This is a genomic window from Streptomyces sp. SudanB52_2052 (assembly GCF_964272415.1).
GTDB classification, from domain to species: domain Bacteria; phylum Actinomycetota; class Actinomycetes; order Streptomycetales; family Streptomycetaceae; genus Streptomyces; species Streptomyces olindensis.
In genome coordinates, this window is record NZ_OZ186796.1 from 6,256,956 (window position 1) to 6,313,460 (window position 56,505).

Sequence of the window (56,505 nt, forward strand, 5' to 3'; positions counted from 1 at the left end):
TGTCCTGCAGCACCATGCCGATGCCGGCCCGCAGCTCGTCCCGGGACATCCGCGCGATGTCGACGCCGTCGAGAGTGATGCGCCCGCCGGTGACCTCGTAGAACCGCATGAGCAGGTTGACCAGGGTCGTCTTGCCCGCGCCGGTCGGGCCGACGATGGCCACCGTCTGCCCGGGCTCGACCTTCAGCGACAGGCCCTCGATGAGCGGCTTGTCGGGGTCGTAGCGGAACGACACGTGCTCCAGCGCCACCTGCCCGCGCAGCTCCTCGGGCCGCACGCCCGGCACCGGGTCGGCACTCTGCTCCTCCGCGTCGAGCAGTTCGAAGACCCGCTCGGCGGAGGCGACACCCGACTGCACCAGGTTCGCCATGGACGCGACCTGCGTCAGCGGCATGGAGAACTGCCGCGAGTACTGGATGAACGCCTGCACATCACCGATGGACAGCGAACCCGAGGCGACCCGCAGCCCGCCGACGACCGCGACCAGCACGTAGTTCAGGTTCGACACGAACATCATCAGCGGCTGCATGATCCCGCTGTTGAACTGCGCCCGGAACCCCGCCTCGTACAGCGCGTCGTTCTGCTCGGCGAACTGCTGCGCCGACTCCTCCTGCCGCCCGAACACCTTCACCAGGGTGTGCCCGGTGTACATCTCCTCGATGTGCGCGTTCAGCTTGCCCGTGGAGCGCCACTGCTGCACGAAGTGCGGCTGCGACCGCTTGCCCACGCGCGTGGCCACCACGTACGACAGCGGCACGGTCACCAGCGCGACCAGCGCCAGGATCCAGGAGACGTAGAACATCATCGCGAGGACGCCGATGATGGTCAGCACCGAGTTGATGAGCTGCCCCATCGACTGCTGCAGCGTCTGCCCGATGTTGTCGATGTCGTTCGTCGCCCGGGACAGCACCTCGCCGCGCTGCCGCTTGTCGAAGTAGGACAGCGGCAGCCGCGACAGCTTCGTCTGCACGTCCTCGCGCATCCGGAACATGGTGCGGTTCACCGCCCGGTTCACCAGCCGCGTCGCCACCGCCATCAGCAGCCCGGCCACCGTGAACACGCCCAGCGCGAGCAGCAGCACATGCCCGACGGTGGTGAAGTCGATGCCCTCGCCGGGGGTGAAGTCGGTGCTGCGGAGCATGTCGGCGACGTCACCGTCCCCGCGCTGCCGCATCTCCTCCAGGACCTGCTCCTTGGACGCCCCCTCGGGCATGCCCCGCCCGACGATGCCCGCGAAGACCAGGTCGGTGGCCTTGCCGAGGATCTTCGGCCCGACGACGTTGAGACCGACGCTGAGCACCACGCACAGCAGCAGCGCGTAGATGGTGATCCGCTCCGGCCGGAACCGCGCGACGAGCCGTTTGCCCGACCCCTTGAAGTCCAGCGAGCGCTGGTCGGGGCCGCCCCCGGCCATCATCCGCCCCATGGGCCCGGCCATCAGGCGGCCTCCGCTTCCGTGAGCTGGGAGAGCACGATCTCCCGGTAGGTCTCGTTGTCCGCCATCAGCTCGTGGTGCCGCCCGGTGCCGACGACGCGGCCCTCGTCGAGGACGACGATCCGGTCGGCGTCCCGGATGGTGGCCACCCGCTGGGCGACGATCACCACGGTCGCCTCGGCGGTCTCCTGCGCGAGCGCCGCCCGCAGGGCCGCGTCGGTGGCGTAGTCGAGCGCGGAGAAGGAGTCGTCGAAGAGGTAGATCTCCGGGCGCTGCACCAGCGTCCGGGCGATCGCGAGCCGCTGCCGCTGCCCGCCGGAGACGTTCGTCCCGCCCTGCGCGACGGGCGCGTCGAGCCCGCCCTCCAGCCCCTCGACGAACTCCTTGGCCTGCGCCACCTCCAGCGCGTGCCACAGCTCCTCGTCGGTGGCGTCCGGGTTGCCGTACCGCAGGTTGGTCGCCACCGTCCCCGCGAAGAGGTACGGCTTCTGCGGCACCAGCCCGACGGTCCGCGCCAGCAACCGCGGATCGATCTCCGCCACCTCGACCCCGTCGACGAGCACCTGCCCCTCCGTCGCGTCGAACAGCCGGGGCACCAGCCCGAGCAGGGTCGACTTGCCGCTGCCGGTCGAGCCGATCACAGCGGTGGTCTCACCCGGCCGGGCCACCAGGTCCACGGCCCGCAGCACCGGCTCCTCGGCACCCGGATAGCGGAAACCGGCCCCGCGGATCTGCAGATGCCCGTGCCGGCGCAGCTCCCGCACCGGTGCCGACGGCGGCACGACGCTCGACGAGGTGTCCAGCACCTCCTGGATGCGCTCGGCGCACACCTCCGCGCGCGGCACCATCATGAACATGAAGGTGGCCATCATCACGGACATCACGATCTGCATCAGATAGGCGAGAAACGCCGTCAGGTCACCGATCTGCATCCCGCCGCTGTCGATCCGGTGCGCCCCGAACCACACCACGGCGATCGACGACAGGTTCACCACCGTCATGACGATCGGGAACATCAGCGCGAGCAGGTTGCCGGTGCCCAGCGCGAAGTCGGTGAGATCGGTGTTGGCCTTCCGGAAGCGCTGCTGCTCGTACTCGTCCCGCACGAAGGCCCGGATGACCCGGTTGCCGGTGATCTGCTCGCGCAGCACCCGGTTCACCGCGTCCAGCCGCTCCTGCATCGACCGGAACAACGGCCGCAGCCGCCGCACGATCAGCGTCACGCAGATCCCCAGCACCGGCACGACCGCCACCAGCACCCCGGACAGCGGCACGTCGAGACCCAGCGCCAGCACGATGCCGCCCACGCACATGATCGGCGCCGACACCACCAGCGTGAACGTCATCAGCGCCAGCATCTGCACCTGCTGGACGTCGTTCGTCGTCCGGGTGATCAGCGACGGCGCCCCGAAGTGACCGACCTCACGCGCGGAGAACGACTGCACCCGGTCGAACACGGCAGCGCGCACATCCCGCCCGAGCGCCGACGCCGTACGGGCGCCGTAGTACACGGCCCCGACGTTGCACACGACCTGCACCAGGGAGATGGCGATCATCAGGCCGCCGTAGCCCATGATGTAGCCGGTGTCGCCGTTGACGACACCCTGGTCGATGATGTCCGCGTTCAGCGTGGGCAGGTAGAGCGTGGCGCAGGTCTGCAGGAACTGCAGCAGCACCAGCAGGGCGATGGGTCTCTTGTACGGCCGGAGATGGGATCGCAGAAGTCGTATGAGCACGCTGCTTCTCTCGGAGTGGGCGAGGGGGCGGTTGGTTGCCCTTGGCCCCTATCGTCGAACACTCCACCGGCGTTACCTCAACCCAATTAACCCAACAGGCGGTCAGAACGCTCCGGGGTGGGTCTGCTCCCGCACCGCCACGAACTGCTGCCGCACCGCCTGCCCCACCGCCAGTTCCTCCCCGGGCTCCAGCACCTGAGCGACCGCGCCCTGCCACAGTGGCGGCATCCGCGTGTCGAGCGTGCCCTGCGACACCCCCAGCGCCCAGGCCGCCTGCCGGGCGGCGCCGATCGCCGCGTAGTCCGCGGGCTGCGGCACCACGACCTGTGTCCCGAACAGCGAGGGCGCCGCGGCCTGCACGGCGGGCAGCTCGGCGGCCGGACCGAGCAGGAACACCCGGCGCACCTCCACACCCCGGGCGCGCAGCACGTCCAGCGCGTCCGCGAGCCCGCACAGCATGCCCTCGAACGCCGCCCGGGCCAGATGCTCCGGCTTCATCGACTCCCGCCTGAGCCCCGCCAGGGTCCCGGCGGTGTGCGGCAGGTTCGGCGTCCGCTCGCCCTCCAGATAGGGCAGCAGCACCAGCCCGTGCGACCCGGGCGTCGACTTCATCGCCAGGTCGGACAGGCTCTCCAGGTCCGGCATCCCCAGCAGTTCGGCGGCCCCGCGCAGGGTCCGCACGGCGTTCAGCGTGGTGACGACGGGCAGGTGCATGCCGGTCGCGTCGGCGAGCGCGGTGATCATGCCCGAGCCGTCGACGAGCGCCTCGGGGTGCACGGCCATCACGGACCCGGACGCACCCAGCGACACGACCGCGTCACCGAGGCCGATGCCCAGCCCGAACGCCGCGGCCATGGTCTCGCCCGTCCCGACGGAGATCAGCAGCCCCTCCGGCGTCGTACCGGCGGCGTCCGCCGGGCCGATCACCTCCGGCAGCATCACCTGGTGCCCGAGCGCCAGCTCGACCAGGTCGGGCCGGTAGGCGCCGGTCGCCGCCGACCAGTACCCGGTCCCGGACGCCCCGCCCCGGTCGGTCGTTCTCCTGACCGGCCGGCCCAGCAACTGCCACACCAGCCAGTCGTGCGCCTGCAGCAGGATCGCGGTGCGCTGCGCGTTCTCCGGCTCGGTCCGCGCCAGCCAGCGCAGCTTCGTCACCGGCTGCGCGGCCTGCGGGACACACCCCACGGCCTGCGCCCACGCCTCGCGCCCCCCGAGCGCGTCGACCAGGTCGGCGGCGGCGACCTGCGTGCGCTTGTCGTTGCCGACCATCGCCGGGCGCACGGTGTTGCCCTGCGCGTCCAGCGGCACGACGGCGTTCTGCTGCGCGGAGACGCCGATCGCCTGCACGCCCTCCAGCAGCCCGCCGCCCGCGGCCTCGCCCAGGGACAGCAGCCAGGCCTGCGGGTCGACGTCGGACGGCCGGCCGCCGCCCTCGGGGCTCTCCACCGGATGCGGTGCATATCCCTGCCTGAGCACGGCTCCGGTGTCCGTGTCACAGACGACGATACGAGTGAAATCGGGTGAACTGTCCAACCCGGCGACTATCCCCATGGCCAAAATTCTGCCGTACCGCTGCACTGGCTCGGGCCGTGGGCGCCGTAGGGGTGCATGCCGGGTTTCGGGTGCGGGTGCTTCGTGGCTGGTCGCGCAGTTCCCCGTGCCCCTGAGCAGATGACCGTGTCCGGCACCACAGCCGAACTGTTACGTATTGCTCGTACCCCAGTCGTCCTCACCGCCGTTGTGGGTGGCCCGCTCCCGGAGGTGGCGGACGCGGTCGGCGACCGAGTCCGGGACGCGGTCGCCGACCTTGTCGCTGACCACGTGGTAGGCCTTGCCCGCGATCTCGCGGCCCTGCTGGGCCGCGGACTCCGCGGTGTTGCGGACGGCGGGGTTCTGTGCGAACTGCCGTGCCGACTTCTTCAGCTGCTCGTAGCGCTCGCGTCCGGCCCTCGTGCCCAGCACGTAACCCAGGACGACTCCGGCGACGAACGTGAGCCGGTAACGCATGGCGGCCACCCTTCCCTTGCGTAGGTCTCCGGTGCGGCGTCGGCGCCGGGGAGTACCGATTGGCGAAGCACCCCCCTGCTTGCGCTAATGTATGTGTCGCAGCGAGCGCGCGCCCCCTGGCGAATACCCAGGTAGGTACGTTCGATGCAACGAGACCTTCCTCGGTAGCTCAATTGGCAGAGCAGCCGGCTGTTAACCGGCAGGTTACTGGTTCGAGTCCAGTCCGGGGAGCTCGGTCCTCCGTAGCTCAATTGGCAGAGCAGCCGGCTGTTAACCGGCAGGTTACTGGTTCGAGTCCAGTCGGGGGAGCATGGTGAACGAGGACCCCTCAGGGGTCCTTTTTCATGTCCGGTGGAACCGTCCGGCCCGCGGCGGAGTCATCAAGGTCACGAGCGCAGTGGTCGAGCCGACCATCCGAAGCAGGAGATCGTATGAGCGGCTATGCTGCGGCAGACGGCGCGCACACTTGTACGCGACACGCCGCTATGGGGCGGTAGCTCAGCCGGTTAGAGCAGCGGACTCATAATCCGTCGGCCGTGGGTTCGAGTCCCACCCGCCCCACCACTCGCTACGCGAGGAGAATCGATCTGGCCAGCGACTATGCGGGCTGGATAGCGAGTTGAGGGACGCTCGTAGAGCGTCTACATACGTGTTTTCATGATCCGCAGGACAGATTCGGGACGCCGATTACGGTCAAGTCGGCCATAGGTCCCATGGGGTGATTCGTGCCGGGGTGCAGCAGGCCCCACTGGTGAGCGGTCTTTTGGTATCGGTCGTCGCATGCAATGTTGGCGATGTATCTTGGATGCATACATTGCGTATGTTGGAGGTGTCCCCGGTGTCCGTCACTCAGATTGATCTCGACGACGAGGCGCTGGCCGAGGCCATGCGGCTCATGGGTGCCACGACGAAGAAGGAGACCGTCAACGCGGCGCTTCGGGACTACGTGGCGCGGATCAAGAGGCTCGAGGCCGCGGAGAAGCTGGCCGCGCGAGGTGAGCGCGGCGAGTTCGAGCAGGCCGCGGCGGCGCATGAAGCCGAGAAGCGTGCGCGGCGCGAGGCCTTCGAGTGATCACGTATCTGGTGGACACCTCGGCTCTGTGGCATCTGTTCCGTACCCCAGGTGCGCTGCGCCCCTGGGAGGGACACATCGCCGCCGGGGTGTTCCACATCTGCGAGCCGACACGTGCCGAATTCCTCTACTCGGCGACCAGCCCGTCTCACCGAGATGAGCTGGCCGAGGAACTGGACGCGCTCTGTCTGCTCTCTCCGGTTCCAAAGAACGCCTGGCGGTGGGTCGACACCGCCCAGTACAAACTGACCCAGAGGGGCCAGCATCGGGCGGCGGGAGCGATCGACCTGTTGGTGTGTGCGACAGCTGTCCACCATGGGCACACCGTCCTCCACGTGGACAATGACTTCGCGACGGTGGCCGGAGTCCTCAAGGAAGTTCAGCAGCGAGACGCACGAGCCTGATCTCCGGAGGCAGGAACACGTCTGTCGGCTTCTGACCTCGGTGATTTGACGTCTCCGGGGCGCATCACTACGACCTGTCCCCGCATGCGCGAGGCCTACGTGTGCAGGTCGTCCAACGTCGTGGCGACGTAGGAGTCATCCCCGCGTACGCGGGGCCGAAGGTCAGAATGGAAGCGCACACGGACATCTCACCCGCCCACGTCATCGCTGGTGCGCCGAAGTCCCCCTGCTCGATGGGGTGCTCAGTCGTCGCACGCGACCACACATGTTGACTGCCGGGTCTGCTCCGGTTTCCAAAGAGCTGCCGATCCACAGTTGAATGCCGGTGTGGCACGGAAAGTGGTGGGATTCGGCGAGGGCGATCTGAAGGCGCTGGCCGGGGCTCGGTCCTTCGAGCGCGGGCTGGGGTATCTGGACGCGGTGAGTGGTCTGGACGTGGGAGAGGGCTCGGTCACCGCCGTGGTGCACGGTACGGATGTCTACGAGGTGGAGCTCACGCTCGACGGGGGTGACGGGATCTCGGGATGGTGCGGTTGTCCGTACGGGCAGGAGGGCAACTTCTGCAAGCACTGTGTGGCGGTCGGGTTGGCCGTGTTGCGGCGGGCGAAGACGATTCCGCAGCAGTGGGCCGCGGCGCGGGCACGGTCCTCCGGCTTGGAAGCGTGGCTTTCAGGGCTGTCACGCGACCAACTCCTGGTGCTGGTGCGGGAGCAGGTCGCCGAGGACCGGGAACTGCGCCGACGTTTGGAGCTGCGGGCAGCCGCTGCTCGCACCGACCTCGGTACGGTCCGGGATCGGATCATCGCGCTGATCGATCCGCGGCCGTTCGCCCGGTACGGGTACATCGAGTACGCGGATGCTTCCGGGTATGGACGACAGGTGGCCGAGGCGGCGAGTGCCCTGCGTGCCTTGACCGCCGACGGGGAGGCCGCGCAGGCGGTCGCTCTGGCCGAGGAGGCGCTCCGGGTGCTGGGAGAGACGTACGGGGAGATCGACGACTCGGACGGCCTGGTCGGGGAGGCCGTCGCGGCAGTGGCGGAGGTCCATCTGGAGGCCTGCGGGGTCGCACGCCCCGATCCGGAGCGGCTGGCGGAGTGGCTGGTAGGACGTCTGCTCGCCGACGACAGCGATGTGACGGACCTGGATCCGCTCGACTATGCCGACGTGCTGGGGCCGAGCGGACTGGCCCGCATTCGGCAGCTGGCGGCCGAGGCACTCAGGCGCAGGCCATCCGGCTGGGCGGAGAGGTATCTGATGGAGCGTCTGATCAAGGCAGAGGGTAACGTCGACGCGTTGGTCGCTCTGCATGCGCAGGACCTCGGCCCGACCGGTGCAACCCATCTGCTCATCGCCGAGGAGGTGGAATCGGCGGGACGTGCGGACGAGGCGCTTGCCTGGGCGGAGCGCGGGCTCCGGGCCTGCGCCGCCGAGACGTACATCGACGGCCGTCTGGTCGACTACGTGTGCGCGCGGTACGCGCAGACGGGGCGGGCGGCCGACGCGGTCGCGGTGCGCCGGGACCGGTTCCGTCTCGAGCGGTCCCTGGCCGCCTACCGGCAGTTGCGCTCCGTCGCCGGGGCGGCGGACTGCTGGGAGGCCGAGCGCGCGGCGGCGCTGGCTACCTTGGAGGAGGAGGCCCGTCGTGAGCGCGGCGGCCGGTACGGCGGGCCCGTACTGATCGACGCGTTGCTCGATGACGGCGACCTGGACGCCGCCTGGCGGGAGGCCGCCGGCCGCGCCGACGACCGGCAGTGGGCGCAGCTCGCCGATCAGTCGCGCGAGACGCGCCCGGCCGAGGCGCTCGGCGTGTACCTGCGGCTGATCGAGCGGTCGAAGGAGCCGACGGGTGACCGCGCCTACGAGCACCTGGCACGGCTGCTCCAGGCTGCCCGTGACTGCCATCGCGCGCTGGGGACCGAGGACGCGTTCACTCTCTTTCTCACCGACCTGCGGATGGAACTGAAACGCAGGCGGAAACTGATGAGCGTCCTCGACCGGCACGGACTGTGAAGGTGGGCGGGCCCGGCGGCCGCTCGTCCGCGTGCCGGACGGCGCCTGACGGTCCTGAGTCCGGTCAGTTCCTGAGATCGATCCTCCGTACGGGCTGTCCGGTCGCACGGGCGATCGTCTCGAAGTCGCGGTCGTAGTGGAGCAGGGTCAGCCCCGCCTCTTCAGCGGCGGCGGCGACGAGCAGGTCGACAGGGCCCGCACTGCGGTGCTCGCCCTTGGTGGTGAGCAGTTCCTGGACGACGCGTGCGCGTCGGTAGATGCCGTCGGGCATGGGGCACCACGTGTAGTGGGCATCCAGTGCGCGCTTCACACGCTCCCGGTCCGCCGCCGAGCGGGCTGAGTAGAGGACTTCCAGTTCGGTGATGTCACACAGGGCGACGAGTCCCGCGGCGATCCTGTCGTCCCACTCGGCCGTGGTCCGTCCGAGCAGGACGCGGGCGAGGGCGGAGGTGTCGATCAGGTAGTCGGCGACAGTCACCCATCTGCTCCCGCGTCGTGGACACCGTCCTGCCCGCCGGTGGGCCGGTACTTGCTCTTGTCGAGGAGGATGTCCATGTCGAGGGCGCCTTCGGCGACCAGTTCGCGGGCCTCTCCGAGAGCGCGCAGTCGTCGGTAGCGGGCGGTGATCTCCCGCAGGGCAGTGTTGATGGTGTCGCGCTTGGTCGTGGTGCCGAGCTCCCTGGCTGCGGCCTCCAGCGCTTCGTCGTCGAGATCGATCACGGTGCGGCTCATAGCGACCCCCTTGTATATCCGGAGTTATATATCAATATACATGCTCGCATGTGCCTAGCGGAGGGGTCCCGCCCCGCCGGAGGGCTGGCGGGAGGGCTCTCCGGGGACCGCCAGGGGACACGCAGGGGACGGAAGGGCCGAAGGGTCAGGAAGGCAAGATCAGAAAAGGACTCATAATCCGTCGGCCGTGGGGTCGAGTCCCACCTGCTGCCCCACTGCGCAGGTCCATGACCTGCGTGAATGTCTCGTCATGCCTGGTGGGCGGGCGAGTCGGCCCCTTGGGTGGCGGCCCAGGACGCCAGGACGCGGAGGGCCTCCTCCGAGGGGGAGCCGGGTTCGGCGGTGTAGACGGTGAGGGTGAGGCCGGGTTCCGCGGCCATCTCCATGGCCTCGTAGGCGACGGTGAGTCCGCCGACGGCCGAGTGGTGGAAGCGCTTCGTGCCGGTGCCGTGGTGGCGGACGTTGTGGGCTCCCCAGCGCGTGCGGAACTCGTCGCTGCGGGTGGACAGTTCACCGACGAGGTCGTGCAGGTCCTTGTCGTGGGGGTTGCGGCCCGCCTCGGTGCGCAGGATGGCGACGGCGATGTCGGCGGCCCGGTCCCAGTCGGGGTAGAAGCGGCGTGAGGCGGGGTCGAGGAAGTTGAAGCGGGCGAGGTTCGCCTGGTTCCTCGGTGTGGCGTAGACATCGCTGTAGAAGGCGCGGGCGAGCTGGTTGGCGGCCAGGATGTCCATGCGGCCGTTGCGCACGAAGGCCGGTCCGGTGGTGATCGCGTCCAGGGTCCACCGCAGACTGCGGTGCGCGGTCCACTGCCGGGTGGAGCGGCGCCGGGGGCGCGTGAGAGCGTCGGTGCCGTCGGCGGCCTGCGCCAGGTGGAGGAGGTGGGCGCGTTCCGCGTCGTCGAGCCGGAGGGCGCGGGCGACGGCTTCGAGGACGGCCGGGGAGACGCCGGCCAGGTTGCCGCGCTCCAGCTTCGCGTAGTACTCGACGCTCATGTCGGCGAGGGCCGCGACCTCGCTCCTGCGCAGGCCGGGAACGCGCCTGCGGCTCCCGGCGGGCAGGCCGGCCAGCTCCGGAGTGATCTTCGCTCGCCGCGAGGTGAGGAACTCGCGGACCTCTTCACGGTTGTCCACCCCTCGACGGTACGGCGTGCCCGCCGTGGGACGGGTGTACTGCCGGTACACCCCTCGACGGTGACTGGTTGCGCGCGGGCGGAGGGCGTTGCCTGGAGGGCGTGGTGCTTTTCGCCCGGCCGTGCTCGCGGACCGCCCCCGGCCGTGCTCGCGGACCGGGTGAGGCGCGTGACGCTCACGACGAAGGAAAGACAGACCTTGCAGATCACCCGCAGCTCGATCGACACCGTCAAGGGCCCGGCCGACTGGTTCACCGGCGACGTCTACATCGACGCCGTCGCGGCGGCGCCCGCCCCGTCCCGGGTCAGCGCGGCCCTGGTGCACTTCATGCCCGGAGCGCGCACCCACTGGCACCGCCACCCGCTGGGCCAGACCGTCTTCGTCACCGAGGGGGTCGGGCTGTGCCAGCGCCGGGGCGGGCCGGTCGAGGTCATCCGGCCCGGCGACCGCGTTCTGTTCGAGGCCGACGAGGAGCACTGGCACGGCGCCGCGCCGAACCGGCTGATGGTGCACCTGGCCATCAACGAGGGCGACGCCGACCACGACGTCGTGCACTGGCTGACCCCCGTCACCGACGAGGAGTACGCCGCGGCACCGGCCACCGACTGACCGGCCGCTCCGGCCCGCGCCCACCCCGCAACACCCAGGAGGCACAGATGAACCCCAGCTACGACTTCGGCGGGCAGGTCGCCTTCGTCACCGGCGCCGGCTCCGGCATGGGCCTGGCCACCGCCCGGGCCTTCGCCCGGTCCGGCGCCGCCGTCGCCCTGACCGACGTCGACGGCACCGCCCTGAACACGGTCGCGGAGCAGCTCGTCGGCGACGGTCACCAGGTACTCGCCCTGACCTGCGACGTCAGCGACGAGGACCAGGTCGCGGCCGCCGTCGACCGCACGGTCGAGACCTTCGGCCGCCTCGACATGGCCTACAACAACGCCGGCATCCAGATTCCGCCCGTCGACGCCGCGGAGGAGAGCGCCGAGCAGTTCGACCGCGTCCATGCCGTCAACCTGCGCGGGGTCTGGACCTGCATGAAGCACGAACTGCGGCACATGCGCGCCCGGGGCAGTGGCGCGATCGTCAACTGCTCCTCCCTCGGCGGCCTCGTCGGCCTCCCCGGCCGCGCCTCCTACCACGCCACCAAGCACGGCGTGATCGGCCTGACCGGCAGTGCCGCCCTCGAGTACGCCCCGCGCGGCATCCGCGTCAACGCCGTATGCCCCGGCACCATCGACACGCCCATGGTCAGCGACATGATCGCCAGGGAGGAACTCGACCGGGCCGAGGCCGAAGCCAATCAGCCCATCAACCGGCTGGGCACCGCGGAGGAGATCGCCGAGGCCCTCCTGTGGCTGTGCAGCCCCGGGGCCGCCTTCGTCGTCGGCGTCGCGCTCCCGGTCGACGGCGGCTACGTCGCGCAGTGAGCGGTCCGCTCAGACGTCCTCGAAGACGGGGAAGCGAGCCGGCTGGGCGATGCCCGCCTGCTTCAGCTGCTCGACCGTGGACTCCAGGCCGCTGAGACGCGACTCCAGCGCGGGCCCGGAGACGCGGTGGTGATGGTGGTCCTCCGGGCCGCTCCACGGCGGGTCGAAGCTCCACGGGACCGGACCCGTCAGCTCGTTGGCGGCCATCCAGTCGTCGATCCGGGCGTCCACCCAGCCGTGCAGCTTCCAGAAGACCGGGTTCACATGCGCCGAGTAGGTGTCGGCGAGCCAGTCGTACTCGGAGTCGTCCCAGCGGGGATCGACGCTGAAGACGTCCCCGCCGGGCCGGTAGGCGGGCATTTCGGCGGCCCAGCGCAGATGCATCCGGTTGTGGATGCCGAACTCGATCCGGGCGCCGAGGCGGCGGAGCGTCATCTGGCGCAGCCTGGCCGGGTCGGTGAACTCCGCCTCCCAGGCGCGGATCTGATCGAACGAAGCCTGGGTCTTGGCACTCCGGATGGCGTCGGAGGTCGCGGCGTCGTCCGGGATGTCGAAGGCGGGCGGGACCGGGTACGCGGTGTCATCGGGAGCGGGGACCGTCGGCCACCCCTCCACCCGGGGGTGCTGCGGGTCACCCACCTCCGCGAGGATCTCGTCGACCGAGGCGATCATCTCGCGGTGCATGTACAGGAAGTCCTCGCCCGAGCCGTTGTCGCGCTCGACGGACCGGACGCCGGTGACAGGGTGCGGCGCCGTCAGGGAGGGGCGCGGCGGATCCCAGCCGTGGTCGCGGAAGACCGCCTTCTCCTGCGGGGTGAGGACCGCCCAGGAGTCGCGTGCGGTGTGCCACAGCATGTGGTGCAGGCGCATGGCCCGCGCGGCCATGGCGTCGATCACGGGCTTGGGGAAGGCGTTCATGTCACTCCACCGTTCTCTTGCGCTCTGTTTCCACTGTGACGTAGGACACCTAGTGGTGCATCCGGGTGCAGAGCCGGGCCGGGTGGAGCGGTGCCGTGGCGGCGTTGGCGGTGGGTGTACGCGGTGACCGCCCGCCACAGGTCGCGGCGGTCGGTGTCGGGCCAGAGGCCCGGGGTGAAGTGCAGCTCGGCGTAGGCCGTGTGCCAGGGCAGGAAGTTGGAGGTGCGCTGCTCGTTGCCGGTGCGCCAGAGCAGGTCCACGTCCGGCAGGTCCGGCTGGGGCAGGTGGCGCGCGAAGTCGTCCTCCGTGATCAGGTCGGGGTCCAGGTGGCCGCTGCGGGTCCGGCGGGCCAGGGCGGCGGCGGTGCGGGTGAGTTCGTCCCGGCCGCCGTAGTCGATGCACATCGTCAGGGTCAGGCCGGTGCGGGTGCGGGTGGTGCGCTCCCGGAGGTGGAGGAGGTCGACCAGGTCGGGAGGCAGGCGGCCGGCGCGGCCGTGCCAGCGCAGGCGGACGTCGAGATCACGGAAGGGATCGTCGTCCAGTTCGCGGCGCAGGACGTCGAGGAGCGCGTCGACCTCCTCGGTGTCGCGGCTCCAGTTCTCGGTGGAGAAGGTGTAGAGGGTCAGGTGCCGCAGGCCCAGCTCCAGCGCGCCGTGGACCACCTCGCGGGCGGCGGTGGCGCCGGCGCGGTGGCCCTCGTGCCGGGGCAGGCCGCGCTGCTGGGCCCAGCGCCCGTTGCCGTCCATGATCACGGCGACGTGGTGGGGGAGCCGGCCGGGCGGGATCCGCGGGGGGCGTTGGCCGCTGGGGTGGGGCGGCGGGAGGCGGAGGACGGCAGTGGGTGCGGGACGGGCGGCCGCGGGGGGCCGGTGCGGGCCGGGCCGCTGCGGTGGCGGCACCGTGAGCGGGGTCAGGCTCCAGGCCAGGGCGGCGCGGGCCCGGGCCGGGGCGAGGATGCGGGTCCGGATGCGGAGCGAGGGCCGGGGCCGGGCGCGCAGGAGGGCGGGACCGGCGGAGTCGACGGCGTCGAGCTGGGCGCGCAGCAGGGCGGCCATCGTCTGCAGCACGGTGGCGGGGCCGGGGTGCATGCCGCGGACGAGGGAGTCCTGGGTCACCCACCGGCGGGCCAGTCCGGTCAGGTCCGTGACCAGGGCGGCCACGGCGGGACTCCAGCGGCGGCGCACCAGGTCGTCCGCCGACCCGGGGTGCCGGTCGAGCGCCTCCTCGGGCAGGAGGAGGTCGCCCTGGGCGAGGTCGGCGGACAGGTCGCTGAGGATGTCGGTGAGCCGGACGCCGTCGAGGAACTCCTCGTAGCTCTCCCGCGTGTCCAGGCGCAGCGCCACGGGAACGCCGGAGCGGTCGAAGACGGTGCGGACCTGGCCGAACCAGGGCAGCAGGTTGTCCCGGCCCCAGGCGCGCCACGCGGTCCAGTCGCCGAAGCGCCGGCCGTCGGTGTCGTCCCGGACCTGGGTCATGGCGTCGTGCAGTTCGGACAGGTCCAGGCGCCAGCGGGTCGCCGTGTCCACCAGGGCGCGGCGGACCGGGTCCGGGCTCGTCCCGGTGGGCAGTTCGCGGTGCAGGGCGGTGATCCAGGCCTCGACCCGGGCGGCCCGCTCGGCAGCCGGCGCGGTGCGGTCGTCGCCCAGGTCGTCGAGGGCGTTGGCCGCCGCCCACAGGGCGTGCAGCGCCGGGCGCAGGGGCGCGGGCACCAGCTGGATCAGCGCGTACTCCGCCGGGTCCTCGGCTCTGGTCCGGCGCCGGCACAGGCGGTAGGCCGCCCGCAGTGCCGGGTCGTCGCCGGTGACCGGCGGTGCGGAGGGCTCGCGTCCGTCTGCCGGTGCTGCGGTCGCGGGAGGCACATCGCTCACACCGAGGACGGTACGTCCTGGGCGTGCGGCGGCGTGCCTGTCTCCGACGCCGTGTCGTCCCGGTCTTCGACGCGGTGTCGTCCCTGTCTAAGACGCCGTGTCGTCGTCCTCCGTGTCGCTCTCGTCCTGGTCGCCCTCCGCCTGGGACGGGGTGGGCCGGGGAGTGGTGTCCTGCTCGTCGTCGCGGTCGCCCTCGGCCTGGGACGGGGTCTGCTCGCTCATGGCGGTGCCTCCTGAGGTCGCTGTCGTCGGTTGAGTACCCCCCTGGGCCGCGCCGCACCACGGCGGGCGAGCGCCCGGCCCTGCGCGCGGTACCACTGGCCGGCCAGCAGCACGGCCAGGGCGATCTCCACCACGTCACCGCCGTAGTACATGACCTGCGACGCGAGGTGCAGGTCGGAGGGGGTGGGGGTGGTGCCGGGCGGGGGTGTGGCCCACAGGCCCTTGGCGAGGACGGCGTGGGCCGCGGCGGCCGCCAGCAGGGTGCCGGCCCGCAGCGGGAGGCCCGGCCGGTGGCGGATCGGGTCCACGGCCAGCAGGGCGAAGGTGAACAGCGTCCCGGCCGCGAACAGGTGGACGTACAGCAGGGGGTGGTGGTGGAGGGCGGGAGACAGGGGAGCGCGGTACAGGAGCCACAGGCCGCCGACGTCCAGCGCGGCGGCGACGGGCGGGAAGACCAGGGCCGTGACGGGGCGGGAGCGGGTCAGGGCGACCAGGGCGCGGCGGCCGGGTGCGGGCAGGGTGCGCAGGGCCAGCGTCACGGGGCGGGCGAGGACGACCGGCAGCGGGGCCGCCATACCGGCCGTCAGATGGGCGGCCATGTGCGCGGTGAACGGCGGCAGCCACGCCTGCCACGGCACGGCGAACGCGGCCACGAGCAGGCCGCCGCCCAGCCAGAACCCCGCGTCCCGCCGCACGGGCCAGCGGTCGCCGCGGTGCCGCAGCCGGGCGGCGGCCGCCGTGTAGAGCAGACAGCACAGGAGCACGACGACGGGCAGGGCGCCCGGGGTCGTCACCGCGGCCCCCCGCGCCCGGCGCGCCGGGCCCGGCGCCACAGCAGCAGGCCGGCCACCAGGAACAGGGCCGCGACGACGTTCCACGTCCAGTCGTACGGCCGCGGATCGACCTCGTAGCGGATCTGGTGCAGGCGCAGCAGCTTGTGCTGGACGGTGCCGTCGTAGAGCTGGAACCCGCCGAGGCCCAGGCAGAAGCCGGACCACCACGCGGGTCGCAGCGGGCCACCCCTGCGGCGCAGGTCGGCGTAGAGGAACAGGCCCGCCACCATGGCCAGCCAGCCCCCGGCGTGGAACAGGCCGTCGGAGACCAGCCCCACGTCGGGGGTGGACCTGTCGTAGAAGTGGTGCCAGTGGAGCAGCTGGTGGAAGACGGTCTCGTCGACGAACGCGGCGACGCCGACCCCGGACAGCGCCCCGCCGGCCAGCGACCGGCGGTACGTCACCCGTCCTTGCCCAGGGCCTTGCGGACGGCGTCCCGGGTGCGGTCGACGACGGCCGCGAGCGGGCCGAGCGTGAGGTTCCTGACCGCGGACTCCGTGCCGGGATGCGGGTGGGTGGGGGCCATGGCCTCGGCGGCCTTCAGGGCCGAGGCCATCGACGCCAGGCGGGCCTGGTCCGCGTGCCGCCGGATGTGGGTGAACTCGTAGCGTTCCTCGGCGCGGGCGTGCGCCATCACGTCCAGGCGCAGGGCGAGGAGTTCCGGCAGGAACTTCGGGTCGTCGGTGTCCATGCCGTCCAGCCGGGACAGCAGCTCCTTCGCCTCCCGCTCCTCGTGCAGCCGGTCCGCCACGACCTGCTCGCCGCCCGGCACGTTGGCCCGGGTGAAAGGGCGGACGACCTCCTCCTCGGCCGTCTCGTGCACGGCCAGCAGCTGGACCAGCCGGCGGAAGGCGGCCCGGCGCTCGTCCCCGGTGGCCCGCTCGACCTCGTCGAAGAGGTTGCGGATGTCGCCGTGCCGGCGCATGAGCAGGGCCACGACGTCGGCGTCGCTCGCGGTGATTCCGGCCATGTCAGTCCCTCTCCCGGGAGGCGAGGTCGGGGTGGCCGCCCTCGGTCTCGACGCGGTACTCACGGCCGAACATCTCGCGGTGCTGGGCCAACACGCGCTCGCTGGGCGGCTCCTCGCCGCCGTGGATCTGCTCCTGCATGCGCTGGAACCGCTCGTGCGCGTCCTGGACGTAGCCGGTGCCCAGGGTGGTCAGATCGATCTGGGTGTCCAGCAGGTCGCGGACGAACACCTTGTTCTGCTCGAACGTGAGGACGTTCGGCAGCTCCGGGGCGAGGATCTCCCGCGGTTCACGGCCGTCGTGGCGGCGCATCAGGTCGCAGGCGATCCGCAGGTGTTCGAGCTCCATGTTCAGGTGCAGCTCCCAGATCGCCCGCACCTTCGGGTCCGGCTCCTGCTCCATGAAGGAGTGGTACAGGTAGCACTCGTTGTACTCGTGGTTGACGAGCTGCTCCCACCACGTCTCCCCGGGGTCGACGAGCGACTCGTAGTGGGTGACGTGCTCCTCCTCGATGAGGCCGATCTCCTGGTAGAGCCGGCGGGCGATCGGCTCCATGTACTGGGGGCCGACGTTCATGTAGAAGTTCATGGTCTGCTGCTCCGCCGACATGATGGTCAGGGCGTGCAGCTTCGACAGCGGGTTCGTGGTGGAACGGTCGTACGGCTCGCGCACGTTGTCGTGCGGGTGGCGGTGGTGGAACTTCGTCGGCCGGCCCGGCATGACCTCGGTGAGGTTGTCGACGATCGACTCCGCCTTGCGGTGCTCGATCATCTCGTAGAGGTTGGCGTACCGGTACAGATGGTCGAAGTCCTCCAGCACCCCGAACTCGTAGGCCTGCTTCAGATACGGGTCGGGCTCGTGGCGGGCGATCCAGCCGGTGAGGTCCACGGCGACCTGCTCGTAGGCGATGGTCGTCTCCAGGACGGAGGCGAGGCCCGGGAGCAGCCAGTTGACGGTCTTCTGCTGCTGGTGCTCGATGTAGCGGACCTCCGCCAGCTGCCGTTTGACCTCCGGGTCGGGGCAGCGGCGGGCGAACTGGTGGCTGAACAGGATCGCCTCGACCTCGATGCCGTTCATCGTGATGATCCGGCAGCGGGTGTACGGGTCGGCGTGGTCCGGGTCGATGGGCTCGACGTCCAGCTCCCGCCAGCTGCGGAGCTGACGGTCCAGGGGGATGCCTTGGTGCTCGAGAGGGTTGAAACCCATGAGGGTACTCCTCGGCAGAGGGCCGGAGCGGGCCGCCGCCGGGTACCCGCCGGGTTTCCGCACAAACGGCCGGGGGTGCGGAGCGCACGGCTGCGTGCGAGGAGTGTGGGGGAGAGGCTCAGAGGCCGGTCAGAGGGTTTTACCGGCGACGGCCGCTCGCCGGGCCCCTGGGTCGGGCGGCTCGGCGAACGGCTCGCCGGGGACTCAGCCCGGCTGGGGGCGGCGTCGCGCGAGGGCCCTCTGCAGGGCTGTGCGGAGTTCGGGGGGCGGCGCCGGGCCGTCGGCCTCCGCGCCGGCCGTGACCGCGGCGGCGACCTCGCGGAGCTTGGTGTTGGAGAGCTGGGAGGTCTCCCGGAGGATGTGCCAGGCCTCGTCGGACGTGCAGCCGTGGGTGGCCATGAGGATGCCCCGGGCCTGGTCGATGACCGGGCGGGAGACGATGGCCTGACGGAGCTGCTCGACCTCCTCCTGGAGGATGTGCAGGCGCTCGGCGCGTTCCATGGCGACCGCCGAGGAGGCGGGAGCCGTCGGCGGCACGGGGCCCGGGGCCGGGTCGTGGCCCGTGGGCCGGGCGGGGTCGGTGCCGTCCGGGCCGGTGGTGTCCGGGCCGGCCAGCGGATCGGTGGGGTCCAGCCCCGCCAGCTCCAGGATCCGGCGCGGCTGGCCGTTCCAGTTCGTGAGCGTGACCGTCAGCGACCGCTGCCGGGCGTGGTCCCCGAGCACGTCGAGGAACTGGAGTCCGGCCGTGTCCATGAAGTGCACGTCCCCCATGTCCAGGTCGACCCGGGTGACGGTGGGCGGCAGGTCGGACAGGGTTCTGGCCAGGATGTCCGCGCAGCCGTGGACGAGTTCACCCCGCGGGGCGAGCTCGGCACGGTCCGCATCGACGCGGCCACGGCTGACCAGGGTGTTCAGCCCTCCTGTGAGATGTGGTGATGCCGCTGACGTCATGTCACCGCCTTGTCGGTCCTCGTCGGTCGTCGTTCGTCTCGCCGGACTGCACGACGTCATTCGCCCCCGTGGACGTCGGTGTGAGGTGCGCCTGCCCGCCGTACGGCGTACTACACACGGAACGGGGGAATGAGCTTGTCCCGGGACGGGTACGAGCGCTGTGGTCCAGGAGCGTGGGGAGAGGGCGTGAACACTCAGTATCCGGTGCCCGCCACCGGGCCCTGCGGCCCCGCGCCGGCCCTGGCGGTGTTCCCGCTGGCCGGGCGGCGGGGCGTCCGGGCCGCGGGGGAGGTCGGCCTGACGACACGTGCGATCTGGGAAGGTGTACTGGAGCAGGCCGTTCGTGAAGGTGAGGACGTGTACTACCTGGAGCTGTCCGATGTGACGTTCGTCGACGTCGCGGGCGCCGGTGCGCTCGCGGCCGCCGCCGGGCAGCTGGGTGACGGCCGTCGGTTCGTGGTGCGCCGGCCGCCGGCCGCCCTGCGGCGGACGCTCGACCTGCTGTGGCCCAACCAGACGGGGATCGAGGTTGCGCCGTCATGACCGCTGCCCTGAGCGAGCCCTTCGGGCCCCTGGAGCCGTTCGTCCACCCAGCCCTCTTCTACCGGGACGAGCAGGAGTACCTCGACGGCACCGTGCCCTTCGTCCGCGACGGCCTGGAGGCCGGGGAACCCGTGGCGGTCGCGGTGCCCGGCAAGAACCTCGCCCTCATCAGGGACGCCCTGGGCGACGCCGCCGGGGACGTGCGGCTCCTGGACATGCGGGAGGCCGGCCGCAACCCGGGGCGGATCATCCCCGGGGTGCTGCGTGCGTTCGCCGACGCCCACCCGGCCGGCCGCCGGGTGCGGATCATCGGCGAACCCATCTGGGCGGGGCGCTCCGACACCGAGTACCCGGCGTGCGTCCAGCACGAGGCGCTTATCAACGCGGCCTTCCGGGGCCGTACCGCGACCATCCTGTGTCCGTACGACGTCGAGCGGCTTCCCGACCACGTCCTCACCGACGCGTACGCCACCCACCCCACCGTCATCCCCTCCGGCTCCCGGACGGCGCGGGACAGCGACGCGTACGCCCCCGGGGCCGTCGTCGACCGCTACAACGAGCCGCTGGCGCCCGTGCCGTACGCCCTGACGTTCGCCTTCGACTCCGACTCCCTCTCCCATTCCCGGCACGTGGCCGTCGGGGAGGCCGCGCGGCTGGGCCTCGGCGGCGTCAAGCTGGACGACCTGGCCCTCGCCACGGCCGAGCTCACCACGAACAGCGTGGTGCACGGCGGCGGCTCGGGCGTGCTGCGGGTGTGGGCCGAGGACGGGTACGTGGTGTGCGAGGTGCGCGACGGGGGGCGGCTCGCGGACGTCCTGGCCGGGCGCAAGCCCGTACCGCGCGACCAGCGCGGCGGGCGCGGGCTGCTCCTGGTCAACCTGATCGCCGACCTGGTGCGGGTGCACCGGGGCGACGACGGGACGACCGTGCGCTGCTGGTTCGCCCGCTGAGGCCGGGCCCCGCTCCGGTCAGCTGCCGAGCGGGTCCAGCGCCAGGGGCTCGATCCGGCCCTCCAGCATCGCGCCGAGGCCCTGCACGGCGCACACGTCCGGGCGCTCCGCGATGTGCACCGGCATGTTGGTCGCCTGCCGCAGCATCTGGTCCAGGCCCGGCAGCAGGGCACTGCCGCCGACCATCATGATCCCCCGGTCGGCGAGGTCGGCGACCAGGTCGGGCGGGCAGGACCGCAGCACCTTGCCGATGCCGTCCAGGATGGCGGTGAGCGGCGTCTGGATGGCGTCCCGTACGGCCGCGGTGTCGACCTGCACGGAGCGGGCCAGGCCCGTGGCGACGTCCCGCCCGTGGATCTCCGTCGAGGCCGGGCCCTGTGGGGTCAGGCCGTTGCCGGACAGGGCGAGCTGCAGCGGCCGAACCGACTGGCTGGGCAGCATCAGCTCGTGCTCGTGGCGCAGGTGCTGCACGATCGCCTGGTCGACGGCCTCGCCGCCCACCGGGATCCGCTCGGCGGAGACGATCGCGCCCAGGGACAGCACGGCCACCTGCGTGGCCGCCGCCCCGCACACCATGATCATCGTGGCCTCGGGCTGCTCCACGGGCAGCCCGCACCCGACGGCGGCGGCGATCAGCGTGTCGACGAGTTCCACACGGCGGGCCCCGAGACCGACCAGCGTCTCGATGGCGGCGCGCTGGGCGAGCGGGTCGGCGTTGTGCGGGGTGCAGGCCGCGGCGCGCAGGATCGGCTTGCGGCGCAGGCTCCGGCGCATCTTGTCGCCGAGCAGATGGCGCAGCATGCGCTGCGCCATCTCGATGTCCACGACGGTGCCGCCGGAGACCGGCCGCCTCACCCGGATGTAGTCCGGGGTGCGGCCCGTCATCTTCTCCGCGAGCTCGCCGACCGCGATCAGCGCGCCGGTGCGGGTGTTCACGGCGGCGGCGGACGGCTGGTCGACGACGAGGCCGGCGCCCTTGACGTAGACGCGTGTGCGGGCCGCCCCCAGGTCGACGGCGAAGTGGCAGCGGCGCAACTGCTCCAGACTGGCGGTCATGGCAGGTCCTCCCGAGAGCACAGACCGTGGGGGGCCGCCAGGTGGCGGGCCTCGCAGACAGGGGCCGCCGGGCGGCGGGCCTCCCTCGCATCGTGCGTGGGAGGGCACCGGGCCGCCCGTCCAAGGGGGCCGGGCGGGGCGCCGCCGAACGGGGGTTTCCCCGCCCAGTCACAGCGAGCGGGCGGCCTGGAGCAGGGGCGCGAGGGAGGTGACGGTGGTCTCGCAGCCGGCCTCGCGCAGCTGCCGCCCGGCGGTGGTGTTGCGGGCGAGGCCGACGAACCGCAGCCCGGCCTGCCGGGCAGCGGTCAGCTCGGCGACCGTGGAGCCGATCAGGACGCCGGTCGCGGCGGCGCCCCCCGAGGAGTGCATGGCGCGCAGCAGGCAGTCGGGGTGCGGGGTCAGCAGGGTGAGGTCCGTGCCGCGGCCGTGGATGCCGGCCAGCGGGAGGCCGTAGGGGTCGAGGTAGCGCTGCACGGCCCGGGTGTCGGCGTCCGAGACCACGCTCACGCGGCGGCCGGAGTCGTGCAGGGCGCGGACCAGCGGCACGGAGTTGTGGGTGGTGGGCGCGTCGGGGACCGCGCGGAGTTCGAGTGCGTCGAGGCGGTCGCGCAGGAGCGGGCCGAGCCGGTCCCGGGCGAAGGCCCGCAGCACGTCCAGCGGGTGCGTGAAGGTGTCCCGTACGGCGGCGGGTACGGCGTCCCGCGGGTCACGGTGCTCGGCCACGACCGCGAGCAGGTCGAGTACGGCCTCGTGCGCGGCGTTCGCCGAGAACAGCCGGGCCATGGGCCCGTCGAAGCCGAGCAGCACCGTCTCCGCGTCGGCGAGCAGACCGGGCAGGGGGCGGTCGGTCGGGGCCGGGCCCTGCGGTCCGGGCAGGGCCGCACCCTCCGGGGCCAGCTGCACCGACGCCGCCACCGACAGGCCCGGCACGGGCCACCGGCGCAGCCCGGCGTTGACCGCGCGCTGGGCCGCGCCCGCCCGGCGCAGCGGATGGCGGCGGGTGATCCGGGCCGCCTCCTCCAGCAGATGGTCGAGCAGCGGCTCGGAGACCCGGCCGACCTCGCCGCGGACGAAGGCGATCGGGTCGTCGACGTGCCAGGACAGCTCGACCGCGGCGGCGAAGGCGCCCTTGCCGGAGCTGGGCAGGGAGACGCGGTGGTGGGACTGCCGGGGGGTGAGGTCCACCTCGTAGTACGTCACGGGCCGGGGCGGTCCGTCGCCGTACGGCCGGGCGGGGTCGAGGAGGGTGAGCGGGCCGTCGGTCCGGGTGTGGACGACGGCCGTGCGACCCGGGGCCGGTATGCCGAGCCGGCGCAGGTCGGGCGTGATGAAGGGGCCCCGTACCAGGTCGCGGACCTCGGGCTCGGGGGCCGCCGCGGCCGGGGTCAGCGGGCAGTACCAGGCGACGGGCGGGGTGTCCGTGGCGCCGCCCTGGTAGAGGGGCTGGAGGCGCTGGGGGCCCTGGGCGGCGGAGCTGGCGGCGAACTGTTCGTACACGGCCGGGGACACCACCACCTGGATGCCGGCCGGCACGGGCGGTGCCGCCGGCGGCGGGGTGGGCCGGTCCCAGAAGGTGACGGTCAGGGGCGGCGGGTCCACGAGCCCGGTCAGGACCTCGGGGAGGCCGCGCAGGACGGCGACGAGGACGGGGAGGACGTAGGTGCCGGGCTCGGCGTGGACGACGTAGCCGTTGGGGCGGACGCGCACGTCGAACTGGTGGGGGGCCAGGGCGCCGCGGGAGAGCATCTCGTGCACCGCGTACTCCAGGGTGATCCGGGCCTCGGGGTGACCGGTGAGGTCGTCGGCCTCGAAGAGGACGGTGGGGGCGGTGGTCTCCTCGGCGGTGGCCTCCCCGGCGGCGGCCTCGTCCGCGGTGGTCTCCTCGGCGGCGGCCTCTTCCGCGGCGGCCTTCTCGGTGACGGCCTGGGCCGCCAGGATGTCCTGCCGGAGGGCGCGCAGCCGGGACCGGGTGGCTGCGGCGGCGGGGCCGGGGACGCCGTCGAGGGGCTCGCCGTACCAGAGGCCGAGGGCGCGGCGGGCGTCCTCCGCGAGGAGTTCCTCATGGTGGGAGACGTCGACGTACACGTCCGGTGCGTGCAGGGCGTAGGAGTGTGAGAACGAGAGGAGGCGGTCGGGGGGCAGCACCCGCCGGGCCTCCGCCGCCAGCTCTTCGAGGCGGGCGACGGCCTCGCGCTCCGGCGGTGGTTCCTCCCACAGGCCGGTGGCCAGTTCGGTGTGGGACACGCGCCGCCCGGGGCGCAGCAGGAGCATGCACAGCAGCGCCAGGGCCATCGGCGACGGAGGCTCGATGTCCCGCGTGCCGTCGCTGATGCGCGGCGGTCCGAGCAGGGTGAAGGAGCGCGACGGCGGCCACGGGCCCGTCGTGTCCAGGCGGGTCGCGTAGTCGGCTGCCTCGGCCAGCCGGTGCCGGTCGATGAGGTCGACCAGTTCCCGGTGCTCGGCGGGCACCCACCCGCCTGCGGCCAACTGCTTGAGCAGCCACCGGAACTCGGCGAGGTCCGATTCGGCGTCCTTGCCCCGGGACTCCTCGCCCAGGGCGAACCGGCTCAGCAGCACCGTGCCGTCGGGCCGCAGCAGCAGACCCGCCGGCCCGCGCTCCCCGCGCACCAGGCCGTGGGCGTGCAGGGCGCGGAGGCCGGCCATGCCCTGGCCGACCAGGCGGGTGAAGGCCCGGAAGTCGAGGCCCGACAGCACTTCCGCCACCGTCAGCCCGTCCACGAACTCCGTCACCAGGTAGGGCGTGTCGCCCTCCACCCCGAAGTCGAGCACGCGCACCACGTTGGGATCGTCGATCCCGGCCAGCGCGCCCGCCTCCCTCAGGAACCGCTCCCGCGGCGCGGGCTGCTCGCGGTACCGGCGCACGATCACCTGCCGGTCGGTGCGGGTGTCCACGGCCTGGGAGACAAGCCCGTTCCCGCCGCGCGGCCCGATCAGCCGGTACCGCCCGGCGAACAGCGCCTCCCCGCCCAGCCGCCGCACGGTCTCCTCGCTGACCGTCGCGAACGCCGGTCCCGCGCCGCCCTGTCCGCCGTCCGCCTCGGCCCGGAACTCCCCGGCCGCGAGCCCCGCCCGCTCGTCGATGAGACCGCCGACCCGGGCGAGGAAGTCCCGGGTCCGGCCCCGGGCCGAGCGTGGCAGGGAACGCAGCAGCAACTCCCGTACGCCGGGCCGGAACGCGTACGAGCCGGGCGGGCCCGGGACGGAGGTGAGCATGCCGCTGAGGATGACCTCGGCGAGGTGCTGGGGCCGCGGGTCGCGGTCCACCGTGCGCTGCACCAGACGCATCACCGGCACCGAGGGGACCGCCAGCGCGAGGTGCCCGGCGAGGCGGAACGCCTCCGGGGACGCGGTCGCGCGGAAGCGCAGGACCAGGTCCTCGGGGGAGGCGGTGGTGAGGTCGGGGGCCGATTCGGCGGGCGGCGTGGGAACCGGAGGCAGCCAGGCCGCGGCGCCGGGGGTGCGGGCGCCGCCCGGGTCGGCGACCAGCGCCGCCCAGTGGGCCAGCCAGGGGGCGCCCGGCTCCAGGACCGGCAGGGGGAGGGCCCGCTCCGGGGGCGGTGCGTCGTCGTACGGGGTGAAGGCGAGGGAGGCCGCCGGTGCCGCCGTGGACGGGGACGTCAGCAGGCCCGGCTCGGCGGGCAGCGCCGTCGTGGACCACAGGTGTTCGGGCAGCGGCTGGACCACCGCGAGCGGCATGTGGCGGGCCCAGCGGCGCAGCGTGCGGTACCAGCGCTCGCCCGCCGCGCCCGGACGCCACTGCGGGCCCATGCAGTCGCTGACGACGAGGGTGACCGTACGGCCGTCGTCCAGGACGGGGACGTGGCGGGCGCGGCCGTCGGGGGTGGCGGGGTGCAGGGTGACCGTGCGGAAGATGCCCGACTGGGCGAGCGCCGTGTGCAGTTCGCTCACCAGGGGGCGCCACACCGGCATGGTGGGCCCGGTGTCGTGCACGAGGTTCAGGCGCAGCCAGCGGTCGGGGGCCGGGCGCAGCACCGGCAGCCACACGTCGGGCTGCGCGCCCAGCCTGGCGATCCGGTCGGCCGTCGCCCGCTCGTCCAGCACCCGGACGTGCGGGGAGGGCACCTTGCGGTTCAGCGGGCGCAGGGCGCGTTGCAGCGCGAGGGGGTGGGACAGCATCGGGGGTGCGGGAGCGAGGAGGGCGGAGCCGCCGCCGCCCGGTCCGTCGTGCGGTGGGGACGGGGAGCGCGGGGCGGGGAGGGTCAGCGGGACGCGGTCGGGCGTCCGCTCCGCCGGCTTCTGCGGGTCCTCGGGCCCGGACGTGGCGGGCAGCCCCTCACGCGCACCGGCGGCAGGCGCCACCGCCCCGGGCCGCTCCCCGCGCTCCGGCACCTCTTCCTGCTGCGGCCCGGGATCCAGCTGGGCGGCGAGCCACAGCAGTTCGGCGATCTCCCGCGGCGTCGGCGCCCTGCCCGCCGCCGCCAGGGCATCCGCCAGCCGGGCGACGGCGGACGGTCGGGCAGTGCCGTCGTCCCGGGACGTCGGCGAGCCGCCCGGTGCCGGCCGGGGCGCAGGGGACGGCTCGGGCTCGGTGTCAGAAGCCATCGCCGTCCGCCGCGGCGCTGAGGTACGGCATCAGCTGCTCGGCGAGGTCGTCGCGGGACTCGGCGTCCAGGCCCGCGACGCCCGTGAGGTAGAGGGCGTTCAGCAGCTGGTCCGTGGCCAGTTCACCGCCGCCGGCCCGTTCCAGGAAGCGGGTGATCAGCCGGTCCGCGTCGCCGCCGGGGGCGTCGAGGTGGGCGCGGACGATGTCGGTGAGCTGGTCCCGGTCGGGGCGCCGCAGCTTCAGCCGGACGCAGCGGCGCAGGAAGGCGGGCGGGAACTCGCGCTCGCCGTTGCTGGTCAGCACGACGAACGGGAAGGCCCGGCAGCGGACCCGGCCGCGGTGGACGGTGACCGGCGTGTCCGTGCCGTCCGCGAGGACTTCGGCCGTGCCGTCACCGGAGTGGCGGGCGGCGCGGACCAGCTCGGGGATCTCGTACTGGCCCTCCTCCAGGACGTTCAGCAGGTCGTTCGGCAGGTCGAGGTCGCTCTTGTCGATCTCGTCGACGAGCAGGGCGCGGGGCCGCCCGTAGGGGAGCAGGGCGGTGCCGAGCGGACCCAGCCGGAGGTGGTCCTCGACGCCCCCGGCGGCGGCGTCGGACCGGTCCCGGGCGGCGTACAGCCGGGACAGCGGGTCGTACTGGTAGAGGCCGTCGGCGAGGGTGCTGCGGCTGGTGATGTTCCACCGCAGCACCGGCCCGAGCCGCAGCTCGCGCGCGACCGCGTAGGCCAGCGAGGACTTGCCGGTGCCGGGCGGGCCGGTGACGAGCAGCGGCCGGCGCAGGCAGAGCGCGGCGTTGACGAGGCGCACGGTCTCCGGCGTGGCGACGTACGACTTCGCCCGGTGCACGCGGTCGGGGGAGACGGCCGACGCGTCGTCGGAGTCGTCGGGCGGCGGCAGCGCGGGACCGCCGTCGAAGGCCCGCCAGGGCGGTGGGGCCGGGAGGTGGTCGATGCCGTCGTGCGGCTCGCTGTCGCCGGTGTAGACGGACCAGTGCGGCATGGGGGTTGGTCTCCGCTCTCCGTTTCGTGCTGGTGTTCCTCAAGCGCCCCGGACGTGTCCGGGTGGGTCAGGCCACCGGCGACTCCGCGTGCGCCGGGGCGACGGCGTGCGGGTCGGTGAAGACCCGCGGGTCGTCCCACAGCAGCTGGATGCCGCGCGCCCAGTGGTCCTCCTCCGCGTCGGCCTCCTCGCGCAACGCCAGGATGCGGCGCGGGAGTTCGGCGGGCGGTACGGCCGTCACGCAGGCGTCCAGCGCGTCGAGGAAGGCCTTGCCGGTGCAGCCGTCGGCCCCGTCGCACTCCTCCTGCCCGGAGCCGCATCCGCCGCGGGACCACACGATCACCGGGGCCGGCGCGGTGAGCGAGGTGTCGAAGTGCGGCCGGGTCCGGGAGGCGGCCGGGGCGGTGCCGAACCCGGCGAGGCAGGCGTCGGGCCGCCGCAGCCGCATCCGCAGCCGCCCGGGCTCCTCCGGCCCGCCGCACTCCACGCGGTGCATCCGCGCCCCCGGCAGAGCGTCGAGCCGGTTCCAGGCCCGGGTCAGCACGTGCCGGGTGCTGGCCTTGCGCCGGGCGTGGTCGGTGACGACCAGCGGGTAGAGGCAGCCGAGCGGAGTGGCGTCGTCGGGGGCGCTCTCCCAGCGGTCGACCGGCCAGTCCAGCCAGTCCCGGGGCAGCGCGAACGCCACCAACTCGTCGGCGCCGGGCGTCAGATACCGGAACGCCGCCTCGATGCGGTCCCGCACGTACGCGTGCAGCCGGTGCTGCTCGACCGTGCCCGAGTCGACCGGGTGCCGCCGTCCCCCGCTGTACGCGGACACCTCGACGCGGATCAGGCCGTCGCCCGCCCCGCTGTGCCCGAGTTCGACGAGGATCGGCGACCAGTCGGGCGCCGACGGCTCCACGGCCGGGACGTGCAGCAGCGCCTCGACCCGGTCGGCGAACCGGGCGACGGTCCGTGCGGCGCCCGGGCCGTCGAGTTCGCACAGCACGAACAGGGCCGCCGACCACAGCGAGTCGAACCCCTCCTCGGGCGGCGGGGGGTCGAACGGGTCGGCCGCCGCGGTGTAGAGCCGTACCGGATCGCAGTCGACGCCCGCGCGGGCCGCCTTCTCGACCAGGGCGCGCAGCCGGGCCCGGTCGGCGGTGGTGTGGTCGGAGGTGGGCACGAGGCTCTGCAGTTCGGGCCAGTAGCGGGCCATGACCTGGGTGGGCATCATGCGGCCGGTGCGCACGTCCCGGCCGGCGGCCGCCGCCGTGACCATGCCGACGACCTCGCCGGTGTCGGCCAGGGCGACGGCGGCCCCGCTGAAACCGGGGGCGAGGGGCTGGCCGCCCGGGTGCCAGGCCTCCAGCTGGAGCCACTCCCGACTGATCAACTGGGGTGCGGTGACGCGCTGTTCGGTGAGGGTGCCCTCGTCGAAGCCGGCCGGGAAGCCGTAGACGACGAGCTTGCGCGGTGCCGGGCCGTGGGCGGCGTCGACCGGGGCCAGGGCGGCCGGGGCGATGGGCATCTCCTCGTCCAGCTCCAGCACGGCGAGGTCACCGAGGTCGGTGGCGCCGCCGGTCCAGCCGCCGTGGGCGACGACCCGGGCGGGCACGGGCGCGGTGCCGGGCCGCTCCGTGAAGGTCACCGTCAGGTCCTCGCCGTCGCCGACGACGTGCGCGCACGTCAGTACCGTGCCGGGGGCGACCAGGAAACCCGCCCCGGTCACCCGGCCGCGTAATTCGATCCGGGCGTGCCACTCGGCGCTGTTCATGACGCGGTGCTTGCCTCCGGGGCGGCGTCCGGGGACCAGGTCAGTCTGACCACCAGGTGGCCCTCGGCGGTGCCCTTGGCGATGAACGCGCCCGTCTCGGCGGAGAGCCTCACCCCGAACTCGATCTCCACGCCGTCGGGCTTCAGGGACCCGTCGCGGAAGACGCGCAGCGCGGACTCGGCGGCGGCCCGCACTCCGTCCAGGGCGCCCTCGAAGGTGCGGGTCGCCTGGACCGTGCCATCGCCCCTGGAGACCAGGCGGGAGCCGGACCGCTCCTCCACCGCCTCGACCGCGACCACCGCACCGTCACCGGTCCTGAACTCGACCAACCCGTCCACGGCACCCCCGTCGTCCTCGCTATGGGCATTCCCGTTGTGACGGACGGTACTTGATGATGCGTGGGGCAGCCACCGGGAACTCACGGTCCGACGGTTCCCCGGACCACCCCCAGCTCCACCAGGTCCTGCGGCCGGATGCGGAGCTGGTCCGCCGTCGCCTCCACCTCGCGCGGCGGCCGCTTGAGGATGGCCGCCGCGAGTTCCGGTGCGATCACCGAGAAGTAACTGTCGGGCGTGGCCCAGGTGTTGCCGGGCGCGGCCAGGGCCAGCGCGCCGCCGGAGCCGCCCTCGCCGATCACCAGCGAGGTCACCGGCGTGCGGGCGCCCGCCACCGCGGCGAACAGGTCCGCGATCGCCGGGCCCGCGCCCTGCCGTTCCGCCTCCGCGTCGTTGGCGGCGCCCGGGGTGTCGACGAGGGTCAGCACCGGGATGCCGAGCCGGTCCGCGAGGCGGATCAGCCGGGCGGCGGTGCGGTAGCCGGCCGGGCGGGTCGCGGTCCCGGTCTGCGCGGCGTACGCGACCGTGCGGCCCTGGTGCTCCCCGAAGCCGCACAGCACGCCGTCCGGGTCGGTGCCGCCGCAGCGGTCGCCGCTGATCGCGACCCGGTGGGTGAAGTAGGCGTCCAGGTAGGCGGCGGCGCGCGGGCGCCGGGGCGAGCGGGCGCGCCGGACGGCGTCCCAGCCCGTCGCGGGCAGGACCGCGGTGTCGCCGAGCGCTCCGGGCGGCGCGGCGGGTGTGGTGGACGGGCAGGTCAGCAGCCGCAGCCACCGCCCCAGCGTCTCCCGCAGCTCCTCCGGCCGTACGACGGCGTCCGCCGCCCCCGCCGCGACCTGTGCCTCCGCCGTGTACGCCGCCGGGTCGGCGTCCGCCGGCCGCACCCGGGAACCGGCGAACCCGACCTGGGCCCCGGGCAGCGCGAGCACCACGTCGGCGCCCGCGCCCAGCGTGGCCCAGCCGCCCCCGGTCGTGGGGTCGCGCACCACGGCCACCTGCGCCAGCCCCGCCTCCCGGGTGAGCGCCGACTGCCGTGCCACGCGCTGGAGCTGGGTCAGGGCGAGCATGCCCTCCTGCATCCGGCTGCCGCCGGTGGCGACCAGCGGCACGACCGGGAGGCGGCGCTCACGGGCGTACGTGTACGCCGCCTCCAGCCGGTCGCCGGTGCGTTCGCCGAGGGAACCGCCGAGGAAGCCGAACTCGAACGCGATCAGCACGGCCCGGGTGCCGCCGACGCGGGCGGTGCCGCACACCACGGACTCCTGCTCGCCGGTGCGCTCCTCGGCACGGGCGCGGGAGGCGTCGTAGCCGGGCCAGGCGAGCGGGCCGTCGGGCTTCGCGGGCCTGGTGGGGGCGGGGAGTTCGTCGAAGGTCGAGTCGTCGGCGAGGGCCGTGACGACCTCTCGCGCGCAGAGGCGCTCAGCCATGGGCCAGCGCCCGCTTCATGATCTTCCCCATGTCGTTGCGGGGCAGCGCGTCGAGGTGGTGGACGACCCGGGGACGCTTGTGCGGGGCGAGCCGCTGGGCCACGTGATCGGCCAACTCCGCCAGGGCGGGGGGCGCTTGGGGATCGGCCGGCACGATCCACGCCACGATCCGCTCGCCCAGGTCGGGGTCCGGCTCCCCGGTGACGGCGGCCTCCCGCACTCCCGGGTGCTCCAGCAGCGCGTTCTCGATCTCACCGGCCCCGATCTTGTAACCGCCGCTCTTGATCAGGTCGGTGGCCTTGCGGCCGACGATCCGGACGTAGCCGTCGGGGTCGCGCACCGCCATGTCGCCGGTGCGGAACCAGCCGTCGGCGGTGAACGCGGCGGCGGTCGCGTCCGGCCGGTTGAGGTACTCCGTGAACAGGTTCGGGCCGCGCACCTGGATCTCGCCCACGGTCTCCCCGTCGTACGCGGTGACCTCCGAGCCGTCCTCCTCGACCAGCCGCAGCTCCACGCCCGGCAGCGGCACGCCGACCGTGCCCGGGCGGGCCTCGCCGTCGGCACGGACGCTGGTGTTCATCAGCGTCTCCGTCATGCCGTACCGCTCGATCACCCGCCGCCCGGTCGCCGTCGCGATCCGCCCGTGGTCGTGCACGGGCAGCGCGGCGGAACCCGAGACCAGCAGCCGCGCCCCGGTCAGGGCCTTCACCAGCTCCGGGTCGCTCGTCACGGCCTCCGCGATCCGGTGGTACATCGTCGGCACGCCGAACAGCATGGTCGCGCCCGTGTTCAGCTCGCGGGCGACGCCCTGGGTGCTGAACCGGCCCAGGTGCCGCACCGAGCCGCCGCGCCGCAGCGGGCCGAGGGTGCCCAGGACCAGGCCGTGGACGTGGAACAGCGGCAGTCCGTGCACGAGGACGTCGTCGCCGGTCCACTGCCAGGCGTCGGCCAGCGCGTCCAGGGTCGCGGCGATCGCCCGGCGCGGGATGACGGCGCCCTTGGGCGGGCCGGTGGTGCCGGAGGTGTACACGATCAGGGCCGGGTCGGCCTCGTCGGCGTGGTCCCCGGGAACGGGGCCGGTCGCGTGCACGTCGACGTCGACGCGGGCGAGGCCGTCGAGGGGACCGGGGAGCTGGTCGTCCGGGGCCGCGAGCACCAGCCCGGGCGCGCTGTCGGACAGGATGTGCCCGAGCTCCTTCCCGCCCGACTTCGGGTTGAGCGGCACGGCGGGCACGCCGGCCAGCAGCGCGGCGACCACGGCGACGGCCGTCTCCATCGTGGGCGTCGCCCAGACGGCGACCCGCGTGGACCCGCCGAGGCGGTCCGTGAGCGCTCCGGCCGCGGCGGCGAGCTGCGCGTAGGTCAGCGAGCGCTCGCCGAACCGCAGGGCGGGCCGGTCGGCCGGGGCGTCGGTCAGGGCCGGGAAGAGAGGGGTCACGCGTCACATCTCCTTGAGCGTTGCGTCCGGTTGCCGGTGCACGGCCGGGTCACCCCCAGCCGGGTACGACCATCACGAGCCAGGCCGCCGCCGGTACGACGGCCACCACGATCCCTCCGTACACCATCAGCTGCCGGAAGAAACGCTCGCGGTCCACGTCCGGGGCGGCGGCCAGGACGAGTGCGCCGTTGGTCGAGAAGGGGCTGACGTCCACGACGGTCGCGGAGACGGCGAGGGCCGCGACCATGCCGACCGCGCCGATCTCGCCCCGCTCCAGGAACGGCACGGCCAGCGGGATCAGGGCACCCATGATCCCCACGGAGGAGGCGAAGGCCGAGACCAGGGCGCCGATGTAGCAGAGCAGGACGGCGGCGAGCAGGGGGACGCCGATGCCGCCCACGCCCTCGCCGGCCCAGGTGATGGTGCCCATCTCGTCGAGGACGCCGATGTAGGTGAGGACACCGCAGATGAGCAGGACGGTGGGCCAGGCGATCTGGCCCACGGCCTTGCGGCTGTCCTCGGGCCAGAGAGTGCTCAGTACCACCGCGAGGGTGATGGCGGTGAGGCCCGCGTCCAGGTCGAGGACCAGGACTGCGATGACCAGGGCCAGGAGGGAGGTGAGGGTGGCGGTGCGGGCTGCCGTGAGGCGAGTGGTCCCAGGGGCGCTCACGCCGCCCGGGGCGTTCACGTCGCTGTCGGTGTCGTCGTCGCCGGGTTCGTCCACCGCTCCTCGCGCCCACAGCTTCAGCCCCCCGCACACCACGAACACCACCCCCGCGATCACCAGGTTCGCCGCCAGTGACGCCAGGAACAGCACCACCTCGTTGCCGGGAAGCTTCTCGCGTTCGACGATGCCGTTGACGATCGTGCCGTAGATGCTGATCGGGGAGAAGCCGCCGGCCTGGGCGCCGTGGACGACCATCGCGCCCATCAGGAGCGGGCTGATCCCGTACCGCGCGGCGAAGCTCAGGGCGATCGGGGCGACGATCGCCACCGCGGCCGGGCTCACCGCGCCGATGGCCGTGAGGACGCCGGTCAGGGCGAACATCACCCAGGGGATGAGCGCCACCCGCCCCCGCACGAGCCGGACGGCGGCGTGCACCAGCCAGTCGGTGGTGCCGTTGGCGCGGGCGATCGCGAAGAGGTACGTGACGCCGACCAGGACGACGAACAGGTCACCGGGGAACCCGGCGAAGATGCCGTCCGCGTCGAGGTCGGCGACCAGTCCGCCCACCCCGAAGGCGGCGGCGAAGGCGAGCGCGCCCATGTTCACGGAACGGGTGGTGGCGATGACGAACACCACGACGAGGACGAGGATCGAGATGAGTTCGGGGGACATACGGGCTCCCGTCGTTGGGCCCCGGAGCGGCTGGGAACACCTCGCCAGTGGACGAGTGGCTGAGCCACTTGAGGTGCGTTGATCGAACAGCGTGGGTGCGGACCGGGCGCCCGTCAAGGGGGTGCGCAGGAATTGGCTCAGCCACTCCGCCACTGTGAAGGTCCGGTGTTACGCTCCCGGCGAGAGGGGGATCCCGTGACCGACGCCCTGCGCCCCATGACCAAACAGCGCCTCTACGAACAGGTGCTGGAGCGGCTGCGCCAGTACGTCGCCGAGGGCGGTCTGCGCGCCGGCGACCGGCTGCCGCCCGAGCGGGACCTCGCGCAGCGGCTCGGGGTCAGCCGGGCCTCGGTGAAGCAGGCGATCGTGGTGCTGGAGGTCCAGGGCCTGGTGGAGGCCCGGCACGGCGGGGGCACCTACCTCGTGCGGGACAGCCTCGACACCGAGCCGGTGGAGCGGATGGTGGAACGCCGCCGGCGCCTGCCCGACGTCCTGGAGGCGCGGGAGGCGCTGGAGACGAAGCTCGCCGAACTGGCCGCCGAGCGGCGCACCGAGGAGGACCTGGCGGCGATGCGCTCGGCGCTCGACCGCATGACGGAGGAGATCGAGGCCGGCGGTCACGGCGTGGAGGGCGACCGGCTGTTCCACGCGGCGGTGACGGCGGCGGCCCACAGCAGCCTGCTCGCCGAGTTCATGCGCTCCATCGCCGAGCAGATCGCCGAGAGCCGCACCGAGTCCCTGCGCCAGCCCGGCCGCCCGTCCCGCTCCCTCGCCCAGCACCGGGCCATCCTCGACGCGATCGCGGCGCGGCAGCCCCGCCAGGCGGCCGCGGCCATGCGCCGCCACGTCCGTACGGTGGCGAAGGTGCGGCTGCTGGACTGGGAGCCGGAGGAAGAGCGGTAGGGGCTCAGGAGTGGTAGGGGCTCAGGCGCCCCCGCCCGTACCCGGCGCGACGAACCGCCGGTGGGCCGGGGAGCCCCGCGGCCCGTGGTTGTGGGCCGTCCGGGTCAGGCCGGCACCACGTCCGCCACCACACCGCTGACGTTGTCCGGTCCGCCGGCCTCGTTCGCCGCCGCGACCAGGGCCGCCACCGTCTCGTCGGGTGAGGCGGGCGAGGCGAGGAGCTCCCGGATCCGGTCCTCCGCGACGACCCCGTACAGGCCGTCGGAGCACAGCAGGTAGCGGTCGCCGGGGTGGGCGTCGTGGAGACGCAGGTCGGGGACGGCGTGCGTGCCGTCCCCGGTCAGCGCCTTCAGGAGCAGGGCGCGCTGAGGGTGGGACACGGCCTCCTCGACGGTCAGGCGGCCCTCGTCGATCATCGACTGGACCATCGTGTGGTCGTGCGTGATGCGGAACAACTCGCCGTCGCGCAGCAGATAGGCGCGGGAGTCGCCGATGTGCACCAGGGCCAGCCGCGAGCCCGTCCACAGCAGCGCGGTCAGGGTCGTACCGGCGTCCTCCGAGCCGGCGGCGGCGTCCCGGACGGCCTGCTCGGCGCCCCGCACCGCGTCCTCCAGGAGGTTCAGGACGCCGCCGACCGGGATCTCGTCCGTGTCCAGGAAGCGCAGGGCCTCCACGGCGGCGCCGCTCGCGGGCGCCCCCGCCGGCCCGAAGCCGTCGGCCACGGCCAGCAGCCGCGTGCCCGCGTACGCCGTGTCCTGGTTGGCGGGGCGGACGCGGCCGGTGTCCGAATGGGCGGAGTAACGCAGTTCCAGCATGGCGGTGTCCTCTCCGGACCCTCGCGGGTCCGTCATCAGGTGATCGACCAGGAACGCGGCGAGGTCCCGCCGTACCGCCGTCTCCGCCTCGACCCGCGCCCAGTAGGCGCGGATCTCACGGGCGGCGGCCGCCGGATCGAGGGCCACCGTCCGGCGGATCTCGGCCAGCGGCATGCCGAGCCGCCGCAGCCACGCCACGAGCCGTGCCCGCTCCAACTGCGCCACCGCGTAGTACCGGTAACCCGTGTCCGGGTCCACCCGGGCGGGCCGCAGCAGGCCCAGCTCGTCGTACAGGCGCAGTGCCTTGGGCGAGAGCCGGCAGGCCTTCGCGAACGCGCCGATCGTCAGCATGTCCCGGGGCACCTCACCACCTCCCTCCGGTTCCGCCACCGATGCTGGGGCTTCACCGAAGGTGAAGGTCAAGCGGGCTGTCCTGGTTCCCGCAGCGGTTGTTAGCCTGCCGGTCGATCACCCGATCGCACGAAGAGGGAGACCGTCGTGCCCCGTATCGCCCTTGTCACCTACGACTCCGGCCCCGAGCCCAGCAAGGACCGGGACCTTCCGGTGCTGGTACGGGCGCTGCGGGAGGCCGGTGCCGAGGCCGTCGCGGTGCCCTGGGACGACCCCGGCGCCGACTGGGGCGGCTTCGACCTCGCCGTGATCCGCTCGACCTGGGACTACAGCTGGCGGGCGGAGGAGTTCGGGGCGTGGGTGGAGCGGTGCGGGAAGCTGACGCGGCTCGCCAACCCGCCCGAGATCGTGCGGTGGAACGCGGACAAGCGGTACCTCGGGGACCTGGCGGCCGCCGGTGTGCCCGTCGTCCCCACCCGGTACATCGCCCCCGGCGAGCCCGCCGACCTCACCGACCACCCCGAGTACGTCGTCAAGCCCACCTCCGGCGCCGGCGCCCGGTTCGCCGCCCGCTACACCCGCGACGAGCACGACACGGCCGTACGGCAGCTGGAGCGGATGCACGCCGAGGGCTTCACGGCGATGGTGCAGCCGTACATGCGCAGCATCGACACCGCCGGCGAGCGGGCCCTGCAGTTCTTCGGCGGGAGCCTGCTGCACGCCGGCGTCAAGGGCGCCGTCCTCGCGCCGGGCACCCCGTACGACGCGGACAAGGTCGCCCACCCCGACCTGCGGCCCTGGGAACCGACCGCCGCCGAACTCGCCGTCGCGGAACGGGCACTGGCCGCGGTGCCCGGGGGCACGGAGCCGCTGTACGCCCGGGTGGACCTCGTCACCGGGCCGGACGGGGAGCCGTGCGTGATGGAGCTGGAGCTGATCGAGCCGAATCTGTTCCTTTGGCTGCACCCGGACTCCGTGCCGCGGGTCGTGCGGGCGGTGCTGGCCGCCGCCGGGTGACCGGGCTGCTCGTACCCCGGCGGCCCGCCGGGTGGGTCACGCCTCCACCCGGCCGGTGACGGCCACGCGCTGCAGCAACCCCCAGGTGAACTCCGCGACGACCTCCCGCCGCACCCCTTCCGCGTCCGGCGCCGTGAACTTCAGCCCCCACCGCGTCGGAGCCGTGCCCTCCAGGGGACGGGCCGGGGCGAAGGCGCGGGACGTCTCGTCGACCGTGCAGGACCAGGGGGTGAGGTCGTCCAGGGTGCGCAGGTCGGGGCCCTGGGCGCCCGGGGCGCGGACCAGCCACTCGTTCCACACGGCGCCGGTCGGGGCGGTCAGGACCTCGAAGCGCAGGTCGGGCCAGAGGGGCACGGGCCACAGCCAGGCCTCGCAGTCGAGGTCGCCGATCCGGCGGGCGGTACGGGACTCGGGGGCGCCGAGGACCGAGCGGTAGCGGGAGAGCGGCGCGCGGGAGCGTGGGGAGCGGACCATCGCCTGCCACCGCTTGTTGGCCTCGCGCATGTCGGCGATCGAGACGCCCAGCGCACGGCGGGCGTCCTCCACCGGGCCGGGGTTGTGGTCGGCCATGCGGCGCAGCAGCACCAGCTGGAAGTCGAGCGGGGTGAAGGGGCTAGCGGGGTGCTTTCCGGAGGGCATGGGACCCATCGTCGCCCACCGGGGCCGGGCCGGGACGGCGGCCGTCGGGCAGGAACAGCACGGAGTTGACGTAGCGCGGGCCCCTGCGCAGCGGGGACGGCAGGACGCGGCGGAGCAGGCCGTGCGAGACGACGTACGAGGCGTCCGCCTGGTGGTCCTCCAGGGGGAACTTCGCCAGCGGCACCCAGCGGTCGCCGGGCAGCACCCAGCCGTCGTAGCCGAGCAGGGACAGGTACGTCACCACCGGCGCGATCGGCTGGATGCGGGACTCCAGTTCCACGAAGAGCGCCGGCCGGTCGCGGGCCAGCAGCCCCGTCGCGCCCCGCAGGACCGCGGGCTCGTTGCCGTCCACGTCGATCTTGATGAAGCCGACGTTCCGCAGGCCCAGCTCGTCGAGCGTGACGCAGGGGACGTCCAGGGCCCGGCCGTGGATGTCGCGGCGGACCAGTGAGGACACGCCCCGGCCACCGGAGTCGTCGGACGGCAGCCAGAGCCGGGCGATGCCCGGGCGGTCCGAGGCCGCCGCCCGGATCACGCGCACGTTGGGCGGGACCGACGCGGCCAGCAGCCGGGCCAGATGGGGCACCGGCTCGATCGTCACGACGTGCTCCGCGCGGCCGGACAGCCGCCGCGTCCAGGGGCCGTACCAGCCGCCGACGTCCACCGCCGTGCCGCAGTCGGACGGGCACAGCTCGGCCAGCCGGGCCAGCTCCGGCTCGAACCGGGGGTAGAGCGCGCGGGCGGTCGCGGCCACCAGGCGGTCGGGCAGGAAGGGCGCGAGGCGCGCCGCCAGGCTGGTCACGGTGCCATCCTCTTGAGGAGTTCCTCGTGCGTGTCGTCCGGGACCTGCTCGCCCGAGGACGGCAGCAGCTGCGGGATGCCGTCCACGATCGGGTAGCGGCGGCGCAGGCGCGGGTTGTACAGCGCCTCCTCCTGCCCGTCCTCCTCGGCCAGCAGGTGCAGCGGGCCCTTGTCGAGCGGGCAGGCCAGGATCTTCAGCAGCGGGTCGTCGGGCTTCATGGCGATGCCAACTCCTTGGCTGGTGCGGGGGGCTGGGGAGCGGAGTCGTGCTTGGGCATGGTGAGCAGGACGGCGACCGCCAGGGCCGTGCCCGCCACGCGCAGGGCGAGCCGCAGTGGCTCGTCGGGCAGGGCCTCGCCGAACGACAGCGTGCCGAGGACGGCCGTGAACAGCGAGGTCACGGTCGTGCACACGGGCACGATCAGCGAGGCCCGGCAGCGCTGCAGCGCCGCCTGCGACATCACCAGGCCGAACACGCCGGTGAACAGCAGCAGGTACGGGTACGGGGAGCTCAGCAGGTCCAGGACGGCGCCGCCGATCCCGTCGGTCGTCAGATGGCTGGAGACGCCCTTGATGGCGAGCGAGCTGACGCCGTACAGCAGGCCCACGGCGACGCCGTACTCGACGCCGGTCGTCGGACGCCGGTGCCGGTTGCGGGCGCGCCGCTCGGCGGAGCCGTACAGCCACAGCCCGGCGGCCAGCGACGGCACGCACACCAGCAGGATCAGCGGGTAGGGCGCGTCCTGGCTGACGGTGTCCGAGCCCTCGCGCAGCGACAGCACCACCATCAGCAGGGCGAGCAGGATCGCGCCCAGCGCGTACCGCTCGCGGCCGGTCGTCTCCTCGCCGAGCAGTCGCGCCGACAGCAGCACGAGCAGCACCAGGCCGGAGACGAAGATGCCCTGCGCGGCGGCGATCGGCAGGGTGCGGTAGACGACGAGCTGCGCGGCGAACCCGGCGGCGAGGGCGAGGGAGCCGCCGATCCACAGCGGGCTGCCGAGGACGAGGCGCAGCAGCCGGGCCGGCCGCCGGATGCTCACCTCGGGCAGCGAGGTGAGCGCCCGCTTCTCCAGCACGAAGCCCAGGCTGTACAGGGTGTTCGCCAGCAGCGCCGCGGCCACTCCCCACCACATGGGCTACGTCCTCCTGGCGTGCAGCAGCAGAATCGACGCCAGCTGCGGCCGGGCGCAGGCCAGCCGGTCCAGCGGCCGCAGCGGGCGCGGCACGCCGTGGAAGGGGGCGCCTTCGAGCCGTTCCACCGTGAACCCGGACGCGGCGACGAACTCGCGCAGCGCGCGCGGGGTGTAGAGCCGCAGGTGGCCCACGACCTCCTTGCCCGGGCGGCCGTGGATGCCGCGCAGGCTGACCTCCGAGAAGACGGGTTGCACACCGGCCAGCAGCAGGGCGCGGTTGTACCAGGCGGCCAGGTTCGGGGTGGACAGCATCAGGTGGCCTCCGGGGCGCAGGATCCGCCGGATCTCGTCCAGCGCGGCGTCCGGGTCGACGAGGTGCTCGATGACCTCGCTGAACAGCACGGCGTCGGCCGACCCGGACGCGAACGGCAGCCCGCCGCCGGTGAGTTCGCCGCGGACGGCGTACGGAATGCGGGCGCGGGCGCGGCGCAGGGCGTCCTGGGACCAGTCGACGCCGATGACGCGGTGGCCGGTCAGCAGGGGCGCGGCGGTGGCGGCGGCGGTGCCGTCTCCGCAGCCGATGTCGAGGACGGTGCCGGGACGGCCGCCGGCCGGACCGAGGGCCCGGGCCAGCATGCGGGCCTGGCGGAGGCTGCGCGGGGTGCCGGAGGCGACCGGCACGGCCGGGTTCTCGTAGAAGTCGCGCAGCTCGCGGGGTTTCACCGGGGAGGTCGTCACGGGCTGGCCTCCGTGGTGTGCAGATAGTGCTCGAACAGGTCGCGGAGGTGGGCGCCGTCGCCGGGGCCGAGCAGGGCCCGGGACCAGCGCAGGGCGAGGTGGAGGCGGCCGGCCGTGGAGGCGGTGGTCACGGTCAGGCCGCGCGGCATACGGGCCGGGGCGGAGAACCAGACCGCGTGCGCGCGACCCGTCTCCTCGCCGAAGTCCAGGGGGTAGGGGATGCGGCCGATGTTGCTGAGCAGGGTCGTCGACGTCCAGGGCGCGGCGGCTCTGCGCAGGGCGCGGGTGAGGGCGGCGCGGGCGGCGACCGGGGCCCAGGGGGCGGTGAGCAGGGCGGCGCCGTGGCCGAGCTGCGGCCGGGGCAGGGACTTCAGGGCACGGGTCCGCTCCGCGGTGCGGCGGAGCAGGGCGGGCAGGTCGGGGTCGGTCAACTCGCCCGGGCCGAAGGGCACTTCGACCAGCCGGGTGCCGTTGCCGATGGGCATGCTCGTGTCGCGGGGGCGGTCGTCCACGGGCATGGTGATGCGCAGGGGGCGCGGGCGGGCGCCGTGTTCCCTGTTCCAGTGGGCGATGGTCAGGGCCGTGGTGACCATGAGCTGGTCGTTGACGGTGTAGGGGGAGCCCTTGGGGCGGTGGGGGAGGGCGAGTTCGGTGACGAGCATGCCGTTGCCCGGCGAGGGGTCGGGCGTGCCGTGCGCCACGCGTGCGGGCGGTGACCAGGTGGCCGGGGTGTCCGGGGGCTCCTGCCGGGGTTCCGCGGGGCGGACCGGGGGTGCCGCGGGGGAGTTGTCCCGGCCGCCGTAGAGTTCCGCGGCCGTCGCCAGGACGCGGAGGCAGGCCGGGCCGTCGAGGGCCGTGTGGTTGATGGTGAGGAAGAGGACCGAGTCCACCACTTCGAGCCGTATCGGCGGGGACAGCGACAGCGGAGGCGCCTCCGCCAGGGCCCGGGTCCTGGCGTCCTGCAGGGCCCGGGGACCCGACGGGGCGAAGGACACCACCTCCACGTCCGGCTCCGCCGTCAGCTCCCACTCGTAGCGCCGCCGGTACCAGGGCCCCCGTGCCTCCCTCATCAGGATCCTCGGGTGCCGGTACAGGGCCTCCGTGAACGCCTTGCGCAGCCGCGTCGGGTCGAGCGGCCCCGGCAGGTGGACCTCGATGTGGACGGTCTCCGGTTCCTCCTCCTGGAGGCAGTGCCGGGAGACCTCGTCCACCACCGGGAACGGAACGCGTACCGGTGTCGTCATGCGGGCCTGCCCTCCCCGGTCTCCGTCCTCGGCAGCTCCCGGTTCGGCGCCTGTGCCGGTGGCCGCTCACGCATGCTCACCAGCCCCGCGAACAGGCCGGTCAGCGCCAGCAGTTGGGCCAGGTGCCCGAAGGCGCCCCCGCCCGCGCCCACCGGCTCCCCGGCGCCGAAGGCCGCGACGATCCCCGCCGCCGCGAGGGCCGCGAACGCGATCGGCACCAGCAGCGTGTGCCGCCGCGCCGCGAGCAGCGCCAGCGCCGGGACCAGCAGCGCGAACCAGCCCGCGATCACCGCTCCGACCAGCGTCAGCGCCACCGTGCCGAGCCACAGCCCGGGCGGCGGCGGCACCGGCTGCGGCGCGTCCGGGTTGGGGGCCCGGCGACGCCAGACGGCCAGGCCCAGCAGGACCGCGATGCCGACACCGCTGCCGATCAGCCCGGCGTCGTAGGTGGTGGCCGGCTCGTACGACAGCTTGACCGAGCCGCCCGCCCCGGCCGGGATCCGCCAGCCCTGCTGCCAGCCGTCCAGCCGGACCGGGGTCAGCTCCTTGCCGTTCAGCGTGGCCCGCCAGCCGTCGTTGACGTTCTCGTACGTCGTGAGGTACGAGGCCGCCCCCGAGCCGACCGTCACCTCGCGCCGGTCGCCCAGCCAGTCCCGGATCCGCAGCTCGCGCCCGGCCGCGGCCTCCTCCGGGACCGTCCCGCGGGTCAGGGTCACGTCCGTGAGCGCGAGCGGGCCCGCGTCACCGCCCTCCAGCCGGTGTTCGCCCGCGGCCAGTTGCACCTCGGTGTCGCCCCGGCCCTCCTGGCAGAGCGTCACCGCCACGCCCCGCCGCTCCACCAGGTCCCGCACGGTCCCCTTGACGCTCGACTGGTACAGCTCGCCGTCGAGCGCCACGTCCGGGCCCTTGCCGCAGGGCAGGGAGAACGCGCGGGTGCCGTCCGGCTGCGGGGTGCGGTACTGGTCGAGGGACGGGATGTACGCCTCCGTGAGGCCCACCGGCAGCCGCAGGTCCTCGTCGGCCACCGGGTTGTGCAGGGTCAGCGGGGCCGTGTCGGTGACGGTGATGTCGAGCCGGTCGGTCGTGATGGGCGGGAAGCGGACCCAGCCGTTCTCGTCGACGCCGGCGATCGCGGCGCCGTCCGGGGAGCTGATGTGCACCTCGGACGCCCGGGTGGACAGGCCGCCCGCCGGGGCCAGGACCAGCTCGCCGACCGGCTGCTTGCCCTCCCAGCGCAGGTGGATCGTGGGCCGGTCGCCCGCGATCCAGGCCGTCGTCAGGTCGCCGTCGGTGAGGTTGCGCGCCCCGAGGCCCGCGCCGAGCCGTGCCGTGGAGTCGGCGGTGGCAACGATCCGGGCCTGCTGCTCGGGCGCCACCTCGTACAGCAGCTCGTCGAGTTCCTCGCCCGGCACCGGCACCGCCGTCGCCTTCACCTCGTACGTCCCGGCGGCGGGGGTGGTGAAGCGGCGGTGCAGGCCGGCCTCGGTGCCGGTCGCGGAGAGGCCGGTCGGGTCGGAGGCGCGGTGCAGGGAGACGACGGTGGCGGACGCGGTGGCGTCGTCCGCGTCGGCGGGCAGCCGCAGCATCCGGGTCACCTGCACGTCGGGCAGGTCGATCTCGGAGAAGCCCGCACCGGTCAGTCCGGCCCGGCGCTCCACCGAGTCCGTGATCGTCAGCTTCATCCACCGGGTGGCGCCCTCGGGCGCCTTGACGCTCTGCGTCGTGCCGTTCGGCCGGAGGAAGCTGGTCCGCGCGCCCTTCTCGGTCTCCACGCGCACCTTCGTCGCGGCCGCCCGCACGCTCTCCTGCGGCAGCGGCGTGACCTTGAAGGAGGACGGCATGTCGTAGGAGCCGGTGAAGCCGATGCGCAGCCACTGCCCGTCCGGCGTGTCCGGGGCGCCCTCGGCCCACGCGGTGTCCGGGTTGCCGTCGAAGGCGTTCACCGGGTCGTACTGCGGCAGGTGGAACAGCCAGTTGCCGTACGAGGACGCCGTCACCGAGCGGGCGCCGCGCAGCTCGGCCACCGTCTGGTGCTCGATGCCCTCGGTGGGCAGGATCTGGCGCGGCTTCTCGCCCGGGTCCTGCTGGGCGTCAGGGGCGTTGCGCTCGTCGCGCGTGTACGTGTACGAGGTGCCCGCGTTGACCACGCCGAACCGGGTGTCGGCCCGCCGCATCCCGTCGCCCACCACCTGCACGGCCGGGGTGCCGAGCCCGGGGTGGTTGTCGCCGGTCAGGACGGTAGCCCGGCCGCGCAGCTCGGACGCCAGCGGCAGCAGCGCCTCGGGTCCGCCGGACACCACGGCCGTGTCGGCGACCGGGGCGAGCCCGGCCTGCCCGGGCCGGATCACGTCGTCGCCGGCCGGCCGGTAGATCTCCACGGCCCGCTGCCGCGGGTACAGCCCCTCGACCTGGAGCGGCGCGTCCTGTGCGATCCGCCCTCCGGTCATCACCGGCCCGAGGCCCGTCACCCGTTCGTACCCCGACTGTTCGAGGGTGCGCTTGACGGTCGCGGTCGGCACGGAGCCGATCTGGTCCGGGTCGAGGTCGTTGCGGACGACGACGTAGTACAGCCCGGCCCGGCTCAGGTAGTCGGCGAGGCCCGGGACTTCGGCCCCGGACAGCAGTGCGTGCTCGACGGCGTCCATCGCGCGCCGGTTGCCGGGCGTGCCGAAGGGGACGTAGTCGCGCTGCGCCCACCGCGACTCGGCGAGCACGTCGAGGGGCTGGTCGATGGGCGAGCCCCAGGTGTAGATGCCGTGGGCGGTCGCCGGGACGACCAGGGCGCGGGAGTCGGGGGAGTACTTCTCCAGCCAGTCGGCCGTGGCCTGCCAGTAGGTGGGGAGCCTCTGGAAGGAACCGGGGTTGAGGATCGAGCCGTTGAGGTACGGCCACAGCAGCCCCGGCAGGATCAGCACGGCCGCGACCAGTGGGGCGAAGCGCCGGCCGCGCACCCGCCGGGCCCCGCGCGGCTCGGCCGCCACACCGACCAGGTGGGCCAGACCCAGCGCGAGTGCCAGGGCGAGCCCCGTCTGGAACTTGTAGATGTTCCGGAACGGCGACAGCCACCCGTCCAGCCAGCCCTGCACGACCCCGTGGAACGGCGCCCCGAACGCCCCGCCGTACCCGGCGAGCAGCACCAGCGCGGTCACGAGCACCGTCAGCACCAGCCACCGCCGCTCGGGCATGTCCCGCCGGGCGAGTCCGGCCAGCCCGAGCCCGGCCGCCAGCGCCGAGCACACGATCACCAGGACGGAGGAGGCCACGGTCCAGCCGGCCGGCAGCCAGGCCTCACCGAAGTGCAGGTAGGCGACCCAGTTCCCCGCCCCGCGCAGCGCCTCGGTCGCCGACATGGTGTCCGTGGTCGTCCGCGCGGTCTCTATATAGGGGAGGAAGTTCTCGCCGTAGACGCCGAGCAGCAGCAGCGGCACCCACCACCAGGCCGTCACCACGATCACCGCCGGGGCCCACCAGGCGATCAGCTTGCGCATCCGTGGCCCCGGCGGCCGGGACAGCAGGTACAGCCCGACCGGCAGCAGGGACGCCAGCGTCGCCGACGCGTTCACCCCGCCCATGAACGGCACGAGCAGCGCCGAGCGCAGGGCGGCCACCCGAGCCGCGAACCGCTCGTCGGTCAGCGGCAGCAGCACCCACGGCAGGAACGCGCCGGGCAGCGCCGCGGCCGACGTCGACCCGATGACGGTCGTGAACAGGGGCCACAGCGCGTACGCGGCGGCGCCCAGCAGCCGGGAGGCCCCGCTGCCCATCCGCAGCCGCTCGGCCAGCCGCAATGCCCCCCAGAAGGCGACGGAGACGATCAACGACATCCACAGCCGCTCGGTCAGCCACACCGGCAACCGCACCAGGTCGCCCAGCCAGTAGAACGGCAGCATCGGCCACAGGTAGCCGACGTACTGGTCCTGGATGCCGCCGAACCCGGCCCGGTCGTGCCACAACTGTCCGAGGTCGGCGAGGAACTGGCCCGGGTCGGTGGTCACGCCGAGCTTGGTGTCGAAGGTCTGCCGGCCCGGCTGCACCGCGAGGAACAGCACGAACACCACGGCCCAGAAACCCAGCAGCCAGCGCCGCGACCGCGGGCCCTCGGGGGGTCCCGCCGCGGTCGCGGTGGTGGGGACGGCTGCCGGTGGAGGAGCCTGGACCGTGGTTGTCATGTAGGACACCGCCGCAGAATGAGGAGGAGGTTCCAGGTGGCGAACTCGCGGATGCCGGGCGCCTTGACGACGGCCTCCGCGAGGAAGGGCCAGTAGCGGGAGCGCGCCGAGACGACCGTGACGTCGTCGCGGGCCCGCACCTGCCGCAGGGTGGAGCCGATGTGCACCGCGAAGAGGTTCTCGCCGAGCGTGTGCTTGGCGGGCCTGCCGGTCCGCCGCAGGTAACGGGCCCGGGCCCGCTCGGCGCCGAGGTAGTGCCACGGGGCCCACTCGTGCCCGCCCCACGGCGACAGCCAGTTGGTGAACGACACGTAGATCAGCCCGCCGGGCCGTGTCACGCGGGTGAGTTCACTGAGGAACGTCTCGGGGTCGGCCACGTGCTCCAGCACGTTGGAGGAGAAGGTGACGTCCGCGACGCCGTCCCGCAGGGGCAGCAGGTACCCGTCGGCGACGACGGCCGAGTCGGGGGGCTTCTCGCCGAGTTCGGTGACGTCCGGCTCGAACAGGAACGCGTGCGCCCCGCGCCGCCGGAACTCCTCGGTGAAGTACCCGCTGCCGCCGCCGACGTCCAGGACGGTACGCCCGGCCACGGGCCCGTCGTAGGCCTCGACCTGGTCCGCGGCGTCCCGGGCGAGCAGCGAGTAGCAGCTCTCGGGATCGTCCTGTTCGTGGAGGAAGGCGCGGAACAGGGCGACAGATCGCCGGAACGAGGGGTCGCGCACAGGGGGGCGCGGCGCTGGGACGGGTGCGGCTCCGCCGCGTGGGCGCGACCGCCCACGCACCACCCGCACTCGCGACACGACATCACCGACACGGCGCAGGGGCGACGTCACGGCCCCCAGCTCCTCACCGCCTCCGCGGCCACCACCCGGAACTGCCGCACGGTCCGGTCCCACCGGAACTGAGCCGCCCGCTCCCGGGCCGCCTTGCCCATCGACTCCCGCCGCTCCGCGGACAACGCGAGCGCGCACCACGCGGCGGCGAACGAGGACTCACCCCGCGCGAGGACCCCGGTCTCACCGTCGATCACGGAGTCCTTCAGCCCGGGCACGTCGAAGGCGACCGCCGGCGTCTCCCGGGCCGCCGCCTCCGTCACGACCAGCCCCCACCCCTCCACGGCGGAAGGGTGCAGCAGCAGCCAGGCCGCGCACAGCAGCCGGTGCTTCTCGGCTTCCGTCACATACCCGGTGAACTCCACACCGGGCCCGGCGAGCCGCTCCAGCCGCTCGCGTTCCGGTCCGTCTCCGACGATCACCAGCCGCCCGCCGGTCACCGGCCGGACCCGTTCCCACAGTCGCAGCAGCAGATCGATCCGCTTGTACTCGACGAGCCGCCCGACGGCGACGAACAACGGTTCGGGCGAGCGCTCGGCCCGCGGCCCCGGCTCCTCCACGCCGTTGTGCACGACCCGGATCCGGTCCCGCTCGACCCCGATCGCCCGCAGGGCGGACGCGGTCGAGGAGGACACGGCGACGAGCAGGTTCCGCTGCTGCGCCCCGGTCAGCGCCCAGTGCTCGAGTCTTCGGCCGATCCGCGCCGCCGGGGCCAGCGGCCCGCCGAAGCGCATCTTCCACAGGTCGGTGTGGACGTGGTTGACGAGGCACAGCGTGGGCCCCTGGTGCCACAACGGCGCCAGGTACGGCATGCCGTTGCACACCTCGACCAGCAGATCGCAGTCGCCGACCTGCCGGGCGAAGGCCGACCGGGCGCGCAGGTAGTGCCCGTACGGGCCGCCCGCCGACACGACCCGGTAGTCGCGGAAGGCCGCGGGGCCCCCGCACAGCAGGGTCACCTGGTGACCCAGCCGGGTCAGTCCGTCGGCGAGCTTGTCGACCAGCAGCTCGGAGCCGCCGGCGGACGGGTTGTCCAGGTCGCGGTGGGCGAGGAAGACGATCCGGCGCGGATGTGGGGGGAGCGCCGGGAGGTGCTGCGGCGCGCTGGGGGACGCGGTGCGCAGCGAGGACGGCACGTGCTGGGGCATGGGTGCTCCAACTCGTCTCGGGGTGCGGAACTCAACGTGGGGAAAACGTGGGGGGTCTGTCCGGTGCGGGGGGTCGGCCTGTGGGGGGCCTGAGCTCTTCCTGGGAGGGGAGTGTGGACGGGTTGTGCTCGGGTGGGGTTGGACAGTTTTCGCCCGGACGTTCGCCACGGCTACTCACCGACGTGACAATTTCCGGCTTTGTTAGAGCTGACGTCACATCACATCGTGAGGGTGGGCTGGGGCATATCCGATGAATCGGACGGAACAGGCTGCTCCGGCTCCTTCCGCCCACGCACCACGAGAACAGCACCGGCCACCGCGAGCACGAAACCGCCCACCGCCGCCCCGATCGGCAACGTCACGCCCACCAGCCGGAGTTGACCGCTGTCCCGCTTTGCCTGCCGCACCGCCTCCCGCTGCGTCTCGGTCGTGAAGGAGACCTTCCGGCTGTCCAGCAGCACCGCCGCGTCCTTCTTCCCGCCCGGCGCCCGCAGGGTCCGCTTCGGCCCCGTCTGCGCGTACAGCACCCGGCCGGTGGCCTGGTCGACGACCAGCTCGAAACCGTGGTTGGAGTACCACTCCTCGGCCAGCACCTGCGGCCGGTTCGGCTGGTCGACGAGCGTGCCGGGCACCATCCGCGTGCCCGTCCTGGTCGGCGGCACCGAGCCGGTGAACTTGTAGCCGGTGTAGCCCTGGACCTTCTCGGTGCCCCGGTAGCGCAGCACGACCGTGTCGCCGAGGGTGTTGTCCCACCACTGGTAGGAGCGTTTCTGCACGTCGAAGGGGAACTTCAGGTAGGCCTCGCCCTCGATGTACGGCTTCTCGCCGCAGCAGTGCACGGGCCGGGTGGTCTTCCGGTCCATCACCCAGCGGTGCGGGGTGAAGTCCAGCGCGTCGTGCGGGTCGGCGGCCGGCAGCGACTTGTCGGTGTCGACCGTGGTCGTCACGTCCCAGACGGCCTTGCCGCTGCGTTCGCTGTCGGCGACGTTGCCCCGCACCCGCTGGGTCACGGTGATCTTCCGGTCGGGCACCGTCTCGATCCGGTCAGTGTCGAAGACGCTGCCCCGGCCTTCGTAGACGGCGGTCGTGTCGATGTCGATCGGGTTCACCGCGGCCCGCGGCTGCACGTACCAGGCGAGCAGGGGCGCCAGCACCAGCAGGAACGTGCCGAGACCCAGCAGGACCAGGGAAAACGGAGAGGTTGTACGGCGCATCCGGGCACTCCAGTGGCTTGGGGCGGCTCGACGTACGAGAGGGCCGGCACGGCGGCGGAATGCGCGCGTGCGGCTGGGCCGGGAACCGTAGGCGGCTCTTGACGGGGTGTCAATGCTTGTCGAGACTGGGCGCGACAGGCAGGGACGGGGTGCCGGGGTGGGGCAACCTCCGGACCATCTCCGGTCGAATCCGGACAGAGAGGCTGACCCTGCGATGTCCAGACTGCTCGCTGCCGCGCTGACCGTCGCGCTCGCCGCCGCCCTCGCCGTGGGCGCCGCGCTGGGCGTGGTCGCGCTGCTCGAAGCCACACCCGACCAGCCGAACACGCCCCTGATCACGTACGAGCGGGCCGGGCAGGGGAGTTGAGGGATGACGGCCGCCCGCACCGGAACCGTCACCACCCGCTCGGCCTGGCACGACGTACCGCGCTTCCAGGTGCGCCGGTTCGCCGCGATCGCCATGGCCGAGGCACCCGAGCTCGCCGAGGAGATCCTCCGCGAGATCCAGCGCGAGTACCCGCACCTGCCCGTCGTCCTCGACGACTCCGGCGAGCCCATGGCCCTGGTCGGCATCCGCCGCGCCATCGAGGTCTTCGTGCAGCACCTGGAGCACTCGGAGGGGCGCCCGACCGTCCCGCCCGGCGTCTTCCAGGACTTCGGCCGCGGCGAGGGCCTCAACGGCCGCTCCCTGGACTCCCTCCAGGCCATCTACCGCATGGGCGTACGCCTGGCCTGGCGCCGCTTCGCCGACATCGGCCAGCGCGTGGAGATCCCGCCCCCGGCGATGTACGAACTCGTCGACGCGGGCTACGAGTACCTGGACGGCCTGGTCGACCAGTCCGTGCGCGGCTACGCCGAGGCGGCGGCCCGCCAGGCCGGCGAACGCCTGCGCCTGCAACGCCGCCTCATGGAACTCCTGCTGGCCGAACACCACCGCGGCGACCCCACCGAGGCCTTCACCGAGCGCGCGGCACGCATCGGCTGGCCCCTCCCGGCGAAGGTCGCGGTCGGCGTCCTGCTACGCCCGGCCCGCGAGGCGATGGCCCCCGCGGTCGGTCAGGGCGTCCTGCTCGACATGGAGTACGAGCAGCCCCGCATGGTCGTCCCCGAGCCGGACGCCGCGGGCCGTCCCGAGCTGCTGCACCGGGCCCTGGCCGGCTGGTCCGGCGCGATCGGCCCGCCCGTCCCGCTCGCCGACGCGGCGAAGTCCCTGCGCTGGGCCGAGGCGGCGGTACGCCTGATGGAACGGGACCTGCTCCCCACGGGCGAGGTCCTCCACTGCACGGAACATACCGAGGCCCTGGTCCTCCTCCAGCCCGAGGAACTGATCGACGACCTGGCCCTGCGCTGCCTGGCCCCGCTCGCCCACTGCGGCCCGACGCACGGCCGACGGCTCGCGGAAACGTTACTGGCATGGCTGGAGACACGCGGCGGCGCGCCGGAAGTGGCCGCCCGGCTCGGCGTCCACCCCCAGACGGTGCGCTACCGCCTCCGTCAGATCCGCGAAATGTGGGGCGACGGCATCGACGACCCGGACCGGCGGTTCGAACTGGAACTGGTCCTGAGAGCACAGAGGTTGAGGGGGCGATTGGGCGAGGTGAGGCGGCGGTAGGGCAACCGCGCCGAAAATCACTCGACGGCCTGTGTGAATCGATAGGCTCGTGTCATGAACGGGGTTCACGACGAGGAAGTCGACGAAGTCGAACGGCCGCTCAGTCGGCCGGTCCTGCTCCAACTGGGTGCGTCCGCACAGCACTTCTCGGCTCTGGAAGAGGTGCTGGCCGAGATCGACGTGCCGGGAGTGTCCCTGCACGAGGACGACCCGTCCAGCCTGGCCTTCCCGACCACCGGCTGGCAGACGATCGTCGTTTCCGTCGTCTCGGCGGGCGGGCTGAAGGTGGTGCGTGATGTGCTGATCGCGCACATCACCAGCAAGCAGGTGAAGATCAACGTCACGCGTTCCGACACGGAGAAGTCGGTGACCTTCGAGGGTCACATCGCCCATCACCGCGAGGTCGAGCAGCTTGTCCGTGAGATCACGGCTGAAGAGCCATCTGACTGAGTCCGCCACGACGGTGTTCCACAGCGGGCTCGGCAGGGTCGACCCGGTCTCGGTCCGTATCGAACTCACCCGCGACTTCGACGAGTCGGCCTCCTACGAGGACAGGATCGCCCTCCTCGCCGCGCTGCTGCACGAACGCCATCACTGGCTCCAGCACGTGGGCACCAGCACCGGCCTGTTCGGCACCCTGCTGCTCGAACTCCAGAACGCCATGATCGAACACGGTGTGCCACTGGAGGAGTTGCGGACGGAAGACCTGCCGCTGCTCCGGCAGGAGCACCGGTTCGCCGACGCCCTGGGCAAGTGGGAACGGCTGGAGGCCACCCGGCGGCTGTACTTCGGCTGCCGGCGGGGGGACCTGGACGCCCTGATGCGGGACGGCCGGGCTCCCCTGTGGGGCGAACTCGCACCGCTGGTCAGCGGCACGATGGGGAAGCTGCTCGCGGATTCCCCGTACATCGACAGATACCAGGCGTTCTTCGCCGACCGCGGCGGCCATCTCCCGGTCGACAAGACCTTCGTGACCGAGAGCGGATGGTCCGTCGGAGCGCGTCATCTGATGGAGGGTGCCGCCCGGCAGAGCGAGGTGTTCCGGCTCCTCCAGGGAGCGCTCGACGGGCACCGTCACTCCGGTGCGCCGGCCGAGGCGTTCCGCTTCAACCTCTCGGAGCACTACACAGGCGTCTACGGCGTGGCGCGCAAGCTGTTCGACAGCGTCGTCGGCGCCAGGACCGTAGCGGCGGACATCGGGTTCGCGTTCGCCTGCGACATGGGGCTCAACGCCCTCGCCCCGCCGCTCTACCCGCTCGTCCCGGTCAATCCGGGTACGTACTTCGCCCACGTCGTCCACAAGCTGGCGGACTTCCGTTTCGACCGTTGCCTGCACATCGTCGATCCCCCGCACGTCAGGGCGCTCATCGCGGAACTGACCGAGCACGTCGGCGTGGTCGGTGGCGCGTCACGGCGCATGACCGACCTGGATCTGAGACTCCCGCAGCGGTTCAAGCGGGAGATGGTGGACGGGGTCCTCGGCCATCTGCGCCCCGACGAGGTCGCGGGACAGCTCTTCACCCTCCCGCACGCCGACGCCGTGCCGGTCCCCAGCGGACCCTCCTGCCGACTGCGCTACCTCCTCGCCCTCACGGCGGAGGCGGAGCGCATCCGCGCCCGGTCGCCCGAGATCTTCGTCTTCCCCGCCGCCTCCTACCTGGACGACCGTACGGCGTTCCGCGCGCTGTTCGAGCGTATTCAGCCCCCGCTGCTCTCCTACGGCAGCCAGCAGTTCCGCGGGACCCGCCCGATCGCCGGGTGGCCGGACTTCTTCGTCGCCACCGGCATCCACTACGAGGTCATGCGCGGCCTCGTCATGCACGACGCCCGGACCCTGGGGATCAGCCTCGCACCCTTCGCCCGTCTCGCCCCCGGACTTCTCCGCATCGTCCTGAGGGGCGCCCTCCACGGGGCTCCTGTGGCCGACGTGATCCACGGGCACGCCGAAGCCGCCGCCGAACAGCGCTGAAAGGCCGCGTGAAGCGTGCACCAACGTGAGCTCATGTGCGCCGGGCCATTGCCCGGGCAAAAGGATATGTCTAGCCTGTGTTCGTCATGCCGATCGCCTGTTGATATCTCGAACATCGATATCCGGAACGCAGGCGCCTGAGACACATAGGGAGGGGGCCGGTCGTGGGACGCCTCGTACCAGCAGTGACCCGGGCTCTCGACATTCTCGAGCTCTTTCTCGACGGGGACGGGACGCTCTCCGCCCCGGACATCGTGCGCAAGCTCCAGCTGCCGCGCACCACCGTGCACGAGCTGGTGACCACGCTCGCCGCCCGGAAGTACATCGTCCCCGTGCCCGGACAGCCGGGACGTTACCGGCTGGGCGTGCGCCCGTACCAGCTCGGCGCCCGGTACGCCGAGCAGCTCGACCTCGCCGCCGAGGGGCAGCTGGTCGCCCGGTCCGTCGCCGAGACCTGCGACGAGACCGTGCACGTGGCGATCCTGGAGGACACGGACGTCATCTACATCGCCAAGGTCGACTCCACGCACGCCGTGCGGATGGTGTCGGCGGCCGGCCGCCGGCTGCCCGCCCACTGCACCTCCGTCGGCAAGATGCTGCTGGCCTCCCTTCCCGAGCAGGAACTCGCCGCGCGGATCCCCGACGGCGCCGAGCTGGTCGCGATGACCCCCAACAGCATCACCGACCCGGCCGCCCTGCGCGAGGCCCTGGCCGAGATCCGCGAGCGGGGCCTCGCCGTGGAGCGCCGCGAGTCCAACCCGGACGTGAGCTGCGTGGCCGCCCCGGTCCGCGACCGCACCGGGCAGGTCGTCGCCGCCCTGTCGATCTCCGTGCCCATGATCCGCTGGAGCGAGGAGCGCCGGACCGAGCTGGAGGAGCTCGCCGCGAAGGGTGCCGCCGAGCTGTCCGAGCACCTCGGTCACCGGAGCGTGGCATGACGACGCCGTACGAGGTCGCGGTACGGGCCGAGGCCGAGCTCGGCGAGGGGCCGACCTGGGACGCGGCGGCCGGCCGGCTCCTGTGGATCGACATCCTCGGCTCCCGGGTGCACACCTACGACCCGGCGACCGGGCACCGGAGCGTCCGCCGCACGGAACAGCACGTCGGCGCCGTGAAGCCGCGCGCCGGCGGCGGGCTCGTCCTGAACCTGCGCGACGGGGTGGGTCTCCTCGACCCGGACGGCAGCTTCCGCTGGCTGCAACACGAGCCCGTCCCCGGCCGCCGCGCCAACGACGCGGCCGTCGCACCCGACGGCGCGCTGTGGGCCGGCACGATGCGGTACGACGAGGCACCGGGGGGCGGCACGCTGTCCCGCGTCACCGGTGACGGCACGGTCGACGTCGTGCTCGACGACGTGGCCGTCAGCAACGGCACGGGGTGGAGCCCCGACGGGCGCCTCATGTACTTCATCGACTCCCCGACCCGGCGCGTCGACGTCTTCGACTACGCGGACGGGCGGATCTCCGGGCGGCGCACCCTCGCCGAGATCGAGGACGGCGCCGGCTTCCCCGACGGGCTGACCGTGGATGCCGAGGGGTGCGTGTGGGTGGCCCTGTGGCAGGGGTCGGCGGTGCGCAGGTACACCCCGCGGGGGCACCTGGACCGGGTGATCGAGCTGCCTGTGCCGCTGGTCACGGCGTGTGCGTTCGGTGGGGCCGGGCTGAGTGATCTGTACGTCACGACGGCGCGTACGGGCCTGAGCGAGCCGCCCGCGCTGGCGGGGTCGTTGTTCGTGGTCCCGGACGCCGGAAAGGGACTGGTACAGCCGACGTTCGCCGGCTGACCGGGGACGGGGACATGAGCGGGCGGCGGCCGGTCCCCGGGGTGCCCGACAGGTGAGTACGCCGACGGGGCACGGACCCACACGGGCCGCTGCCGCGCCGGCCGCCGATGATCCGGCTGGTGCCGTTCGACTTCCGCGCCGCCTGCCGACGAGCCGCCTGCCGACGCCCCGGGCCGTGCGGCGCGGCTGCCGCGCCGGCTGTCGACGGCCCGGGCCGTGCCACTCGGGCGGGCCCGCCCGGCGAGGTGCCGGCCCGGCCCCGGGCGCCCCTGCTCAGCGCCCCGGCGAAGTACCGGACCGGCCCGAGCCCCGCTGGGTCAGCGCCCCGTCCGGTCCAGCCGTCGCAGGATCGTCCGTTCGTCCTCCGTCAGCGGCGCCCCCGCCGCCGGCGGCAACGGCGGCCCGCTCAGTGTCGCCAGGACCGTCGAGGGCCGCAGCAGCCGTGTCGGGCCCGTCGTCATGCTCATCACGTCCCAGACCGCCGACGCCGCCGTGTACGAGCCGGTCGCCGTGCGGATCATGCGGCGGGTGTAGGCGGTGACCAGACGGTCGGCGACCCCGGGCGAGCCGCCGCGCGTCCCGGGGTACCAGACGTCCTGGCTCACCGCCATCGTCCACGCGGCCTCCACCGATCTGGCCGCCCGCCCTTGCACGCGCCGGGCGAGCCCGGGCGCGTCGAGGCCGGACCGCCGCAGCTCGCGGTCCAGCTCCCGGGCGCCCAGCGCGGCCACCGACATGCCCTGCCCGTAGGCGGGGTTGAACGTGGCCAGCGCGTCACCGAGGACGACGAGGCGCTCGGGCCAGGAGCGCACCTTCTCCAGGTAGCGGCGATGGTTGCTGGTGCTGCGGCTGACATGGACGTCGGTGAGCGGTTCCGCGCCGGAGATCAGCCGGCCCACGATGGGGTCGGGCAGGTCCAGGGTGTACCGGAGGAACGCGTCCGGGTCGGACGGCGGTTCGCCACCGCCCCGTGTGCCGGCGAGGCTGACCATCCAGCGGTCGCCCTCGATCGGCAGCACCATGCCGCTGCGGCCGGGCCGTCCCTGATACGGATCGGCCTGCACGATGGTCAGGGGGAAACGCCCGGCCCCCTCGGGAGTGCGGTAGAGGCGGGTGGCGTTCACCAGGCCGGCGTCCACCGTCTTCTCGCGCACGTCGTCGACGCCCAGCCCCGCCAGCCAGGTCACGATCCGCGAGCCGCGTCCGCTCGCGTCCACCACGAAGTCCGCGGCGAGTTCCTCCTCCCCGGCGGCGGTCGAGAGGCGGACCCCGGTCACCCGCTGCCGCGACCCGGTCAGCTCCAGCACCCCCGCCTTGCGGACCACCACCCCGGTGTTGTCCAGCACGGCCCCCCGCACCGCCCAGTCGAGCAGGGCCCGGGTGCAGGTCAGCATCCGCGGCCCGGGGTGGCGCCAGCGCCGGAACCAGCCCTCGGGCGTGAGGGCGACCATGCCCGAGCCGAGCGGTATCTCGTGCGCGCCGGCGGCGAGCAGGTGCTTGCGCATGCTGACGCCCGGCACCAGCTCCTCCATGGGGGCCAGGCCGCCGGCCATGAGGAGGTGCGCGTGACGTCCCTGCGGCAGGCCCTTGCGGTGCTCCGGCCCCTCGGGCAGATCGTCGCGGTCGAGCACGACCACCTCGTCCGCGACGGCGGACAGGGCCGCCGCGGCCAGCATGCCGGCCAGCCCCGCACCGATGACGACAGCTCTACGCGACATGCGACTCCTCGCACTCAGCCATGAAGGCTCCTTCGCCCTGCGGGCATTCCCCGTCGTCCGGGCACGGCCGTGCGGCCCCCAACACCGTCCACCGACAGCGGTTTTCGAGCCATGCGGGCCTCGTCCCGGACGGCTCTCACCGTACCTTCACGCACCGTGCGCGCGGCTCCCCGTGCGGGACCCGTCGGGAATCGGCCGGGTGGCCCCGGGGAGGTGGTCGGCCGGTGAGTGCGGTGCTTCCTCCGTGTGGTCACGCGCCAGGGCGCGGATCGCCCGGAGGTCCTCCGTGCGGCGCAGGGCCCGGGACAGGGCGCCGATCTCGCGCAGCAGCTCCGTGGTGTCGTGGGCACCGGTGCCGTCGTCCTCCCGTGTCCGGGGCCCGGCGTCGGCCGCGTCCTGGATCCCGGCGGTGGCGGCGAGCACCTTCGCCACTTCGGGCGGGTGGCCGAGGGCCAGGGCAGCGGCGTGGAACCGTTCGCGCCGGTCGTCGTCGATGTGCCGGGCGAGCGGCAGCAGCACGTCGCGGATGAACGTCTCCCGGCGGACCAGTCGCAGTTCCGGCGTCGCACGCAGCAGGAACGGAACCCCTCTGCCGTTGACCGTCTTCATCAGCAGGTACAGGGGCCGCAGTTCGTGGTGGGCGAGCCGGACGTGCCAGCGGCCGTGCAGGTACTGCCCGGCGTGCGGGAGGATGAAGCCGATCGCGATGAGCACGGCGGACAGGCAGGCGAGCGGCGGGGCGACGGCCGTGCTCAGCCAGTCCACGTCCCGCCCGGACCAACGGGCCACCACGGCACTGATCTTGGCGGCGTCGAAGAGCAACTGCGCCGCGTAGCCGACGCCGAGGAACTTCAGTCCCCAGCGCAGCAGCGAGTCGAGTCCGTCGGTGCGCACCCAGTTCCAGATCAGCCCGTTGGTGACCAGTGCGGCCGCGGTGTGCGCGAGCAGGTAGAGCACGATCAGTTCGCGCATGTAGGGGGTGTTCGCGTAGTACGTGTCGAGATCCCGCAGCCGCTCCACCGGCACGTCCGCGAGAGCGAACAGCACCCACATCGCGACGATCACACCCGAATAGAC

Annotated in this window: 51 protein-coding genes and 3 tRNA genes (2 of these 54 running past the window's edge); 18 read left to right on the forward strand and 36 right to left on the reverse strand. The window is 73.2% G+C overall.

What is annotated here, in order from left to right:
• From ACSUPV_RS27955 to ACSUPV_RS27970, 4 genes are all read right to left on the reverse strand, one after another.
• Nucleotides 1–1,438: the 5' portion of an ABC transporter ATP-binding protein gene (locus tag ACSUPV_RS27955; RefSeq protein WP_031111799.1), read on the reverse strand. Its footprint begins 491 nt before the window's first position; only the first 1,438 of its 1,929 coding nucleotides appear in the window; it begins with the start codon at nt 1,436–1,438; its stop codon lies off the left edge, out of view.
• Entirely contained in the window at nt 1,438–3,171 is a 1,734-nt protein-coding gene (locus ACSUPV_RS27960; protein WP_436948792.1) for an ABC transporter ATP-binding protein, read from the reverse strand. The genes ACSUPV_RS27955 and ACSUPV_RS27960 overlap by 1 nt, the downstream gene beginning before the upstream one ends.
• A 102-nt stretch (nt 3,172–3,273) precedes the next feature.
• Nucleotides 3,274–4,722: a xylulokinase gene (locus tag ACSUPV_RS27965; protein WP_382615375.1), complete on the reverse strand. Its 1,449-nt coding sequence runs from the start codon at nt 4,720–4,722 to the stop codon at nt 3,274–3,276.
• A gap of 150 nt (nt 4,723–4,872) precedes the next feature.
• Nucleotides 4,873–5,178 (reverse strand): YtxH domain-containing protein, encoded by a 306-nt coding sequence (locus tag ACSUPV_RS27970; RefSeq protein WP_031111805.1) that lies wholly within the window; start codon nt 5,176–5,178, stop codon nt 4,873–4,875.
• A gap of 158 nt (nt 5,179–5,336) precedes the next feature.
• On the opposite strand from ACSUPV_RS27970, the gene ACSUPV_RS27975 reads away from it, so the two are divergent.
• From ACSUPV_RS27975 to ACSUPV_RS28000, 6 genes are all read left to right on the forward strand, one after another.
• A tRNA-Asn gene (locus ACSUPV_RS27975) sits at nt 5,337–5,409 on the forward strand.
• 5 nt (nt 5,410–5,414) lie between these two features.
• Nucleotides 5,415–5,487 (forward strand) — tRNA-Asn (locus ACSUPV_RS27980).
• A gap of 178 nt (nt 5,488–5,665) precedes the next feature.
• A tRNA-Ile gene (locus ACSUPV_RS27985) sits at nt 5,666–5,742 on the forward strand.
• 274 nt (nt 5,743–6,016) lie between these two features.
• On the forward strand, nt 6,017–6,250 hold the full coding sequence (locus ACSUPV_RS27990; protein WP_031111806.1) for a type II toxin-antitoxin system VapB family antitoxin: 234 nt from the start codon (nt 6,017–6,019) through the stop codon (nt 6,248–6,250).
• Nucleotides 6,247–6,654, forward strand: a complete 408-nt coding sequence (locus ACSUPV_RS27995; RefSeq protein WP_425247524.1) for a PIN domain nuclease — start codon at nt 6,247–6,249, stop codon at nt 6,652–6,654. The genes ACSUPV_RS27990 and ACSUPV_RS27995 overlap by 4 nt, the downstream gene beginning before the upstream one ends.
• A 327-nt stretch (nt 6,655–6,981) precedes the next feature.
• Nucleotides 6,982–8,664, forward strand: coding sequence for an SWIM zinc finger family protein (locus ACSUPV_RS28000; RefSeq protein WP_436948793.1), 1,683 nt, complete (start codon nt 6,982–6,984; stop codon nt 8,662–8,664).
• Nucleotides 8,665–8,728: 64 nt separating this feature from the next.
• Here the strand turns inward: ACSUPV_RS28000 and ACSUPV_RS28005 are convergent, their stop codons facing one another.
• The 3 genes from ACSUPV_RS28005 to ACSUPV_RS28015 form a co-directional block, all read right to left on the reverse strand.
• Entirely contained in the window at nt 8,729–9,142 is a 414-nt protein-coding gene (locus ACSUPV_RS28005; protein WP_037767911.1) for a PIN domain nuclease, read from the reverse strand.
• Nucleotides 9,139–9,396, reverse strand: coding sequence for a type II toxin-antitoxin system VapB family antitoxin (locus ACSUPV_RS28010; protein ID WP_382615374.1), 258 nt, complete (start codon nt 9,394–9,396; stop codon nt 9,139–9,141). The genes ACSUPV_RS28005 and ACSUPV_RS28010 overlap by 4 nt, the downstream gene beginning before the upstream one ends.
• A 248-nt stretch (nt 9,397–9,644) precedes the next feature.
• Entirely contained in the window at nt 9,645–10,526 is an 882-nt protein-coding gene (locus ACSUPV_RS28015; RefSeq protein WP_436948794.1) for a helix-turn-helix transcriptional regulator, read from the reverse strand.
• A gap of 198 nt (nt 10,527–10,724) precedes the next feature.
• On the opposite strand from ACSUPV_RS28015, the gene ACSUPV_RS28020 reads away from it, so the two are divergent.
• Entirely contained in the window at nt 10,725–11,135 is a 411-nt protein-coding gene (locus ACSUPV_RS28020; protein WP_037767902.1) for a (R)-mandelonitrile lyase, read from the forward strand.
• Nucleotides 11,136–11,182: 47 nt separating this feature from the next.
• Nucleotides 11,183–11,950: an SDR family NAD(P)-dependent oxidoreductase gene (locus ACSUPV_RS28025; RefSeq protein WP_436948795.1), complete on the forward strand. Its 768-nt coding sequence runs from the start codon at nt 11,183–11,185 to the stop codon at nt 11,948–11,950.
• A 9-nt stretch (nt 11,951–11,959) separates the two neighbouring features.
• Here ACSUPV_RS28025 and ACSUPV_RS28030 read toward each other — a convergent pair whose 3' ends face one another.
• From ACSUPV_RS28030 to ACSUPV_RS28065, 8 genes are all read right to left on the reverse strand, one after another.
• Nucleotides 11,960–12,868, reverse strand: coding sequence for a hypothetical protein (locus ACSUPV_RS28030; RefSeq protein WP_051649261.1), 909 nt, complete (start codon nt 12,866–12,868; stop codon nt 11,960–11,962).
• On the reverse strand, nt 12,865–14,736 hold the full coding sequence (gene uppS, locus ACSUPV_RS28035; RefSeq protein ID WP_382615372.1) for a polyprenyl diphosphate synthase: 1,872 nt from the start codon (nt 14,734–14,736) through the stop codon (nt 12,865–12,867). Before uppS ends, ACSUPV_RS28030 begins: the two co-directional genes overlap by 4 nt.
• A gap of 87 nt (nt 14,737–14,823) precedes the next feature.
• Complete coding sequence (locus tag ACSUPV_RS28040; RefSeq protein WP_359784154.1) at nt 14,824–14,958, reverse strand: hypothetical protein; 135 nt, start codon at nt 14,956–14,958, stop codon at nt 14,824–14,826.
• Nucleotides 14,955–15,752: a cytochrome c oxidase assembly protein gene (locus ACSUPV_RS28045; protein WP_436948796.1), complete on the reverse strand. Its 798-nt coding sequence runs from the start codon at nt 15,750–15,752 to the stop codon at nt 14,955–14,957. The genes ACSUPV_RS28040 and ACSUPV_RS28045 overlap by 4 nt, the downstream gene beginning before the upstream one ends.
• The gene (locus ACSUPV_RS28050; protein WP_031111825.1) at nt 15,749–16,195 is read right to left on the reverse strand and encodes a DUF2243 domain-containing protein; all 447 of its coding nucleotides are present in this window, start codon (nt 16,193–16,195) and stop codon (nt 15,749–15,751) included. The genes ACSUPV_RS28045 and ACSUPV_RS28050 overlap by 4 nt, the downstream gene beginning before the upstream one ends.
• Nucleotides 16,192–16,761 carry a hemerythrin domain-containing protein gene (locus ACSUPV_RS28055; RefSeq protein WP_037767897.1) on the reverse strand — a complete coding sequence of 190 codons (570 nt, stop codon included), beginning with the start codon at nt 16,759–16,761 and terminating at the stop codon, nt 16,192–16,194. Before ACSUPV_RS28055 ends, ACSUPV_RS28050 begins: the two co-directional genes overlap by 4 nt.
• Before the next feature lies 1 nt (nt 16,762).
• Entirely contained in the window at nt 16,763–17,965 is a 1,203-nt protein-coding gene (locus ACSUPV_RS28060; protein ID WP_359784150.1) for a hypothetical protein, read from the reverse strand.
• A gap of 204 nt (nt 17,966–18,169) precedes the next feature.
• Nucleotides 18,170–18,916, reverse strand: a complete 747-nt coding sequence (locus ACSUPV_RS28065; RefSeq protein WP_436948797.1) for an ANTAR domain-containing protein — start codon at nt 18,914–18,916, stop codon at nt 18,170–18,172.
• A 186-nt stretch (nt 18,917–19,102) separates the two neighbouring features.
• Between ACSUPV_RS28065 and ACSUPV_RS28070 the strand changes: the two genes are divergently transcribed.
• Together ACSUPV_RS28070 and ACSUPV_RS28075 are read left to right on the forward strand one after the other, a co-directional pair.
• Entirely contained in the window at nt 19,103–19,459 is a 357-nt protein-coding gene (locus ACSUPV_RS28070; RefSeq protein ID WP_359784147.1) for an STAS domain-containing protein, read from the forward strand.
• The gene (locus ACSUPV_RS28075; protein WP_031111832.1) at nt 19,456–20,409 is read left to right on the forward strand and encodes an anti-sigma factor RsbA family regulatory protein; all 954 of its coding nucleotides are present in this window, start codon (nt 19,456–19,458) and stop codon (nt 20,407–20,409) included. The genes ACSUPV_RS28070 and ACSUPV_RS28075 overlap by 4 nt, the downstream gene beginning before the upstream one ends.
• Before the next feature lie 18 nt (nt 20,410–20,427).
• On the opposite strand, the gene ACSUPV_RS28080 is transcribed toward ACSUPV_RS28075, so the two are convergent.
• From ACSUPV_RS28080 to ACSUPV_RS28115, 8 genes are all read right to left on the reverse strand, one after another.
• Complete coding sequence (locus ACSUPV_RS28080; RefSeq protein ID WP_031111833.1) at nt 20,428–21,465, reverse strand: rod shape-determining protein; 1,038 nt, start codon at nt 21,463–21,465, stop codon at nt 20,428–20,430.
• Nucleotides 21,466–21,633: 168 nt separating this feature from the next.
• A complete protein-coding gene (locus ACSUPV_RS28085; protein ID WP_436948798.1) occupies nt 21,634–26,049 on the reverse strand; it encodes an SAV_2336 N-terminal domain-related protein in 4,416 nt (1,471 codons plus the stop codon).
• Entirely contained in the window at nt 26,039–27,049 is a 1,011-nt protein-coding gene (locus ACSUPV_RS28090) for an AAA family ATPase (protein WP_031111839.1), read from the reverse strand. The genes ACSUPV_RS28085 and ACSUPV_RS28090 overlap by 11 nt, the downstream gene beginning before the upstream one ends.
• Before the next feature lie 67 nt (nt 27,050–27,116).
• Nucleotides 27,117–28,805 carry a trypsin-like peptidase domain-containing protein gene (locus ACSUPV_RS28095; RefSeq protein ID WP_382615367.1) on the reverse strand — a complete coding sequence of 563 codons (1,689 nt, stop codon included), beginning with the start codon at nt 28,803–28,805 and terminating at the stop codon, nt 27,117–27,119.
• Nucleotides 28,802–29,143, reverse strand: coding sequence for a CU044_2847 family protein (locus tag ACSUPV_RS28100; RefSeq protein WP_382615365.1), 342 nt, complete (start codon nt 29,141–29,143; stop codon nt 28,802–28,804). Before ACSUPV_RS28100 ends, ACSUPV_RS28095 begins: the two co-directional genes overlap by 4 nt.
• An 80-nt stretch (nt 29,144–29,223) precedes the next feature.
• A complete protein-coding gene (locus ACSUPV_RS28105; protein ID WP_037767881.1) occupies nt 29,224–30,564 on the reverse strand; it encodes a carboxyl transferase domain-containing protein in 1,341 nt (446 codons plus the stop codon).
• Nucleotides 30,557–32,002: an acyl-CoA synthetase gene (locus ACSUPV_RS28110; protein WP_382615363.1), complete on the reverse strand. Its 1,446-nt coding sequence runs from the start codon at nt 32,000–32,002 to the stop codon at nt 30,557–30,559. The genes ACSUPV_RS28105 and ACSUPV_RS28110 overlap by 8 nt, the downstream gene beginning before the upstream one ends.
• Before the next feature lie 49 nt (nt 32,003–32,051).
• A complete protein-coding gene (locus ACSUPV_RS28115; RefSeq protein ID WP_436948799.1) occupies nt 32,052–33,341 on the reverse strand; it encodes an SLC13 family permease in 1,290 nt (429 codons plus the stop codon).
• Nucleotides 33,342–33,536: 195 nt separating this feature from the next.
• On the opposite strand from ACSUPV_RS28115, the gene ACSUPV_RS28120 reads away from it, so the two are divergent.
• Nucleotides 33,537–34,244 carry a FadR/GntR family transcriptional regulator gene (locus ACSUPV_RS28120; RefSeq protein ID WP_031111851.1) on the forward strand — a complete coding sequence of 236 codons (708 nt, stop codon included), beginning with the start codon at nt 33,537–33,539 and terminating at the stop codon, nt 34,242–34,244.
• Between the two features lie 104 nt (nt 34,245–34,348).
• On the opposite strand, the gene ACSUPV_RS28125 is transcribed toward ACSUPV_RS28120, so the two are convergent.
• Nucleotides 34,349–35,410, reverse strand: coding sequence for a MerR family transcriptional regulator (locus ACSUPV_RS28125; protein ID WP_359784131.1), 1,062 nt, complete (start codon nt 35,408–35,410; stop codon nt 34,349–34,351).
• A 147-nt stretch (nt 35,411–35,557) separates the two neighbouring features.
• Between ACSUPV_RS28125 and ACSUPV_RS28130 the strand changes: the two genes are divergently transcribed.
• Nucleotides 35,558–36,427: an ATP-grasp domain-containing protein gene (locus ACSUPV_RS28130; protein ID WP_031111857.1), complete on the forward strand. Its 870-nt coding sequence runs from the start codon at nt 35,558–35,560 to the stop codon at nt 36,425–36,427.
• A 36-nt stretch (nt 36,428–36,463) separates the two neighbouring features.
• Here the strand turns inward: ACSUPV_RS28130 and ACSUPV_RS28135 are convergent, their stop codons facing one another.
• The 10 genes from ACSUPV_RS28135 to ACSUPV_RS28180 all read right to left on the reverse strand — a co-directional run bounded on the left by ACSUPV_RS28135 (nt 36,464) and on the right by ACSUPV_RS28180 (nt 48,346).
• Complete coding sequence (locus tag ACSUPV_RS28135) at nt 36,464–37,075, reverse strand: hypothetical protein (RefSeq protein WP_031111858.1); 612 nt, start codon at nt 37,073–37,075, stop codon at nt 36,464–36,466.
• Nucleotides 37,041–37,868: an FkbM family methyltransferase gene (locus ACSUPV_RS28140; RefSeq protein WP_382615359.1), complete on the reverse strand. Its 828-nt coding sequence runs from the start codon at nt 37,866–37,868 to the stop codon at nt 37,041–37,043. The genes ACSUPV_RS28135 and ACSUPV_RS28140 overlap by 35 nt, the downstream gene beginning before the upstream one ends.
• Nucleotides 37,865–38,086 (reverse strand): Trm112 family protein, encoded by a 222-nt coding sequence (locus ACSUPV_RS28145; protein ID WP_031111862.1) that lies wholly within the window; start codon nt 38,084–38,086, stop codon nt 37,865–37,867. Before ACSUPV_RS28145 ends, ACSUPV_RS28140 begins: the two co-directional genes overlap by 4 nt.
• Nucleotides 38,083–38,988 (reverse strand): hypothetical protein, encoded by a 906-nt coding sequence (locus ACSUPV_RS28150; RefSeq protein ID WP_037768234.1) that lies wholly within the window; start codon nt 38,986–38,988, stop codon nt 38,083–38,085. The genes ACSUPV_RS28145 and ACSUPV_RS28150 overlap by 4 nt, the downstream gene beginning before the upstream one ends.
• Nucleotides 38,989–39,003: 15 nt before the next feature.
• Nucleotides 39,004–39,738 carry a class I SAM-dependent methyltransferase gene (locus ACSUPV_RS28155; protein ID WP_436948800.1) on the reverse strand — a complete coding sequence of 245 codons (735 nt, stop codon included), beginning with the start codon at nt 39,736–39,738 and terminating at the stop codon, nt 39,004–39,006.
• The gene (locus ACSUPV_RS28160) at nt 39,735–40,982 is read right to left on the reverse strand and encodes a condensation protein (protein ID WP_037767863.1); all 1,248 of its coding nucleotides are present in this window, start codon (nt 40,980–40,982) and stop codon (nt 39,735–39,737) included. Before ACSUPV_RS28160 ends, ACSUPV_RS28155 begins: the two co-directional genes overlap by 4 nt.
• Nucleotides 40,979–45,151, reverse strand: a complete 4,173-nt coding sequence (locus ACSUPV_RS28165) for an alpha-(1->3)-arabinofuranosyltransferase domain-containing protein (RefSeq protein WP_436948801.1) — start codon at nt 45,149–45,151, stop codon at nt 40,979–40,981. Before ACSUPV_RS28165 ends, ACSUPV_RS28160 begins: the two co-directional genes overlap by 4 nt.
• Entirely contained in the window at nt 45,148–45,873 is a 726-nt protein-coding gene (locus ACSUPV_RS28170; RefSeq protein ID WP_037767857.1) for a class I SAM-dependent methyltransferase, read from the reverse strand. The genes ACSUPV_RS28165 and ACSUPV_RS28170 overlap by 4 nt, the downstream gene beginning before the upstream one ends.
• A 107-nt stretch (nt 45,874–45,980) precedes the next feature.
• Nucleotides 45,981–47,132 carry a glycosyltransferase family 4 protein gene (locus ACSUPV_RS28175; RefSeq protein ID WP_031111876.1) on the reverse strand — a complete coding sequence of 384 codons (1,152 nt, stop codon included), beginning with the start codon at nt 47,130–47,132 and terminating at the stop codon, nt 45,981–45,983.
• 218 nt (nt 47,133–47,350) lie between these two features.
• Nucleotides 47,351–48,346, reverse strand: a complete 996-nt coding sequence (locus ACSUPV_RS28180; protein WP_031111878.1) for a DUF3068 domain-containing protein — start codon at nt 48,344–48,346, stop codon at nt 47,351–47,353.
• A 214-nt stretch (nt 48,347–48,560) separates the two neighbouring features.
• Here ACSUPV_RS28180 and ACSUPV_RS28185 point away from each other — a divergent pair, with 214 nt between their 5' ends.
• From ACSUPV_RS28185 to ACSUPV_RS28210, 6 genes are all read left to right on the forward strand, one after another.
• The gene (locus ACSUPV_RS28185) at nt 48,561–48,713 is read left to right on the forward strand and encodes a hypothetical protein (RefSeq protein WP_298572590.1); all 153 of its coding nucleotides are present in this window, start codon (nt 48,561–48,563) and stop codon (nt 48,711–48,713) included.
• 3 nt (nt 48,714–48,716) lie between these two features.
• Nucleotides 48,717–49,958, forward strand: a complete 1,242-nt coding sequence (locus ACSUPV_RS28190) for a PucR family transcriptional regulator (protein WP_037767852.1) — start codon at nt 48,717–48,719, stop codon at nt 49,956–49,958.
• Nucleotides 49,959–50,012: 54 nt separating this feature from the next.
• Nucleotides 50,013–50,408 (forward strand): hypothetical protein, encoded by a 396-nt coding sequence (locus ACSUPV_RS28195; RefSeq protein WP_037767849.1) that lies wholly within the window; start codon nt 50,013–50,015, stop codon nt 50,406–50,408.
• Complete coding sequence (locus ACSUPV_RS28200) at nt 50,377–51,927, forward strand: hypothetical protein (RefSeq protein WP_359784118.1); 1,551 nt, start codon at nt 50,377–50,379, stop codon at nt 51,925–51,927. The genes ACSUPV_RS28195 and ACSUPV_RS28200 overlap by 32 nt, the downstream gene beginning before the upstream one ends.
• Before the next feature lie 164 nt (nt 51,928–52,091).
• Nucleotides 52,092–52,865 (forward strand): IclR family transcriptional regulator, encoded by a 774-nt coding sequence (locus tag ACSUPV_RS28205; protein ID WP_031111884.1) that lies wholly within the window; start codon nt 52,092–52,094, stop codon nt 52,863–52,865.
• Nucleotides 52,862–53,710: an SMP-30/gluconolactonase/LRE family protein gene (locus ACSUPV_RS28210; protein WP_436948802.1), complete on the forward strand. Its 849-nt coding sequence runs from the start codon at nt 52,862–52,864 to the stop codon at nt 53,708–53,710. The genes ACSUPV_RS28205 and ACSUPV_RS28210 overlap by 4 nt, the downstream gene beginning before the upstream one ends.
• Before the next feature lie 317 nt (nt 53,711–54,027).
• On the opposite strand, the gene ACSUPV_RS28215 is transcribed toward ACSUPV_RS28210, so the two are convergent.
• Both ACSUPV_RS28215 and ACSUPV_RS28220 read right to left on the reverse strand, forming a co-directional pair.
• The gene (locus ACSUPV_RS28215) at nt 54,028–55,428 is read right to left on the reverse strand and encodes an FAD-dependent monooxygenase (protein WP_382615349.1); all 1,401 of its coding nucleotides are present in this window, start codon (nt 55,426–55,428) and stop codon (nt 54,028–54,030) included.
• Nucleotides 55,429–55,575: 147 nt separating this feature from the next.
• Nucleotides 55,576–56,505, reverse strand: partial view of an MAB_1171c family putative transporter gene (locus ACSUPV_RS28220; protein ID WP_436948803.1) — the 3' portion only. 375 nt of this gene lie beyond the right edge of the window; 930 of the gene's 1,305 nt are visible here — the last part of the coding sequence; its start codon lies off the right edge, out of view — the gene reads right to left on this strand; it ends in the stop codon at nt 55,576–55,578.

Excerpts from the sequence above, each read along its gene's own strand:
- ACSUPV_RS28175 (WP_031111876.1), bottom strand. The coding sequence starts at position 47,132 with ATGCCCCAGCACGTGCCGTCCTCGCTGCGCACCGCGTCCCCCAGCGCG.
- ACSUPV_RS28040 (WP_359784154.1), bottom strand. The coding sequence starts at position 14,958 with ATGAGCGAGCAGACCCCGTCCCAGGCCGAGGGCGACCGCGACGACGAG.
- ACSUPV_RS28025 (WP_436948795.1), top strand. The coding sequence starts at position 11,183 with ATGAACCCCAGCTACGACTTCGGCGGGCAGGTCGCCTTCGTCACCGGC.
- ACSUPV_RS28060 (WP_359784150.1), bottom strand. The coding sequence starts at position 17,965 with ATGGGTTTCAACCCTCTCGAGCACCAAGGCATCCCCCTGGACCGTCAG.
- ACSUPV_RS28195 (WP_037767849.1), top strand. The coding sequence starts at position 50,013 with ATGAACGGGGTTCACGACGAGGAAGTCGACGAAGTCGAACGGCCGCTC.
- ACSUPV_RS28105 (WP_037767881.1), bottom strand. The coding sequence starts at position 30,564 with ATGGCTGAGCGCCTCTGCGCGCGAGAGGTCGTCACGGCCCTCGCCGAC.
- ACSUPV_RS28145 (WP_031111862.1), bottom strand. The coding sequence starts at position 38,086 with ATGAAGCCCGACGACCCGCTGCTGAAGATCCTGGCCTGCCCGCTCGAC.
- ACSUPV_RS28135 (WP_031111858.1), bottom strand. The coding sequence starts at position 37,075 with ATGGGTCCCATGCCCTCCGGAAAGCACCCCGCTAGCCCCTTCACCCCG.
- ACSUPV_RS28075 (WP_031111832.1), top strand. The coding sequence starts at position 19,456 with ATGACCGCTGCCCTGAGCGAGCCCTTCGGGCCCCTGGAGCCGTTCGTC.
- ACSUPV_RS28055 (WP_037767897.1), bottom strand. The coding sequence starts at position 16,761 with ATGGCCGGAATCACCGCGAGCGACGCCGACGTCGTGGCCCTGCTCATG.
- ACSUPV_RS28125 (WP_359784131.1), bottom strand. The coding sequence starts at position 35,410 with ATGCTGACGATCGGCGCGTTCGCGAAGGCCTGCCGGCTCTCGCCCAAG.
- ACSUPV_RS28085 (WP_436948798.1), bottom strand. The coding sequence starts at position 26,049 with ATGGCTTCTGACACCGAGCCCGAGCCGTCCCCTGCGCCCCGGCCGGCA.
- ACSUPV_RS28210 (WP_436948802.1), top strand. The coding sequence starts at position 52,862 with ATGACGACGCCGTACGAGGTCGCGGTACGGGCCGAGGCCGAGCTCGGC.
- ACSUPV_RS28185 (WP_298572590.1), top strand. The coding sequence starts at position 48,561 with ATGTCCAGACTGCTCGCTGCCGCGCTGACCGTCGCGCTCGCCGCCGCC.
- ACSUPV_RS28030 (WP_051649261.1), bottom strand. The coding sequence starts at position 12,868 with ATGAACGCCTTCCCCAAGCCCGTGATCGACGCCATGGCCGCGCGGGCC.
- ACSUPV_RS28115 (WP_436948799.1), bottom strand. The coding sequence starts at position 33,341 with ATGTCCCCCGAACTCATCTCGATCCTCGTCCTCGTCGTGGTGTTCGTC.
- ACSUPV_RS28095 (WP_382615367.1), bottom strand. The coding sequence starts at position 28,805 with ATGAACAGCGCCGAGTGGCACGCCCGGATCGAATTACGCGGCCGGGTG.
- ACSUPV_RS28090 (WP_031111839.1), bottom strand. The coding sequence starts at position 27,049 with ATGCCGCACTGGTCCGTCTACACCGGCGACAGCGAGCCGCACGACGGC.
- ACSUPV_RS28080 (WP_031111833.1), bottom strand. The coding sequence starts at position 21,465 with ATGACCGCCAGTCTGGAGCAGTTGCGCCGCTGCCACTTCGCCGTCGAC.
- ACSUPV_RS28160 (WP_037767863.1), bottom strand. The coding sequence starts at position 40,982 with ATGACGACACCGGTACGCGTTCCGTTCCCGGTGGTGGACGAGGTCTCC.
- ACSUPV_RS28180 (WP_031111878.1), bottom strand. The coding sequence starts at position 48,346 with ATGCGCCGTACAACCTCTCCGTTTTCCCTGGTCCTGCTGGGTCTCGGC.
- ACSUPV_RS28065 (WP_436948797.1), bottom strand. The coding sequence starts at position 18,916 with ATGACGTCAGCGGCATCACCACATCTCACAGGAGGGCTGAACACCCTG.
- ACSUPV_RS28010 (WP_382615374.1), bottom strand. The coding sequence starts at position 9,396 with ATGAGCCGCACCGTGATCGATCTCGACGACGAAGCGCTGGAGGCCGCA.
- ACSUPV_RS28165 (WP_436948801.1), bottom strand. The coding sequence starts at position 45,151 with ATGACAACCACGGTCCAGGCTCCTCCACCGGCAGCCGTCCCCACCACC.
- ACSUPV_RS27965 (WP_382615375.1), bottom strand. The coding sequence starts at position 4,722 with ATGGGGATAGTCGCCGGGTTGGACAGTTCACCCGATTTCACTCGTATC.
- ACSUPV_RS27970 (WP_031111805.1), bottom strand. The coding sequence starts at position 5,178 with ATGCGTTACCGGCTCACGTTCGTCGCCGGAGTCGTCCTGGGTTACGTG.
- ACSUPV_RS28190 (WP_037767852.1), top strand. The coding sequence starts at position 48,717 with ATGACGGCCGCCCGCACCGGAACCGTCACCACCCGCTCGGCCTGGCAC.
- ACSUPV_RS28215 (WP_382615349.1), bottom strand. The coding sequence starts at position 55,428 with ATGTCGCGTAGAGCTGTCGTCATCGGTGCGGGGCTGGCCGGCATGCTG.